Raw genomic sequence first — 57,671 nt, forward strand, 5'->3', positions numbered from 1 at the left:
TTGTCATTGGATTAGGGTTTACCTCATGTAGTAGCGATGATAAGTATGTAGCACCTGAAGGAACACCCGAGCAGCCAATCGCACCAGGAGCAGAGAATCCAATCGCCCAGCCACCAACCGTTGCACCGGCATAAGTCTAAAGGGGATATTTGTAAGTCGTAACGGGTTAAATATCTGGCAGTAATATCCCCATCTTTGAGTCATAAAATCAATAAAAGTCAACAATAAAATTAAGAGTCATGAAAAAGATAATCGGTTTATTCGCAGTCATCGCTTTTTTAGCGAGTTGTTCATCAACAAAAGTAACAACTGATCAGGCACGTAATGCCAATTTCTCCTCCTTCTCAACTTTTGAGGTAGTATATCAAACAGGTACTAATGGTTCTCAAATAAACGCATTAAATGTTCAGCGTGTAGAGGAAGCCATACAATATGAAAGTCAGATTCGGGGCTTAAAACAGGCAGAAGAAGCAGAATTGATAATTGTATGGGGAGTAGGTTTGGAAACACAAAGGAACTATACAACTAATACCAATTATTATGCTCCTGGTCGATATGGAGTAAGAGGTCGTTATGGTGGCTATGGCATGGCTTCCAGTACCAGTGATAGTCAGGAATACACCACAACCAATGGAAAACTGCAGATTGCAGTTGTAGACAGAGAAACAGAGGAGGTACTTTGGATTGGTACTGCACAGGATCAAATCAAGGGAAATTCTAAAAAAGCTGAGAAAAAGATTAATGAGGTTATTGCGAAAGTGTTTGAAGAATTTCCAATAAGTAAGTATCGATCTTAAAAGTCATTGACATATAATAAAAGAAAAACTAAACGATAAATGAAAAAGATTATGAAAGAGCAAGATAAGTTTGAATATGAAAAGCGATTTGAGCAGGAACCTGAATTTGATTCCGGCATAATTATCAAAGGGATTGCAATATTTATAGGTTTTTTTGTCCTGGTATTAATGAATAAGTTTTTGTAGCAAAAATTATGTATAGAGATAGGTTGATAAGGACAGATGGAAAGCATTAAGCTTGACATCTGTCCTTTTTTGTTTTTATTACAAACGTGGAATTATCAGAATCCGGCTTAGATAGGTATTTATAGAGGGTAGGTGATTGATAATTAGTTGTAGGAAGCTGCTTATCTGTTAATCCAAGAATTATCATAGTAGTAACAGGATCATGCAAATTAGATGGTGATTTGTTTGGTCTCTTGTTAACTATATGTTGTTCAGAGTGTTTCAGTGTTTCTTTTAGGATTGATTGAATCGTATTGTGGCATGGTTTAGTTTGCTTTACATTACTGATAAGATGACTTAATGAAAAACATTTTTGGTTTAGATAGCATGATAGCGCAAGTACTGTCAATGCAACAATCAAAGGGATAAGGAAAAAATAATACATGATTGACTGGTAGATGCCAAGCCCAATGGCGATAGATACGATAAAATTGATGACCAATGTCGATATAATGGATATCATGCTCATGGCTGAGTACTTGAATATTCTTCTGAGTAGTAGAATAATGAAGGGCATTAATACTAACCAATCAACAATTAAAACAATTAAGATATTCTTCATTACATCTTGGGATTTTAATTTTCATTAAGATTTATAATAACTGTTAGGGGTTAGGTAAAAGAGTGCGATTAGATACGAACTCTGTTATCAGAATTCGTCCTTAAAAGTTATTAGGCTCAAGAAAGGCATATCCAATAAACAAACGACATCTTTAATAACCTTATTGTCTTAAGGTAAAAAGTTTACTTTCAGATATTCATATTTTGTACTTTCCACTATCTGACCTGATAAACTTGATTTATTTGACAGCTTATGAAGGTATCAGATGATTATTTTATCAATACACTTCAATCAAAAGTGCAGAGTGATATTGATGGAAAAAAATGAAAGAAAATGAAATGTCAGATGGGGTTCTAAAAACCTAGTCACGTTGTCTGTAAAATCAAGTTCTGCCTTTTACACTTAATTCAAAAAAAAATCAGATACAAATGTTTCATGACTTGATTCTGCAATACTCTATTTTGATTTTATTAGATAAGGTGTAGTAAATTAAAAAAGAGAATCTGAAACAGATTCTCCCTAGAGACGCTATCCAAGGTTTACTCTAAAATCTAATATGATTTGTTGAGTTACTATTTACGAATTGTTATTGTCAAATTTGAAGAAGGCAATCATGTCTTTTAGCCGATTGGCCTGGTTGTTCATCTCTTCAGCACTGGTAGCTAACTCTTCACTGGCAGCAGCATTTTGTTGGGTTACCTCGTTTAATTGCTGAATGGCACTATTTACCTGATCTGCTCCACTGCTTTGCTCCATACTTGCACTTGTAATCTCCTGTACTAAAAGCGATGTTTGATCTATTTTAGGCATAAGCTGTATCATAACTTCTCTGGCTTCCTGAGTTAACTCAAGGCTGTTTTCGGCCAATGTTATTATTTCTTCAGCAGCTTTTTTACTTCGTTCTGCCAGTTTTCGAACTTCACCTGCCACAACGGCAAATCCCTTACCTTGTTCGCCGGCCCGAGCAGCTTCAACGGTAGCATTTAAGGCCAAAATATTTGTCTGGAAGGCAATTTCACTAACAATGTTAATCTTATCGGCTATTTTTTTATTGGCTTCAACCGCTTTTCCTGAACTTCTAGCTACATCTTTAATTTCATTATTGGCTTCACCTGATGTTCGTTGAGTTTGCTGTGCGTTATAAGTATTTTGCTGAATATTGGAAACAATTTCTTCCATTGTACTTGATACTTCTTCAACTGATGATGCTTGTTGAGTTGCACCCTGGCTCATGTGCTGTGATGAATGACTAACCTGTTTACTGGCATTGGCAATATGGTCTGAACCATTTTTAATGGACAAAACAATTTCTCGCAATCTGCTTTGCATCAAGTGCATAGAAGCGAGTACACTGCTGTTTATTACTTTATGTGTATTGTGTGTTATAATATCACCATTGGAAATATTTCGAGCAATTTCTGATAATTTGTGTGGGTCAGCGCCTAGCGTATTAAGAATATTTCGAGTGAAGTAAAGCGTGACAACAATAATTAATAGACTAACAATCAGAGCAGTTATTGATGAAATGCTTTGGGTTGAACTAATTCGACCTTCGTACTTAGCCATTTCCTTGGTAAAATATTCATCTTTTAATTTCACAATCTCGTTAAAGTATTTCCTTGACTCAACAGCCAATGGGGTAGCTCTCTCTGTATATTCAGGGTATTTAGTGTGTTTTTCAGCAGGATTAAGATCTTGATATTTATTAGAAAAGTCTCTGGCATCGTAAATGAAGTTTAACGCAGCACCTTTTGATTTTTCAAAAACAGCCTTCTCATTCTCAAAAGCTAAGGATGACTCCAGTAAATCAAAGTTGTTTTCAATGCTTTTGATCCTGCTATTCATTTTTATCATATCCTTCTCAAAATCACTGCCTAGCATGATGTTGCGACTTAAGCGACTGATGTAATTCATGTCTGCTGTTATGTTGAGCGTTGCTATTTTGCCATCAATCTGCATCGATTTCATGGCGAAAAAATCTTTTTTTAGGCCATTAACCATTAATAGGTTTAGTATTACCAAGAACAATATGGAACAAATGCTTAAGGTATTAAGCAAAGTAAGCTTTTGTTTAAATGTGGTTTTCATATCCCTTTTTTTTAGTCGACCGAAATATGCATTTTGTTATATTATCGGCTTATGAAGCTTTAAATAAAAACCTTAGTTGGACAAATAAGATGTTGTTATGTAGGGTGTAGTCATTGCTAATATTTGATTCAGAACGAATAATATAATTCGTCATCAATGCAATGTTTTTGCTTGGGTAATAATTAACTCCCAGTGTAATATTATCGTATTTATTAAAACCAAAGTTATCTGTTTTATTGGTATCGGGTTGATACGAATCAAAGCGAATAGAGGGTTCTATTTGCGAATTAAGATGATATGACAATTCAAATAAATAGCCAAGGTATGAATAGTTTTTGTTCCTTATATTGTGAGTGTAATGATTATTTTCACCTGCAATATACTCAGCCATCAGACGTAACTTTTCTTTTTTTAACAGAAAATGAGCGCTATACGAGGCCCTGTCAATGGTTGTAGTATCGCCTGAAGATTTACCGATATTATAACTAATGCCCATCTCTATTTCATCTATTGGTCGATACTCCAGTCGGGTAAATAATGCACGTCTGTTTTCATTATCCTCATATGAAGGATTCTTTACACTCGAATTCCAATAGTAGTTAGGTCCGGTATTAGGGAAAGCACCCATGAAAAAATAATGTAATTTTCTTTTAAGTATTTGACCGTAAATCATGATGCCACCTGCTCTGTAGCCTTTAAGTCCTGTATTTGACATCCAATTCTGAGTAATCGTACTTCTGTCATTAAAAACCATTTTGGTGGTTGACCACATTGGCGATGACAAAGCGCCAGTTTTTGCTCCTGGAACACCAAATTGACCAAAGCGTACTTTAAAAAAGTCATTATGTTCATAACTTAAGTGTACATCCAGCAATGCAGGATTACCTCTGTCGAAAGCGAATTGTACCGTATACTTGACTTGTGGTGCCAGTTTACCAGAGGCTTTTATTCTTAAGTGTCGAACATTAAGTCCGTAATATGCATCAAGAGAGTCGCGCTGCGCATAGCCCGACCAAATATTCGTAAAACCAGTCCATTTTAACGTTGGTGAAAACTTAACAGGAGACTCTTGTGCGTATAATTGCCCTGCAAACGGACAGATATTGTTGACTAAATGTAGTATAATTGAAATTGTTATCCAGGCATACTTTAGTCTTTGATTTTTCATAAAATTGGCTTGTTTCGTTTTTATTCAGATAAGACCTATTTTCACTCAAAAAGAGGGACTGAATCAGCCCCTCTTATCCATCTCAGAATTTCCCAACCTATTTAATGACTACCTTCTGAACTTCAGAGGTAGCACCCGCAGAAATTTCTAACATATAAACGCCTCTAGCCACATTTAATGTAATTTGTTCATTCGTAATTTTACCTTGCTGGGCAACAGCACCCGCCAGACTATATAATTTATAAGTAGCATCGCCTTCTGCACCTTTTACATTTAATACCCCCTGTGTTGGGTTAGGGTAAATGTTAAAAGTTTTTGAAGTTGGTGTGTCGCCAATGGCAGTGGCAGTGCTTGGATCGTATACATATAATTCATATCCTGCACCATCAGTTGCAGAAGTTGCTGTAAAAACGATCTTCCCATTAGTTGCCGCAACAGGGTTGACATAAGTAATGTCAGTTGTAAGTACAACTGGTGCTGAAATACCATCAGTTTTGTATAACATATCTGTCCAGCTTGATTCACCATCATTAGCAGAAAAGTAAATATTGGTACCGTCAGTACAGAAACCTCTGGCACTCGTTCCAAATTCTCTCGAAACATTGGTTAGCATTGATTTCGTATTAGCCTCAATGTCATAAACCCAAAGCTCAATGCCATTTGTGCCATCATCACCTTCAAAATATAGCTTTCCATCAATAATTGAAAAAGGATTTGTTGTCGCGATACTTATCCCTTCTGTTTCTGTGATCATTTTGGTGTTTGCTGCGGTACCATCAGTTTCCCATAATACAGCTTTTAATTGTGCTTGAGCTGTAGGGTCCTGATATTCTCCATCTGGAATATTGGCAACAAAGTATAGTTTGTTGTTATATTCGGTCATATATTTAATTCCTGCGTCATTTGGCTGCGTTGAACCAAACCATCCTTCTTGGACATAAGAAGCTCCTTCTAAAAATTCTTTTACTAGAGTGAAATTTTGCGTTTCTGGTAGATATTCATATAATTCACGACCTCTTACATCAACTTCATCCAATCGTCCTGTGTAAACGAGTATTCTACCATTAACGGTTGCCATGTCAGCTACTTTGCTTTCTGCCTTATTGGCATCAGAAACAGGAACACGTTGCGAAACTCCAGTACCTAAATCATGTTGATTCAAATATATATCCATATAATCATCCGATGTTGCTGTTGTGTACATAATGCCATCATAATAAGTGGCCCCCATTAATCCACCACCATTTGTAAGGTTAATAATTTGCGTGAAAGTACCATCTGTACTCATTTTATATATGCCTTTCCATTCTGTAGCTTCATTTGCATCTAGAGTTGCATTGAAATATAACTCATTGTTTAAGATGGTAAAGTTTGAAAAATTAGAGATGTTTGGTACAGTGTAAATATCTTTAAGCATTACTGTGCCCGTTTCTTCGCCATTAGTCTGCCATAAATGCGTAATATAATTCTCATCGGAGGCTGTAAAGATAACTTTGCCATTAAATTCGGTAAAGTTAATTGGGTTACTTCCATTTGTACCAACATTAATATCTTTCAAAAGTTCTTGCGCCTGCAAGCTTGTTACAGCAATTATTACTGCCATTAAAATGTACAATTTTTTCATACTCATAAATTTTAAATTAATTGTTTTACCTGTTTCACGTTTAAAATAGATATCGCTTTGTGAGTTCTAGTTGTTTATCACAGTTTGTTCTCACTTATTATTTTCTGAACACGATATTGCAGATTTATTTTATGCACCTAAAAAATATGACCTTAGTCAGGTTTCTACATCGGAATAATAGGCTATAAAAAAGCTTCTACAGGTCAATTTGAAGTTGAGTTATTACTACTACATATTGGAGGTAAAAGAGTTGAGATACAGTACCCAAGTACCTTAACAGGTAAGCTGAATGCAAATAGATTATGTAATGAAAAAAATGGGGAATAGGTTCGTTTAATTGGTGAGTTTATAAAGCGATGATGCAGGATCTCCATCGAATTCCTTTTTACTGGTAAGTTATGGGATAAAAAAAATGACATTTATGAAGATGGGACTAACGACTTGTCTGTATGGGATATTAATTGTGGGTGAGGTGTGGCAACTTTGCTTAAACATCAACATGCAGCCTATGGTAAGATTAAGTAAGAACATAAGAATTGGTTTAGCATTCGTCATATTGCTGGTAGGTATTAATATTAGACTTTGTACCAGGGAACAGGAAAATGTTGAGCTGGTAGATGGAATTGATGAATGTGGTATTGAGCAGGCACTGGAGCAGATGGAGTTGCCCAGACCTGAAATAGCGCCTTTATAGCTTTATTCAATGCATTTGGATTAATACCGAATCAGAAACTATTTAAATAAGTTACGAGGTTGGTGTCTGTTCCAGTCAGGTTTAATTTTTTGCGCAGTCGAGCACGTGCAACCTCCACACTTTTAATGTTTTGGTGTGTTATGGCAGCAATTTCTTTAGTGGTCATATTCAGACGCAGGAAGGCTACCAGTCTGCTTTCGTTAGGGCTTAAATCAGGATGACGTTCAGCTAATTGTTCATAGAATTCATTGTGCACATTCTGAAAGCGTAATTCAAACTCTTTCCACACATTTTTATCCACTTCAGCTTGTAATTCAATTATAATATTCTGAATTGATCTTTTGTTTTCGTCCTTCGATTGTTTTTTTAGTTCGAGCAGCTTCTTTGCAACACCGTTAATCATCTCATTTTTGCGAACCATATACATTACATTGGTGGCCAGCTCTTTGTTTTTTAATTCTATATCTTTTTCAAGACCATCATTTTCGACTTTAATACCTTTGGCTTTAGCTTTAAGTAGCATGTATACAAAGACCATAACAATTAGGCAGCTAATTAAAATAATAACAACAGCGGCATATTGAAACTGAGTTCTTTGCACAGTCAGTTTTCGTTGAGCTTCTTTATCATTAAAATCTGCCTGCATTTTTAAGCGAGTTATTTCATTCATCGTCTGGCTATTGTACATGCTGTCGCTTAATTGTTTGTAGTCAACATGTAGGTCAGCTGCTTTCTTAAAGTTGCCTTTCTTGTAATTTATCTCGTAAAGAAAGTAGATGGCATTGTATTGAGTTTGTATTGAGCCAACCTCTTTACCAAGTTTCAGTGATTGATGAGCATGGTTCAAGGCTTTATCAAAATCCATTAGTTTCATATAATGTGCACAAAGAAAATAATGAGATTTTGCCATACCCGCTTTATCTTTAATCTCTATTCTTGTGTCAAGGCCTAAATGAAGGAACTTTTGTGCCGGTTCATAGTCTTTAATTCTATCGAAAACGCGTCCTTTATTATTATAATGAACAGCCAGATTTATTAAATCCTTATTAGATTTTGCTGATTGAATAGCTTGATCATAGTATTCAATTGATTTATCATACTCTTTTTTTGCAAAATAGATATTGCCAATGTTATTATAGAGTACGTGTTCTCTTAAGTTTTTTGTGGAAGTATTGGAGGTTTTTATTTTATTGGCAATGTTAATCGCATTAAAATAGTACTTCAATGCATCATCATATTTAGCAATTCGATCATGTACGATACCTATCAATATATTACACTCATATAATTCAAAATGTTTTTCCTGCTTTTTAAAAGTGTTAATTCCTAACATGGCATTTTTTAAAGCATCGTCATAATCTCCTGAAAGTGCGTGTACTTTACCTATCAGCATATTGGATTTTGCAATTCGGTATTCATTATCAATAGTTGTCGCAATTTCCAAAGCTTGTTGATGTTTATTAAGTGCTTTGCTGTAATCATTGGTCATATATTGTTCTGCCATTTCCCAAAGTAGGTTAATCTTTTGAGTATCTGAATCGGCAAATTGATAACTAACTTGAAGGCTGTCTATTTTTAATTGATCCTGTGTCATTGCACTAAAACCAAACAAGCTTAAGATTAATATGGAACAAGTAATACTTCTCATGAGAGGTAATGGTATAAACAGTTATAGTCGTAAATGAAATTGAATTAATTAATTAATATCATGATAGGTTTGATTTATTCATACGCATACTTTATACTAGTGTTACTTCTGAATAAATAAAAGTGTTGCAAAGTACACAATATTCGTGTATTGAAAATTCACTTCAATTATAATAGCTATAAATTCTCAAGGTTTTGCCTTTCTTATTATGGCGGTAAACTTACTAAACATTCTGTTTATTTTAAGATTATCAACCGATTTATCCATGGATAATCAAGTAAATGAAAATTCGCTCTAATTAAGTATTGTTAAGGTTATAATGTACACATTATTAATGATAAGAGTCTGTTGATGTAGTAGTGTTCGTTTGCTGATAAATTGTATTGTAGAAGTTTTATTAGCACGATTTGCGTATTTGTAGGAACCCGCCTATGGTTAATTTCTCTTTCCTGAATCTTAAAAGTACGACCATTGCATTGAATAGTAAAAAATTAGATTAATCCGAAAATGACACTTTTAAAAATGAATGATAAATCTAAAGATATCGACCAGTTGATTGCAGATAAGATCGACATGCGGCAAGCTGAAATAGATGCCTTTAAGAAATTATTGGAAGAGTTGTCGAAAAAACGGTTAAGCCAGACTCAGAAATCAAAAGGAAAAAAGGGAAGATAAGTTAATAGATTACTAAACAATTAATTTATGAAGTATAATTTACATTTTAAGTGTGTACTGTTGGTGCTGTTGATGTTAATGAATGGATCAGCATCATTTGCACAGAATGCAGAACCACTTACAAAACAAGGGGTGTTTTGGATTAAAATGAAACCGGAACTCTCAGAACAGGTCAAAGAACTGAAATCCACTGACGGAAGTCCCATAGAGGTGGGGATATATCCAATGGATAACCTGGCAGCGACTTACGGAGCGACACAAATGAAGCGCTTGTTCAGATATGATCCTAAATTTGAGCATAAGCTGCAAAAGCATGGTTTGCATTTGTGGTATGAGGTGAGTTACTCAGGCAGGGCTGATGTAATGACCGTGACGAATCAATATAAAGAATTGTCAGAAGTGGAGATGGCTGAACCTGTTTATGAGGCATCTTTAATTGGAGGTGAACCAAGATACCTGAGTGAAGAGGATGTAGCTACTTTATTAAGCACCAATCGAAGTGAAAATATGCCATTTAATGATCCGTATTTACCAATGCAATGGCATTATAACAATACCGGTCAAACAGGAGGATATGAGGGAGCTGATATTAACCTGTTTGAAGCATGGAATACCTCTGTTGGTTCTTCTGAGGTTATCGTGGCGATTCATGATCAGGGTGTTGATTGGGATCATGAAGATTTGCATGCTAATATGTGGGTGAATGAGGCAGAGTTAAATGGTGAGGAATTTGTTGATGACGATGGCAATGGTTGGAAAGATGATGTGTATGGATTTAATTTTGCCGAAAACAAAGGAGCCGTAACTCCAGACTATCACGGTACTCACGTTGCCGGTACAGTTGGAGCCATGAATAATAATAGAATAGGAGTATCAGGTGTAGCAGGTGGAGATGAAAATACACCTGGTGTGAAAATGATGACACTTCAGTTATTTGGTGGGGTTAGTACTGGTAATACACCAGAATCTTACGTTTATGCAGCCAACAATGGGGCTGTTATCTCACAGAATTCATGGGGCTACTCAACGCCAGGATATGTCAATCAGGCTACACTGGATGCAATCGATTATTTTATTGAAGAAGCTGGGGATTATGCCGGTAGCCCAATGAAAGGTGGTATTGTTATTTTCGCTTCTGGTAATAATGCATCGGATATAGATCATTGGCCTGCTGCATACGAAAATGTGATTTCCGTATCTTCTTTAGATGCCAAAAGAGGTAAAGCATCATATTCAAACTATCATGAAACAGTCGATATATCAGCTCCCGGCGGGGAATCAGGTGATGATGCTTTTATGCCGGAAGGTCAAGAAGATGATGGATATTCAAATGGTGTATTAAGTACCTTTAATAGCAATGCTTATGGATATTTGGATGGTACATCTATGGCTTGTCCGCATGTGAGTGGTATTGCAGCTTTGATATTATCAGAATATGGAGGCGTAGGATTTACACCTGAAAAGTTAAGAACGCACTTATTAACAGGAGTAGTTAATATTGATACGGTTCCAGAAAATGAACCATATATTGGTCGTTTGGGGCGAGGCATTAGTGATGCGGTTTTATCATTGGTAGAAGATACTGAAATAGGTCCGCTTGCGACAAGTGATTTATCAGTAGTTGGTGTTACACAGGAGTTTATTAAATTAGAGTGGACGGTGCCAGCAGATGAGCATGATGGCTTAGCGGCCTCTTATGAAATTCTCTACGCAGAACAGCCGATTACCGAGGCAACTCTTGAGTTTGCCAAAATACGAACCATGTCGAATGATAAAAAACTTGGTGAAGTAGTTGGTTTTGAAGTGCCAGAACTAAAAGCCCTTACAGATTATTATTTCCGCATTCGATCATTGGACCGATGGGGTAATCGTTCAGAATTTTCAAACGAAGTAATGGCCACAACTAATAGTGGACCTGATGCCTGGATTGATAAATCTGACTTTATAATGCATGCAGAGTATGTTAATTGGACTGAGGAAGAAGGTGATATTTACGACACTGTTTATTATATGCCAATTAATATTGATGCACATGTCGAAATCGAGGGTAGCAATAGCTTTAACCTACACAACGACGGTGAAGGATTATTGCGCTGGGAAGTATTGCAGCGTCATGTAGAAAGTATTGATGCGAATACTGTTTCGACGCCTAACTACTTAAGAAACAATCCGGATGTTAATTTTAGTACTGCTAAATTACAAGTTTGTAATGCGCCATTTTATGGTAAAATGGAACTGTTTGCTCAGGAGGAGATTCGTGAAGGTATGTCCTATATCGATCCTTATGGAGCAAGGTATTATTATATTGGTGAAACAGACACAAGCTATACCAATTCATCGGCAACGCGTTTCACCGTAGAATATGAAGAGGGTTTTAACTTAACACATGCCGAATTCTTCCTGAATTATGAAGGAACGAAAGAAAAGCCTGCCATCTTTCAGGTATTCTCTGGCTGGGATATCAGTGAGGCAAAACTGATGTACTCGGAGGAAATTAGTAATACACAAGAAAATTGGAACTTAATTAACCTTAAAGAACAAATCTTCTTTAATAACGGAGAGCATTTTTGGTTGGTTATTCATATTCCATCTGGCAATCTATATCCTTTGGGTGCCTCTGTTGAATTGGAAAAGGAAGATTCAGAGAACTGTTACATCAGTTTGAATATGGGTAAATCCTGGGCGCTGTTTGAAGATATGTATTATGATAATTCTATTATTTGGGCAACTAATGCAGTAAGCCTTCTAAAGACTCCGGGTGAATATTTAACGATAACACCTAGTGAAGGGGAATTATTGACTGGAGAATTTACACCAATAGAGGTTGGTTTAGATGCCAGTGAGGTGATCAATGGTACCTATAAAGCTAATGTTGTTGTAGAAACCAACCAAACGGAAGAACCACAGCTACGTGCGCAAACATGGGTAGAAGTAAGTGGTCAGCAGCCAATTATTAAAGGTGAGCCGATTGTTGACTTTGGTAGTGTTATATACGGAAAGCAAAAGGTAATGGAAGTAACTTTACGCAACGAAGGTTATGGCAAATTCCATAAACCAACATTCAGTTTCTCCAATGCGGATGGTATATTTGATCTGGTAGGCTCAACTACCACTATTAATCCGCTTAGTGAGTATACCTTCCAAATTGTTTTTAATCCTAAGGAATACGGTAATTCTAGCTCTAAAGTAACATTGAGTAATACCAATGGTCAGCAATACGTATTTAATGTTATTGGCGTATGCGCTGAACCACCAGTAATGGAATTGGCTCCCGATACGATAACTTTTGAAGATGTAGCTATTGGCGATAAACTGACGGGTGAATTTTATATTAATAACACTGGAAACTTTCCATTGTCATACTATTTTCCAGCTTTCTCAAGCGGCGAAACCGTTGGCGAGGTGACTGGTGACTTCTGTAAGTATGGTTATACCTATAATGATAACCATGGAGGTAGCTATGAACTGCCTGAATATAATTGGACAGAAATAAGCAACAGTGGAACATTGCTTGAGGATTATTCACGAGAACGTACTCACTTCTACTATCCTGTAGAGCTTGGTTTTGATTTTCCATTCTTTGGTAAACAGGAAAGCAAGGTGTATATCACCAACTTTGGTTTATTAAGTTTTGATACGAATTCTGTATTTAGTAGTTCGCCCATCTATTTTAAACATAGCTCTACTCAGGACCGTTTTATTTCAGCTTTGGGTAAATGGCATGACCTTAACTTCTGGGGCAAAATCTATTATCAGGATTTTGGAGACAAGTTTATAGTTCAGTACGATAAGGTGAACTATGGCTATTACGATAAAACAGCCTGGAAATGGATTGACGCATTAATTACCTATCAAATTGTACTTTATCCAAATGGTAATATTGAGTTTCATTATAAGGACTTTGCTAGTTTGCCACAAGAGGATGTGACCATGTGGTCGTTCTTTGGTATCGAAGACAAAACGACAGATGATGGTTTGCTGATTTCGCAACAATACTCAGAGAACTTAGCAATAGGGAATGAAATGTGTATTAGAATCACTAATCCAGGACTTGGCTTGGTTACTGAAATTTCTAATCCGGAAGGGGTAGTGCAGGCAGGAGAGTCATTAAAAATTAATTTTAACGTCAGTACAGATATCCTTAATGTTGGTAATCATGTTGAGAATATTCCAATATTAACTAACGATCCGTTTAATAATCCTGGTATTGTTAGCCTTGATATAAATGTCACAAGTGGAGGTGCTCCAGACCTAATTATCAGCAATGAAGAGTTTGATTACGGACAGGTTTTTCAAACTGATGTCATTGAGAATATTCTATGGGTTGTAAATGAGGGGCGAGCCAATGATACGATTAAAAGTGTCACATTTGCTAATGATTTGTTTACGGTGAGTGGTGATATTCCGGTTGGACTGGCACCTAAAAGGAAAGTAAAATATAATATTGCTGTTAAATCAGACATCTTGGGGCTTAAAGAAGACGTAATGACCATTACGACTCATAGTGGTCGAGAGTTTAATATTAATTTAAGTGCTGAGATTATCGAAGCGCCTCAAATTAATTCTGACATTATTAGCATAACACAAACATTAGGTGATCAGGAGGAAGCTGTTCATTTAATTAATATTACCAATAATGGAGGTAATAATTTAGAGCTGGCACCAATAGGAAACGATTGGTTAACAGTTAGTGAAGCAAGTGTTTTGGCCAATGACGTGTCTGAATTTACTTATACGTGGACCAGAAGTGAGGACGAAGGCGGACCAACTTATATTTGGGAAGAAATAAATGAGACAGGCACTTTTGTTGGCGTGCTTGATGCCTGGGAGAACTTGGGGCCAGCCTGGACAGAAGCAGTTGAATTACCATTTGATTTCAACTATTATGGGCAAAACTATAACAAGGTTTATCTAGGTGCCAATGGAGTACTAACTTTTACCGAAACAGATGTAGCAGAGGCTTTTGGAGCGAATGGTGTTTTTCCAGCACCTTTAGAACCAAATAACGTTGTTGCTCCTATGTGGGGTTTTATTTATCCAACATGGTGGGAAGAAGGAGCAGGCGTGTATTACCACAAGAATGAAGATAGGGTTATTATCGAGTGGTATAAATACATTGATGGATTCTATATGTCATACCCAATTTCGTTTCAGGTAATTCTGTATCCAGATGGAAATATTAAGTTCCAGTATAATATGGCTGATATACCTGGTGAATCATTGACTAGTTTCTCAGGTATTGGACTTGAAAACGCCGATGGTACCGATGGAATCACTGTTGGGTGGGGAACTTATGGTATCGTTAAAGATAGAACAGCCTTATTGTTTGCACCACTTGAAAAAATAATTATTGAACCAGGGCAAACCAAAAGCCTTGAGCTTTTATTAAGTGCTAAGAATATTTATGCGGGAGATTATCATCACGATTTAGTATTGTATAACAATACGCCTGATGCTGGTGAATATGCTATCTCTGTTGATTTAACAGTTACTGGCGAAGCTGCACCAGAATATCCTGCTGAGCTTGACTTTGGTGTTGTACAGGCATATGGACACGAGTTTATCAAAGAATTTGAAATTTTCAACGCAGGTAATAAAGCACTTGGAATTTCAAAATTCAATTTGGCCAATGTGAAGAATGCAGAAGTTGAGGCATGGGTGCCAATGGCCTTTGGTCTTGGAGATGAAACACAGATGATGTGGGTTGACGTTAAAGAATTAAATCCAACAATATTATGGATAAATCAGATGGTACAGCCCAACGAAGGACTGAAAATGCGTGTGAAGATTGCACCTACCACAGCCGATGTTATCAATGATGTGTTGTTACTTCAAAATGATTTGGAGAGTGGAGAGGATTTATCGATTAGCATAAATGCAGCACCAGAGTTACCTCCTGTATTAGGATTAAAGCAGGAGCGAATTGATATTTTCGCACCAACAACTGATTATACCGAAGATTTCAGCTTTAAGCTAGGTAATGTAGAAGGCCATTCAGGACTAGACTACGAACTAGATATTAGGTTTATCAGAGAGTTACCAGAAGTACAAAGTACGACTTCAGCCATCCTTAAAAATACAACATCTTCGGTTCCATTACTTGCGCAAGACGCTGAAATAAATAAGAAATTGAAGAATACCTCAGTAGATGAATACAACCGTGTGTTGCAATATGAAAACGCTGAACAGCCTGAAAAAGCTTTAGGATATGGTGGTGGAATGATCTTCCATTCAGCAACACGTTTTCAGGCACCGAAAGATGGTTTTAACCTGACACATGTGAAAACATGGTATACGCCTGGCGAATGGTTGGAATCTGATATTGTTGTGAAAGTTTATACTGGCGATAGGATGATACAAAACTGTCAGGAAGTTTATAGTCAGAAGTTTCAACATATTATTGATGCCACAGATGTACATGGATCATTCATAACAATAGAACTGGATGAGTCACAATTGTTCTTCCCTGAAGAGTATTTCTTTATTGTAATGCAGTTCCCGATTGGAGCAGAATATCCTCAGGGCGCCGCTGTTGTAGATGAGCAGTCCGAAGGCCGATTTATGTTTGGTGAAGGAGAAAACTGGTTTGACATTATCGATGCGGGCTTTGCTGATTGGGGATGGATGACCAAAGCCTGTGAGTCTGAGTTTAAAGTAGCAGTGTGGGCTGAAATAGTTACTGAGCTAAGTGGTGAGGTAGCAGAAGGTGTAGAACTGGATGTTAATATGAAATTTGCAGCTAACTATGCTGACTATGGTGTTAATAAAGCCGAGATGACCATATTAACAAATGATCCATACAAAACAAGAACAGTCATTCCTGTTACCTTGAATAAAAATCAGGGACCAATCTTTAATCTGGGTAAAGAAACTTTTGTGTCAGTTAAAGAAGGAGAAGTGTTAAGTCTGGATGTATTAGCGGCAGATGCCGAAGGTGATGGTTTCACCATACGCATGGCTGATATTTATGAAGATGTGAAGGCGACTTTTGCTGATGGTGTATTAAACTTCGAGTTGACAACAAACTATGAAAGTGCTGGTATCCATAAGTATGAAGTAATTGGAGAAGATGCATACGGTAATCCAAGTTCATTTACCATTACCGTGGATGTGATCAACGTGAATCGCGCACCACAGGTAGCAGCACCAATTGAATCACTGATGATTACTTTACCTCAGGATAGTATCGCTACCATTGATTTGAATGAAATGTTTACAGATCCAGATGGCGATATGCTTCAATTTGAGGTGTTGGCTGAACTACCTGATGGTTTTGAAACATTTATTTCTGAAGATAAAGTCATCTTTGGTTCATCAACCATTGGTAGTCTACCAGTTACTATTAAGGCATTTGATTATAATGAAGCAATGGTTGTAACAACCTTTGACTTAGTAGCGCGCATGCGCACGGGTATTGATGATAATGATCTGACAAATGGTCTGACAGTTTATCCAAACCCTGTTGAAACTTCTACAACGGTGTCATGGTCAGAAATCAATATCAGCAAAGAATCTATCATCAAAGTAATAGATATCAGCGGAGCTGTTGTAATGACTGAAATTGTTGGAAATACTTATCATATGTCTCAGATGAAACTGAATATGTCGAAGCTTGAGCCAGGTGTTTATTTCATCGAATTATCAGTTGGAGAAGAAACAATGGTAACTAAAGTGATTAAGAAGTAAATACAAATAATGGGAAGGAAGCATGCAATGCCGGGAACGCATATAGGTTAGTTAATAAATCCATGTTTCCTCCCCTTATTATAAAAATGAGACAGATGAAGATTAGAAATAGTTTGAAATTCAGATTTTTATATACAGCACTTACTTTATCATTGGTGTTAACTGCTTGTTCTGGAGACGATGATGAAGCTGTAAAAGATTTAATAAAGCCGACAGGTACAATTACGATGCCGCTTGAAGGTGAAACTTTCTTACGAGGATCATCCATCATTTTTGAAGGCACCTTCTCCGATGATGTAGAACTGGCGCATTGCGAGTTAAGCCTTTCAAAACTAAAATCCTTAAAAGGGTGGGATATTCCATGGACACCAGAAAGTGATCTTGTTCACTTACAAGGAACTGAGGATGAGGTTTCTGCTTATCAGGCTTTTAAACAGGTGATACCAAGTGACATCATGTCGGGTGACTATGTTCTTAATGCCAAATTGGTAGATGAAGCAGGAAATTATATCGTTTACTCCGTTAATGTAAAAATTTACTAAAGTGTTTAGATTGTGTTTGAAGAGCAGGTAATGGTATTGTCACAAGACCTGCCCTTCAGGCATAATACAGAGTAGTTAGTTTTATTTTACAGTCAGCAAAACAATCATATTAGTAATATTGATGCCATTCACATCTTAAAACATACAAGGTGGATAAATGGTCAGTTAGCCTCTGCTTCTTTCTGAGCAGATTAAAAGGCATTAAATTCAAAATGAATCTTATGAAGAAAGTATCTTATTTAATGATGCTTCTGTTATTCATGTGCATAGGTGTGCTTCAGGCACAAATACACCAGATAACAGGAGTAGTGACAGGCAAAGAAGATGGTCTGTCTGTACCGGGTGTGTCCGTGGTTGTTAAGGGAACAACCATCGGAACTGTCACGAATATTGATGGTATATACCACCTTGAAATACCCGAAGAATCTGAAGTTCTGGTATTCTCTTTTGTGGGAATGCAAATGCAGGAAGTTACCATTCAAGGGCGCAGTAAAATAGATGTGGTGATGGAAACCGAATCAATCGGCGTAGAAGAAGTGGTCGTGTCTGCCTATGGTACCAAGGGCAAAGTTGGGTTGAAAGGGGCTATTAGTACCGTGGATGCCAAAGAACTTGAACAGGTACCGATTGCCAGTTTCGATCAAATGTTGCAAGGTAAAGCTGCTGGTTTGCATATTGTAACAGGATCTGGTCAGCCGGGATCAGGAGACACTAAAGTACGTGTACGTGGTAACGGATCTATTATGGCATCCAATGACCCATTGTATGTGGTAGATGGTGTACCCATAGAATCTGGTGTTTTTGCATCCTTGAATGCCAACGATTTTGAGAGTGTGGCGGTTCTGAAAGATGCTTCTTCAACTGCAATATATGGTTCGCGAGCCAGTAACGGGGTTATCTTAATCACCACCAAACGCGGTAAGCAAGGAGCCACCCAGGTCAATTATCGTCATCAGTCGGGCTTATCATTTAAAACACGTGAGAAGTTTGACATGATGAATACCGAAGAGAAGCTGTGGTTTGAAGAGGTGGCGCAAAAAGGGCCAGGTTGGGAATTTAGCCCGTTAAACCCGAATTATGCGACTCTTAACCCAGAAGCAAAAGCGGCGCAGGATGCTGAGTTAGCCCGTTTAAGAGGTATTGAAACCAATTGGCAAGACTATATGTTTCGTACCGGTAAAACCATGAGTAACGAGGTGAATATGTCAGGCGGTAATGAGAAAACCCGTTTCTATGTGTCTTATCAAAACTATTTCCAGGAAGGATTATCTGATCGTTCTGATATTACACGTAACTCAGGTCGTTTAAACCTGGATCACCAGATCTCCGATAAAATTAAGGTGGGCATTATCACGTCGTTGGGGCAGTCAAAAATAAATGCCATCGAAAGTGAAGGCGGTATTGCCTTAAATAACCCGTTTGCAGCTGTGTATCTGGCTAACCCATGGGAGAATCCAGATGATGCGGATGGTAGTTATATAACAGGTAACTATAAATATAACAATCCCTATCTGACTGAAGAGGAGAATAAACGATATGCAGCTTACAATAATACTGGTGCGAATGTATTGGATTTAATGTCACATTCAACACGCAAACAAGAAGAAACAAAGTTTGTATCAGCCTTCAATGTATCCTGGGATATTTTACCGTATTTAACGGCCAAAACACAATATGGGATTGATTACCGTCATAGCTTGAGAGAACGATGGGTTGATCCGGAGTCACATGCGTCAAGCCTTGCTGGTGAAGGAGATGTGTATCGTGATGGATCTATATCAGAGGATTTTAGTCGTCGAACGGAGACCACTTTTGCTAATACATTGGACTTTAAAAAGATGCTGGGTGACATGCATTTGTTAAGTGCTGTAATTGGGTCTGAGTACGTAAAACGGGATTATTTTGGATTTGGTATGACGGGTTATGGACTGGAACCTAAGTTGCCTGAAACACCGTTTGCTATAACGCCAGGTACTAACACTAATAATTACATTCCGGATGTAAGCGGGTATAAAGCCGAACGCGCCATGTTCTCCTTGTTCTCCATGTTTAACTACACCTACAATGACCGTTATACCCTAAGTGCCAGCTTGCGACGCGATGGTTCATCAGCTTTTGGTGAAAACAATAAATACGGTATATTTTATTCGGTAGGATTGACCTATGATATAACACGTGAATCGTTTATGACTGGTCTTGACTGGATAAACAATCTGAAGTTTCGCATAAGTTACGGTACCAATGGTAACCAGGCCGGATTAGGTCATTATGAACACATGACCCTATGGACCAATAGCTCCTACGCAACTTATGCAGGTTACATTTTGTCACAAACGGGCGATCCAAATATTAAGTGGGAGGTAGCCAATAAGTTTAATGCCGGTTTCGACTATAATTTATTTGCGAACCGCTTACATGGTGCATTGGATGTTTACAATGATATAACATCTGACCTGTTTATTGAGCAAACTTTTTCGGTCTGGGATGGTGTTATTGGCAATAAAAAAACAACCAACGCCGGTAAAATGCGCAACCGTGGGATTGAATTGGGCATTAATTACGATTTAATCCGTCAGCGCAATCTGACATGGAGCATTGGAACTACTTTATCGTATAACGATAATGAAATTCTGGACTTAGGGCAGGTTAGTGAATTTGAGTGGGGTACATCCATTATTCGTGAAGGTTTACCTTTAGGATCGCACTACCTGGTGAAATGGGCAGGGGTTAATCCGGCTACAGGTGAAGCCATGTATTATACTATTGATGGGGATATTACCAATAACTACAGTGCTGATGATAACATTGCTGAGTTTGGAACATCGGAGCCGCCGTTCTTTGGTGGGTTTAATACGGCATTAAGTTATAAAGGTCTTGAGATTATGGCCGACTTCTCGTTTGCACAGGGATTCTCACGTTTTAATAACCAGAAGTTTTTCCAGGAGAATCCAAACTTTGCCCAGTTTAACCAGTCAACAGCTATGTTGAATGTGTGGCGCCAGCCTGGCGATATAACTGACATACAAGGGGTGCATTCGCAACGTAACTTTTCATCGAAGGATATTGAAGATGCCTCGTATATCCGCTTCCGCAATTTGACAGTAGCTTATAACTTCCCGAAAAATTTATTAAATCGTGTTGGGATCATCAAAGGCTTACGTGTGTATGCCCAAGGTCAAAACTTATATACATGGACTAAGTGGACAGGCTTTGATCCGGAGGATAGTAATAACATTGCACAATATGAGTATCCAACACCGCGAACGGTTTCTTTTGGTTTGGATGTTAACTTCTAATGGAGGATTTTAAGAATGAAAAAAATAAAATTAAATATCGTATCCGTTCTTTGGGCTGTTATTATAACAATGACAGGGTGTTCATTAGACATTGAACCAACGGATTATATTAGTGATAGTAAAGCGTATGAAACCATCGAGGACCTTGAAAAAGGAATGATTGGAGTTATCAATTCGTATGGCAGTCATAATATTGTCGGTATGAGTGACTGGGCCAGCGACGATTTACGTTATTCATTGGCCAATACCGGTCAGGGTGTGCAGGTGCACAATTGGGATTATAATTCATCAACCGGTGATTTAGCCGGAACCTGGAATGAGCAGGCTAAATTAGTGGACAGAGCCAATCGAATACTTACCATTGCTGGCAAATTTGATGCGGAGGATGAAACGGTTCAACGAATCATTGGAGAATGTCTTTTCACACGTGCCTATGGGCATTTCAATGTGGTGCGTATGTACTGTAAAAACTATGAGGCCAATGATCCATTAGGTACTCCGTATAAATTTGAATCAGGTGTAACGTATCCGTCTAGACTGCCACAAGGGGTGGTGTATCAAAATATCTTAAAGGACATTGATGCGGCGATTCCGGCTTTGTCGGATAGACGCGAAAAAAACTACTTTATGACCAAGTCGGCTGCTTATGCGCTGAAGGCGCGTGTGGCCCAGTATATGCGCGAATGGGATATGGCTATAGCTGCTGCTGATGAGGCCATTGGATTAGGTGGTTTTCGACTTGCTACCATTGAGGAATATTCAGATATATGGCGTGACGAGATGGAAGACAATGTAGAAGTTATTTTCCGTTTACGTCGTGAAAGCTCAGGGATTGGCAATTATTACCAACGCTCTACTAACAATGATATCTTCTTTCACCCTTCCTATGATTTAATGAATCAATATGCAACGGATGATATTCGCCAATATGCTTTTTTTGCGACTGATGAAGATAATCAGGATATTGTAGGGAAACACATTGGACGTCCGAATGATAAAAAGAATGCTAATGATGTAAAAGTTTTCCGTGTGTCAGAGATGGTACTTATTAAGGCGGAGGCCTATGCACAGAAATCAATGCTTAATGAAGCTGCTGCAGAATTGAATCACTTGCGTAATCACCGATTGGCATCACCTGGAGTATTAAGTTTTGCTTCACAGTCTGAAACCATGCAGGCTGTGATGGACGAGCGTCGCCGTGAGTTAGCATACGAAGGGCACCGTTTTTATGACTTAAAGCGTTGGGGACTTGGAATTGAGCGTCTGCCTGAGGATTCTGAGACGACTTCACGTACACTTGAGGCTGGCGATTATCGTTTTGTTTTCCCAATTCCGCAAACAGAGATTTTTGCGAATGAGAATATGATTCAAAATGATGGTTACAGTAATTAATTGATTTCGTTGATAAGGGCTGTTTAAGAAAATAATGGTTCTTTGTTTCTGAACTTTTAACGACAATAAAATGAGGATAAATAATATATTTCAAACTATTACAGCTTTATTGGCAGTGATGGTTCTGCTCACCTCCTGCGGTGAGGTAGAAAAACAGTTATTTGATGATAAGGATGCCTTTTTTGCATTTGAAGGCAGTGCATTGGCAACTGCAGAGAATGGAACAAATAATTTATACATTCCGGTATACATTGCCAGAAGCATTGCAGAGGGTAATGTTAGTTTTGAAGTGATTACCGAAGGATATGAGAATCCTGCTATTGAAGGTGATGATTTTAAAATTTTAACTGGTAATAGCACAATTTCGTTTAATGGTGAATTTTATGAGTCCATTGAGATTGAGCTGATCAATAATGAGGATATTGATGGTGATAAGAAATTCAAATTAGTTTTAGCATCCAATAATATCGGCGCCACCCATGGTTTGGCCAATGGTGAAAATTCGGAGTTTGAAATCACCATTATTGATGATGAACATCCTTTGGCACCAATATTAGGCTCTTATTTGCTTTATTGGGATTCGCCATGGAATGGAAGTGGACTAACAGAAGAAAACCAGATTTTCTCTGTTCCTGGAAGTACAACAGAAGTGGATATCGTTATTGGATTCTACCGCGATCATGGTGATTTTGCACAGTGTACAAAGGTAAGGGCAGAAGTAGATATGGAAGCTTTAACATTAAGTATCCAGTCCGAGCAGGAAACTTATAATGATGGAACGCATATTTTAACGATTTATGGTGATGATGAAGAGCCTGGAGGTGTGGTTGTTGACACAAAAATTGTTGCTGATATCGATTTGTCAGCAGGTGAAATTGTATTCCGTACACCTTTTGCCATCGCTTTTACAGGTGGACCAAACGAGGGCTATTATGAAGATCTATATATAAATCCAATATTGAGAAAACAATAGGTTTAAGTTAATAAATAGGATTATTATGGGCTATCTTATCGAACGCGACGGGTAGCCCATATGGTGTTTATTAGGTTTTTATTAAGGTAACTAAAGGACAATGAACAGTACAACTTACTATATATTGGAGCGGGAAAAGCTTATTGTAGAAGTATATGAAGGTGAGGTTACCGAACGAGAGCTCGTAGCTTTAAAAGAGGAATTATTTGATGATAACAAGTATAATCCTTCGTATCATTTTATATCCGATTTTCGTAATGCATCTATTAAGTTCAATAAAAAAGACTTGGTTGATTTTGTTGAATATTTATCAAACTGTTTTTACCATAATGATAGTAATAAAGTGTCGGTTTTAAGTTCAACACCTGTGCAAGTAGCTTATTACACTTTATTTATTGAGTTATCATATCATTTACCATTGGATTTTATGGTACACGATACGGTTAATTCTGCTTGTACATGGCTTGGGGTAAGAGGAAAAGAAATTGGTTTTATCGAAGATGTCATTGCTTTATTAAGTGCTCAATAACCAAACAATTATAATTATCTTTTTTTATGCGTCAAGTAATTGGTTTGTAGTTAAATATGTATTGGGATGAATATGGGCAATCGCGAGTAGTCCTCTCAAACTTTTTCTCAAGTGTATTAAAGGTGCGTATTCGTTACAACGATGAAAGAACAAAAATTCTAACTAACCCTAATATGAAAATTAAAACGATAATATTTTTATGCCATTTTCTTTTGGCACTAACACTATCAGTTCAGGCGCAAAGCCGGAATGCTTCCATTGACGTTGGATTAGACTTAATGACCCGTTTTGTATGGCGTGGTATGAGTTTAAGTACGTCTCCGGTAATACAACCATACCTTGAATACAATAAGGGGAATCTTATCATAGGTTCTTGGGCATCTTATACTTTTGCTAAGGAACCATATCAGGAATTGGATATGTATGTTTCTTATAGTGTCGGAAGTTTTACACTGACTTTAAATGATTATTTCTCTCCGGTCGATTCATTATTTACAACACACAATTATTTTGATTGGTCAAAAGGTTCTACCAGTCACGCCTTAGAGGCTATTCTGCAAGTTGGAGATTTTCAAAACTTGCCAATGTCATTTACTGCTGCTGTAATGTTATATGGAAATGATTTGGATGAAAATGGGGATAATTATTTTTCTACCTACCTGGAGTTGGGCTATGATTTTTCAATTGGAGAACAAGCGGTCCAAGCCTTCGTCGGACTAACGCCTAAAGAAAGTTTATACAGTGACCAGTTGAATGTTGTTAACCTGGGCATAGCACTATCAAAAGAGCTGCCTGTTACTGATTTATTAAGTTTACCATTGTTGGCTTCTCTCTCGATCAATCCAGATAATGAAACAGTTCATTTTGTGGCAGGTCTTTCATTTTAACCAAAAACAATAAATCAGATGAAGAAGTTAGGACTAGAAGCTAAATTAAATATTTACATATTATCAGCTTTTATTGGTGTTTCAATTATCGCCTTAGGTATCATCGGAAACAATACAATGAACAATTCTCGGCAAAACGCCAGGGCGTTTGCAGAATTGAAAGGAAAAGAAGAAGCCTCGAAGATTAAAAACCACTTCGATTATGCCATGCAGTCATCCCAGACTGTAGTTGAAGCAATTAAAGCACAAATGCAGGACGGAAAGCCGTCACGAAGTTTGGTGGCTCAAATGTTGAAGAATGTGGTTGGAGCAAACAAACATTATTTTGCATCATGGACCTTATGGGAACCCAATGCATTCGACGGCAAGGATGATGAGTATGCCCAAAAATACCAACAGGAGATAGGTTACTTTTCTGCATCATACTATAGGGATGGAGAGCAATTGCTACCTCAGGATTTCAGTTCCGGAGAAATACCGACATTCTTGAGTTCAGATTATCTGGACGAATTAGAAGCGTATTACTATACGGTACCTAAAAACACAATGCAACAGTATGTAGATGACCCTGCGGAATATAGCTATACAGGAGATGATAAAGATATGGTTCACCTCGTGTCGGTTGTTGCACCAGTGATATCGGAAGGAAAGTTTTTAGGAGCTGTTGGGACAGATTTTGATTTTGCTACATTAATGGAATTAAATAATGCAACTAAAATCTATGAAAGTGGTTTCTCAATGATTGTAACCCATAACAATATGATTGCCGCACACCCCAACCATGATTATCTTGCAGCATCATTGGATACAATGATTAGTGGTTATACAAACGCTCTAGGTGACTGTATCCGTAAAGGGGAGTCCTATTATTATGAAACTGTTTCTGAGATTACAAATAAAGAGGCTATTCGCATTTTTAGTCCTGTTATTATTGGTAGTACAAATGCTCCATGGTCAGTGATGATAGAAATACCGATATCAGAAGTGATGGCCGATGCGAAGAGAACAGCTTGGATCATTTTTATTATTGGAGTGATTGGGGTGTGTATTGTATTTATCATTACGCATTTGATTTCACGAAAAATAACACGACCAATCATTCACGTCGTTGATACGATGCGGGACATAGCAGAAGGAAACCTGGAAACAAAAATCGTGAAATCCGGAAGGCATGATGAAATAGGAACGCTAGAGCAATCATTAAAATCCATGTTGTTCAAATTAAGGGAAGTCGTTCACTCAATAATCGAAGGAGCTGAGAAAATCAATACTGCGAGTCAACAGTTTAGCAATATGGCAGAGCAAATTTCACATGGTGCAAACGAACAAGCTGCATCTGTTGAAGAAATATCATCAACCACTGAAGAAATAGCTGCAAATATTGAGCAAAATACTGATAATGCACAGCAAACCGAGTTAATCTCTTTAAAGGCTCAATCTGGCATACAAGGCGTTTCTGCGCGATCCAATGAAACCATTAATGCCACACGTTTAATAAGTGAAAAGATTGATATAATTAATGAGATTGCTATTCAGACAAATATATTGGCCCTTAATGCCGCTGTTGAAGCTGCAAGGGCAGGGGAGCATGGAAAGGGATTTGCTGTTGTTGCTGCTGAGGTACGCAAATTAGCAGAAAACAGCCGTGTAGCAGCTGATGAAATTATGAATCATTCTAGAAGCACACTAAACATGGCAGAAGAAGCAGGTCATAAAATGAATGAAATGTTGCCTCAAATTGAAAAAACAACTCATCTTTTACAGGAAATTGCTGCTGCCAGTCGAGAACAAAAAAGTGCAACCGGACAAGTTAATGCTGCTATTCAGGAATTAAATAACATTACTCAGGAGAATTCGTCTTCCTCAGAAGAATTGGCTGCGTCTGCTGAAGAGCTGGCTAGTCAATCTCGTAATTTGAATGAATTAGTAGCTTATTTTAAGATATCGAATACTGCAAAATAATATTGGTTTGAGAATAGTATTTATTTTGAACTAGAATGAGAAATACTTGATCCCCGAGTATGTTTAAATTGAATTTAAACGTAAGTTCATTTAACAACCCCAGGGATTCAGATAGCATACAATCTGAATCCCTTTTTAAAATTCTATTATACCTCAACATTCAATTAAATAACCTCCGGATACTTTCAATGCTATTGTTTCCAATGGCTTGTTTTCATGTCTAAAACCAAATGTTTTTTTATAATGATTTAATTAACATCTGGCACATAACGTAGATAATGTTGAATAAGCTGCAATCGTTTCAAGTGTTTGTATGTTAGTGAATTTTTAGGGGCAATTTGGGGTGTTATCGTACTAAGTCTTTCTGTCATCAGAACAAACATAAGTCAAATAGTATGGGCTAGAGTTATTAAAATTTTAATTTCAATATTCGCAGTTGGATTATTCGCCAGCAGATTAAGTGTCACATCCCGTATCAGTAATGATAGGTATGGAATACTAGAGGAAATACCTGGTAGCAAACGTATCTGGCACGTAGAATTCGAAAGTCCTGCAACAACTATAATATACATCAAATGTCTAAACGGAACAGCAGTAAGTCTTTACGGGATATGCTCATGTGCCGATCATTCCCATTTTTGAACCATACGATAAAAGTAGAATCACAAAACGAGAGGTATGAAACAAATGAAGTTATTCATAGAAACTAGTGAATTTGTTGTCAGTTTAATATATTCATCATGTAAAAAGAATGTTGATTTTCTGGCAACGGACTCTAAAAAAATGATTATACCAGCTCTGTCTTTAATACCACCATAGTTTTGAACAAAATACATTAAATATCTTATAAAAAACTTTGTGCAATGTCACTTTTTAATGGATAAATTATCAGTTTGCTGGAATTGTTATTTAAGAGTATGAAGAAAAAGGGTGTGGTGGATATTGCCAATTTTTCTAATTAGGATTTTAATTTGCGCAATTTATACAGTAAACATGCGTTAGTAGGAAATGCGAAAAAAAACTTCCTATATTTGGTTCAATAAAGAACGTAGGAGGCTCTTAAATATATTATTGGTTGACTTGAATCGTTCACAAGTAAAATACTAAAATTTGTTTTTATATAATCAAGGACATAATAGCTAATTATGGTACACTCGTTGACAAATAATAATTTTGAAAGTGAAAAAGGCCTTAAAATGCTATTTAATACCTTATACAATCCCTTGGTTAACTATGCTAATGGCTATCTTGAAAATATTAGTGAATCTGAAGATCTTGTTCAGGATATTTTTGTGAAGATTTGGAATAAGTCGATTGAAATAAAAGATAACCGAAAAGTAAAGTCATTTCTATATACAACTGTTCGCAATCGCTGTTTAAATCATATTCGTAACATAAAGCGTCAGAATATGAAATTTGAAGAGTATGTTTATAATTCGGAAAGTGAAGTTTCAATAGAAGAAGATATCATTCGGGAGGAATTTTATAGCGAAATATATAAAGTCATAAATGAATTACCTTCACAATGTCAGAAAATATTCAAGTTATATTTATCAGGGTTAAAGAATCCCGAAATTGCTGAAGAATTGGGGCTTTCAATAGAAACTATAAAAACACAAAAGAAGAGAGCGAGGAAACAATTAAAGGAGCGACTAGGAAGGCTAAAATATCTTTTTTTACTATTTTCTATAAATTTTTAATAATTACGTACCCCCCTTTGTTAAAAATGGTGTAGTAGTATTGAAAGACGTTAAGTTTTTACGATATGAAAAACCATCAAAGCGATAATATATCTGCACTAATTGTCAAGTATGTACTTGGTAATATTAGCAATGAAGAGCATAAAGTTCTAGAGTCTTGGCGTAATAGCTCTGTCAGAAATGAGAAGCTGTTTCAGGAATTGTGTAATGAAGAGAACTTAATTACACGTTTGAAAAACTATCACTGGAGTGATGTAGAAAAAGCATATCATTTGGTTAAAGCCAAAGCAAACAATAGTAGAAAATCGAGAGTGAAAACAATCAATTGGCGTATGGTTTCTTCAGTTGCTGCTGTTTTTGTTGGAGTACTATTGGTCTTTAGTTATTTATTTTTTCAAGATGTTTTAGATAATAATAGACTGGCAGATAACAAGGAGATCGGACCAGGTAAGCAAAGTGCTGAACTAATTTTAAGTGATGGAAGTGTAGTGAAATTAGGAACAACGCTAGATGCAATTCTAGAGAAGGATGGGACTCAGGTTTTCGCTGATTCTGGATCAATTCAATATTTAACAGATGAGGATGGAGGGTCAGAGTACTTGTACAATGAGGTTAGAGTTGGACATGGAGAGGAGTTTCAATTGATACTGGCGGATGGAACTAAGGTTTGGTTAAATTCCATGTCGAGTATTAAGTTTCCGGTTCAGTTTTCTGATAAGATACGATCTGTAGAAGTTATTGGTGAAATATATTTAGAAGTAGAACATGACGATATAAAACCATTTATAGTGCATACACCTATTTATGATATTAGAGTTTTAGGCACGGCATTCAATGTGAGTTGTTATGCAGATGAAGAAATGGTGCATACAACCCTGGTAGATGGTAAGATACAAATTGATAATATTTTAGGAAAAGAGGATGAAATTTTTGTGACACCGGGCCAGCAATTTGTTTATGATAGAACAGATAATGGTGTTTTTGTGCAAGAAGTTAATACCGCAAGTTATGTTAGTTGGACCAAGGGTTACTTTCAATTTAGTAAAAACAGTTTAGATGAGATGTTTATTGAATTAGCAAGGTGGTACCCAATAGAGGTTGAGTATGCTACAGCTGACGTTAGAGAGAAGTTGATTACTGGTAAGTTACCCCGATTTGAAAATATTGAGACCTTATTGAACTTAATTGAAAAGATTAGTGAAGTCGAATTCGAAGTTGTTGAAAATAAAATAATTGTAAAGTAAGGATATCTAAAAGAAAGCAGGAAAACTGCGACCTTCTCCTGCCTTCCCATGGATAAATCCATTACTAAAATTTGTAATCAGTGCGAAAGTATGAAAAAAAAGCGTAAATGCCTTGTCGGCTTTCTTTTAAGCCGAAGGCGAAATTGGATGATTATGAAAAACATTGTAATGTTTCTGATAATATGTAATGTACATCTATCCGCTTCTGTATTAGGGCAGAAAGTTACTCTAAAACTAAAGAATGCAACACTCAATGAGTGTTTGCAATCCATTGAAAAGCAGTCAGAGTTAGGTTTTCTATACATGGGGGAGGATTTATTTGATATAGATGGCATAAGTATACATGTTGATGATGTTGACGTAAAAGAAGTGTTGGAGCAGTTATTGGAAGAAAGAGGCTATGAATATTCTATTGAAAGTAACATTATTTTGATCCAGAAAAAGCAGATATCTCAAATTAATCAGGAAGTGTCACAAAATCAGGAATATATTCTTGTTGAAGGGAAAGTGACGGATACGGATGGATTGCCAATCCCAGGTGTTAATGTGGTTTGTATGGATGTTGGTATTGGTGGAATCACCAATATGGATGGTAATTACTCTATTAACCTTCCCAATAGTGAGGGGCTTGAATTACGCTATTCTTCTATAGGAATGAAAACAGTTACCCTTTTAGTGAATAATCAAACTATCATTAATGTGGTGATGGAAACTGAGGTAAGCGATTTAGACGAAGTGGTAATTACCGGTTTCTTCGAACGTAAAAAAGATACGTATACGGGGGTGACTAGTACGGTCAAAGGAGAGGAGTTATTGCAGTATGGTACAGATAACGTATTGGAAAGCCTGAACCAACTGGATCCTTCCTTTAGAATTTTGGAAAACAACCAGTTTGGTTCTGATCCTAATAAGTTACCTGAAATTAGTTTCCGCGGCGCATCGTCGTTTGAGAGTGCACTGGACGATTCAGAGCTTAACCTGTTAAAGACTGATCCTAATATGCCCACATTTGTGTTGGATGGATTTGTTGTGTCCTTGCAAGATGTCATAGACTTAGATATGAATCGGGTAGAGTCTATTACCATTCTTAAAGATGCAGTAGCGGCAGTGGTTTATGGTTCATACGCCGCAAATGGGGTGTTTGTTATTAAAACCAAAGACCCGGAGGTTGGTAAAATGCGTGTATCCTACAGTGGTAATTACAAGGTAAATGTACCTGATCTTAGCTCGTATGATATGTTGAATGGAGAAGAGTTGCTGCGTTATCAGGAAAATCTGGGTTTATATAGCCAAGATTGGGATGACAGACACCAGTTTGATAATTATATGCAGATCAAACAGTGGTTATACGAAGGCGTTGATACAGATTGGAAAAGCCAAGCAGTGCAAAATGCCTTTACTCAGCAGCATAGTTTAAATCTGAGTGGAGGCGATCAATCAGTTCGTTACGGTTTAGGTGCAAATTATAGCGATGATAAAGGGGTGATGAAAGGTTCATATCGAAAGAATTTTTCAATTAATATGAATTTAAATTATTATGTAAGTGAGAAATTTGATTTCACCAATCTACTGAGTTTTAACAGCAATAAAGCTAATAATAGCCAATATGGAAGCTTTAGCGATTATTTAAGCTTACCCAATTATTTTCCGTTATACGATACAAATGGCCAAATATATGAGCAGTGGGGAAGTAACGGGCGTTGGGGGAATTTATTGCGAACCAATCCTTTAAAAGAAGCTGAAGTAGGTAACTTAAATCGGTCAGAGTATACCAATATGGTGAATAATTTGGCCTTAAACTGGAAAATTACACAATCCTTGAAACTAACAAGTCGTCTGGGGTATAGCATCAATAAATCGAAAATGGAAGATTTTTTGTCGCCGAAGTCCATTAGTTATATTGATAGCCAATTACCAGTTGATGACAGAGGTGAGTATATGATTAATAACACGAAAAGTGAGAATATCTCCTTTAACTTGATGTTGAATTATACGTATCGTCATGAGAATCATGTGGTCACTTCAACGGTTGGAGGTACCATTTCAGAAGCTAAATCCATCTCAGATGGTATGGTCGCACAGGGCTTTAGTAACGATCGCTATTTCCCGTCTTTCGCGAAAGGTTATGAAATAGGAGGTATTCCACAAGGAACTGAAGCAACAGTACGAACAGTGGGCTTCCTTGGTAGCGTTAATTACTCCTTCCGTAATGTTATTTTGCTGGATGGTGCCTTTCGTATGGATGGTTCGTCGACTTTTGGAACCGAAGAAAAGTTTGCGCCTTTCTTTAGTGTGGGTACAGGATTTAACCTAAGTAGTACCGATTTTGTTAAGAATATCACTTGGTTAAATACATTAAGAATTACAGGGAGTTATGGTGAAACAGGGTCTATCTCATTTGCACCTTATCAGGCCCGCGATATGTTTAGTTATTATGCTGATGCCCGCTACCTCGGACGTATTGGCGTAAGTTTAAAGGCTCTTGGTAATGAATCCCTAGTGTGGCAAACAACCAAGTCAAAAGAAGTGAATCTTCAGCTTTCTCTTTTTGATGATTTGTTTGATATCACGGCCAGTATCTACGATCGCCGAACAGTTGATATGATTGCGCCTGTAACTTTACCTTCATCATCAGGTTTTAAAGATATGACCAGCAATCTGGGAGAAATGTCAAATCGGGGAATCGACTTTAATTTCCGTTCGATAATTTATAAGAATTCGAACTCAAACTTGATTTTTACCTTCTCAGGTGGACATGTTAAAAATGAAATCATGTCCATCAGTGACGGCTTAAAATCATATAATGAGCGACTGGAAGAGGCTGCTGGTGAAAATACTGGTAAAGAGTACAACTTCACGTCCCGTTTTATAGAAGGACGATCGGTTGATGATTTGTATGCTGTGCGTTCATTGGGCATTGATCCGCAAACTGGGCAGGAATTATTTTTGGACAAAGATGGTAATCCAACCTGGGAATGGCGATCTGAAGATATGGTAGTTGTGGGTAACCGGGCTCCAAAATTGGAAGGTAGCATCGGTCTCAACTATACCTATAAACGTTTTTCAGCATCAGTGTCGAGTATGTACCGATTAGGAGGAGTGGCTTACAATCAAACCTTACTTGATAAAGTTGAGAACTCCGATAAATGGATGAATGTGGATCGTAGAGCACTTGAATTGACGTGGCAACAACCGGGTGATATTGTTCCTTTTAAGGCCAATGCTGATGGTTCAACCACACAAGCCAGCTCGCGCTTTGTACAGGATAATAACCAGTTTCAGTTGATGACCTTAAACCTGCAGTATCGGATTAGTAAGGAATGGTGCAGTAAGTTGCTAATGAAGTCGATGAGTGTGGGTGTGGCCATGGATGATCTTTTGTATGTATCTACTATTGAGCGTGAAAGAGGCACTACCTATCCGTTTGCCCGCTCTTTTAGTTTACGTTTAAATGCCAACTTCTAAAAAATAACTGATGATGAAACGATTAAACTTGATACTATTACTGACAGTCTTTATAATGAGCGCTTGCTCCGATTGGCTGGATGTACAACCGCTTGGGGATATTGAAGCCAATGATCAGATCAGTTCTGCCGAGGGATTTATGGAGATATTGGATGGAGCTTATATTGGTATATCTAAAGGTGAACTATATGGCAAAGAATTGACGTATGGATATCTGGCCGAAGTAGCAACCAATCATTATACTTCTGAACTGAATACGCTTCATAATTATGAGGATGCCTCTAAATATGGGCGCAGTGATAATATTTTTATTAACGCTTACAATGTAATTGCCAACCTCAATTTTTTATTGGATAATATTGATGCAAAACGGGACTTATTCACCGAAGCCGATTATTTGGGAATAAAAGCTGAGGCAAAAGCCATTCGCGCCTTTATACATTTTGATTTATTACGGGCGTTTGCGGTTAACTATAGCGATTCGCCTGAATCTAAGGCAATCCCTTATGTCGATGTGTTCGAAAAAAGGGTGTTTGAACATGTGAGTGCCAGCGAGGTTATCCAAAAAGTTTTGAAAGATTTAGATTATGCTGAACAAAACCTAAAGCTTGTTGATCCAATTGTAGGGCTGGAGTTTGAGGAGGAAAACGCATTATTGACAGTTCGAAAGTATCGCTTTAATTACTATGCCATCCTAGCAATTAAAGCACGTATCTATCAATATATAGGTGAGCCAGAGAAGGCTAGCCAATATGCGCAGCAAGTGATGGAAAATTTCCCTTACGAATGGACAAGTACTGAAGATGTACTGGAGGATCAGGTGTTTTTTAATGAAAACATATTAATACTGAATGCTTACCAGTTGTATGCAATGGCTTCGAGTGATTTTGGTGGTGGAAAGTACACCACCGGTGATCAATTCTACGAATATGGTAAAACCAAAATATTTGATGTTGTAACCGGAGGAGCTGGTGCCAATGATGTTCGTTATACTTACTGTTTTACCTATGATGTAAATGGTAATAAAAATATCTCTACGAAATACAATAATGAATTTGTGGTAGGCATGCCGTTGATTAAGATATCGGAAATGTTTTTAATTCTGGCTGAGAATACACTGTCTTCAGACAAAAGTGCTGCCATCGCTCTATTGAATGAGGTAAGAAGCAGGCGTTCTGTACAGGCGGTCAACGAATCGGCTACAGAAGAAGAAGTAATGGAGGAAATTATCAAGGAGTTCAGAAAGGAGACGTTCCTTGAAGGACAATACTTCTTTTTAAATAAACGATTAATGTCGACAACACTGCCAGCCTTGCACTACGATGATCTGCTGGTTGACCAATCTGTTTATACCTTCCCGTTACCGCAAAATGAGATTGAATTTGGTGATGGTTCACGCATATAAAAGAAAAAAAGATGAATAAGTTAATTATAGTTAGTTTAGTTATCTTACTGGCAGTGGTTTCTGCCTGTAGTATTGATGAGATCGAGACATTTAGTTCGGAGGCATACGTGTATTTTCCTATTGAAAATGAACGCCTTGAAAATATTGATGATTTTGGTTATCTGGAAAAGAACTACACCTTTATTTTCGAATCAGAGCAGGCAGTCTCTGAAAAACTATACGAATTACCAGTGAAAATAGCTGGAGCTGCGATTGATAAAGATCGGAAGATCGCTTTCGCCGTAGTTGACTCCTTAAGTTCGGCAAAAGAGGGCGTGCATTATGAATTGGTTTCTGAAACAGAAAGTATTATTCCTGCAGGAGTCGTGGATGGAACCATCAAAGTAATGTTGCTAAAGACAGCAGAGATGGACGAAACAATGTTTGATTTGGCCATTAAAATTATCGATTCCGACGATCTAAAGGCCGGACCACAAGATGCTATTATTATCAAATATTCTAATTTCTTGTTGAAGCCGAACTGGTGGAACACATGGACTCTTGGTGAATTTACGATAGCAAAGTGTGTTCTTTGGCTCAATTTTATGGGCGTTGACGATGGTTCTGACCCATGGGCTGTTGAACCTTATATTATTTGGAAAAAGAATAATGCGGGTGATGATATCCCTTGGGCAAATGAAACAGCTCGGAAGCAATCGGTACAAATGTTTGTATTATGGTTGGAAGAAGGGGATGAGAATGGTGATCCCTATATTGATGAGAATGGAATGGACGTAGTTGATACGATTTAAAAGCAATGACAATGAAAAAGATTTTAAATATAGTAGCTGGATTTCTCGTATTACTATTTGCAGTGGCATGCCATGATGATATGGGGAATTACGATTACAATTATATGGGTGATGTTTATGTAACAAACTTTGCCGATGCCAATTTTTCCTATAAATATGGTTCCCAGATTCTCATTGAACCAACTATTTTAACCAACATTCCGGAAAAAGAATTGGGCTATATGTGGTTACTTAATGTCAATGGTTTGCGTTTCGATACCTTGAGCTTGGAGCGAAACCTGGATGTGTTGGCTCATTTTGAGACCAGCAGTGTTGAATTCAGAGTGATACACGAGCCTTCGGGTGTACACTATACTTTTGGAACGCAAATAACCGTGTCAGAACCATTTTCATCTGGCTGGGGTTTTCTGAGCAGTACCTCAAGTGCAGGTGAGTTCAGTTTTTTATCTGATGTAGAACGGGGTGTCAATAATACGATTTTATGGGAGTACTATCCAATGGTATATCAAAATGTTAATGATGAATCATTAATGGCTAATGTACATACGCTTGGTCATAATGGCGGTTTTGGTCAATGGATTATTACTGGCGATGATGAAGGCTATATTTTAAATGCCGAAAACATGGAAAAAGAAAATATGGCCAGTGAGTATTTTGCTGCACCAGAATATCTCACTTCGTCATTTAGTCCCGCTTATATAGGTTTTACGGATGATGAGGTATCAAAAAGTATTCGTTTTATAACTACGGGAGGCGATTTATTTGCGGCGACACAAATTAATTATGGTTATCCGTTTGATTTTTATGCACCCATAAGTGGTGAGCATTATATAGGCGATAAACTAACAAGGGTTGGAAATGATATGGTTTACTTGGTGTTTGATGAAGCAACCCGCCGTTATTTGTATGTTAACCTACGAAATTCTAATGCCAAATCGCAGGAAGTATTAAAGGTTGATGGCACACCCGATGCCAGTGATATTGATGTGAATAACCTGGGAATGGATTGTGTGTATCTAAAGTATGCGGGTATCTCGTGGGATAAACCAGCCATCTATTCCATTTTGAAAGACGATAATGGTGCGTTTCACTTGCACGCAATGGATACAAATGTTAGTGGACCTTGGGATCCTAATCCCTATGATATTCGTATTAACAGTGTTCAGAATATAGATCCTAAATACATAGATGATGATACAAAAATATTTATACCGGACGGAACGAAGAATATGTTTTTTGTGAAAGGTAATCAAGTACATGTATATGTTGGCAGTAATAATGTATTTGTCGAAAACTGGTATGAGGCAGATGATACAATATTGGATTTCTACTTTACCACTTCGGGTGAATTTGCCGTAGCCTTGTCTGATGGCGAAAACAGCCTTGTTGAAATACGTTCGACAAAAGACCAGACTGTGATAACAACTGTGGAGGTGAATGGAATACTAAAAGATATGGTAAGAATTTAATTGGAACAAACGACTTTTTGCAAATAGCAACTAAATATTTAAGAAGAAGATGAGAATAATAATTTATGTATGCCTGATTGCAATGCTAAGTGCATGCCAAACAGGACAAAAGGGCTATATTATTGAAGGTGCATTATCTGGTTATGAAACAGATAGTTTATATTTCTATGATGAGCTGGATTGGTTGTCAGCCAATACGATTAAAGTACCAGTAGTGGATGGCAAATTTCGATTCGAAGGGTATTGTGAGGCACCAGTACGATTAAAGGTATGGGGTGATAAACCATCATTTAACGAGGCCCCACCTCTACTAGGTACTATTTTTCTTGGAAATTATCATTATAACATTGAGGTTGGTTTTAAGAAGTTAAAGGTTGAAACGGATAATCCAGATCAGATAGTACATGCGAAGCTAATTGCGATTATAGACAGGGATGAAGCTGCAAAAACCATTAAAGAGCATTTGGATTCACCGGCGGCTGTTAACTTCTATTACAATAATAGGGCGCGATATGATGATAACATAAAACAAGTTGCTGAGAGTTTTACTGGCAGGGCCACTAAAGTCCCTGATTACACACGTTTAATGAATATGGTATATGCCAAAACCGGAGTAAAGGAAGGAATGGATGCGCGTGATTTGACTGTATATGGTATTGATGGTCAACCGGCTCGTTTATTGTCTGACGATGGTAAAGCGACACTGGTGTACTTTTATAACCCCGAAGGTGACGATCACTATCCTTATAATCATATTAAGAAAGCTTACGAAAAGTATCAGGGTAGTAACATCAATTTCAAAGGTTTTTGCATGCACGTTCGTGACCAGCGTTGGATTATGGATGCAGATTATTGCGAGATACCTTTCCCCGTGTATGGTGGGACTGATGATAAAATTAACCGTATTGAAGAACAGTATGGTGTACACGTTTCTCCATCTGTCTTATTGGTCAATAAAGAAGGGAAAATCATTACCTGCTTACCTTGGTATAAGATCACAGGTCGTCTGGATGAAATGATTGAAAAAGCATTGTAACAATTATAGATAGTTGTTCTTAATAAAATGAATTTGTCACGCTAGAAGTTAACAAGGCATCATATACAAGAACCAGATGAAGTAATGAGCTTAAAGGGGGTTTATAAGAGCTCAGTTAACCGTGAAAAAAAATACAAAAATGACAAAATATACAGTATATATCGCAATATTAATTTTTTCACTTGTTTCGTGTAATGGTGAAAAAATACAGGTTGAAGGCCATGTGATCAACTCAGATGGAAAAAAGGTTACTCTGGAAATTATGGATGGTGCACGACGTGTGGTTATTGCTGAGTGCGCAATTGTCAACAATCAGTTTGACCTGACTGGTAAACTCGAAAAAAGATCTGTATTAGGTATTTACATCGATGATGATGTTTTACCTGTTACTAAATTAGAAGCTGCTGGAGGTCATAAAAAAGTGGTTGTCGATCACCAAAAGCTAAAGAATAATTACACAGAAGGACGTCGTATTTTTAATCTTCAACGCACTTATCGTCAGCATGGTGCTGTGTTTAATAATCAACTGGATGAGTTGAAGACAGAGATTCGCATCAAAAAGAAAATGGCGAAATCTATTTATGAGAAACAACAGGCCGAAAAGGAGTTTAGTGTTAAAGAGGCGGCTTTACGAAATAAACTTGATGAATTAACGATTCAGGCTATTCGCGATAACGCAGATACCGAGTGGGCTTTATTCAAGCTGGCTGCTAATGCTGCTATTTTTGATAAAAAAGTAGTATTGGAGTTGCAGGAGTTATTCCGAGACAAATTTAAGGATCATGATGCCTTTGGTACCATCGAACGTTTGATGAAAATTCAAATGACTAAAATAGGTGATCCGGCAATTGGTTTCACCATTGATAACGCACAAGGACAAAAGGTGTCGTTAGCCGACTATAAAGGAAAAGTAGTGATTATCGATTTTTGGGCTTCATGGTGTAAGCCTTGTCGTGCGGCTAATCCGATGATGGTTGAATTGTATAATAAATACAAGGGTAAAGGACTTGAAATTATTGGTATTTCTTTAGATACAAATAAGGAGTCGTGGTTACAAGCTGTTAAGCAGGATAAATTGCCTTGGGAACAATTATCAACATTGGAAGGTTTTGAATGCCCGGTAGGCTTTAAGTATGGAGTAACCGCCATACCGCACTTATTTGTAGTTGACAAAGAAGGAATTTTGCGCGGTAATAGAGTGCATGGTCCTGAATTGGAAGAGCTGATAAACGAATTATTATAGAAAGGTTTGGGTTAGAGTGTAAGTGGCTTTAATAGCCAGGGATGAAAATTGCCGTCAACGCTGCGTTTTGTCGGCAGTTTTCTTTCCCTTAAGACTAACAATTAGCTATGGATTAATAAACTTAAAGAGATGATGATAAAAAAAAAATATCTGTTGATGTACCTTTTGGTGTTTATGTTGGCGGGGTGTAATTCCAAAGCTGAAAACATTGACCTGAATACAGTTGAGCATTATTCTTCGGATTTGGTGGTGAATGATCGAAGCATTAACGAGCACTTTGTCGAAGGTGCCACCCGTTTACTTCAATCAGGCGATTATGTCAGACTTGAGGAGTTAGCTACTCAACTGATGAACATCACTAATCATGCAGAATTAAACATTCAAACCCCTGATACAACTTACACCAGTTACAACGATCTAAAGAAATCAACGCTGGTAATTGCTCAGATGTATGAAATGGATAACCAACCGGGATTGAAACTGAGCCCGGCCACCGGCTTTATTATCGATGAGCGTGGCATATGTGTGACTAATTACCATGTGTTCGAAAAATTGGGCCAACCCATGCGTGGAGCTAAGTTGTTAACCGCCATGGATTATGCCGGTAATATACTGCCCATAGAGGAAATCCTGTGTGCCAGCGAAAAGCACGATATAGCTGTATTCAGAGTGAAAACCGGAAATACAACTTTGCAGGCTATCCCATTAAGTCATACTCAGGTAGCTGTAGGTGAGGAGATGAACCTGATATCGCATCCTATTGGTAATTATTATGAGTTTACCCGAGGTTATGCAAGGCGATATTTTATAAGCCGCGAAACAGGAACTTTGCGCTTAACTACCAGCGTGCCTTTTGCGGTCAGTTCAAGTGGTGGCGCCATGTACAATAACAGAGGTCAGGTTGTAGCTGTGGTATCTTCTACCTCGCCATATATAGGGGGAAGTGGCGATCACCGTATGATACAAATGGTGAATTACGAAACCATTCCAGTATCCATTTTGCGAAGAATGGTGGGGCTGGATAAATAACTGCGATATAAAACCAAGACTTTCCTAATGAGGAAAGCAAATTCAATAATTATTTTTAAACTAAAAATTGTAATCATGAAAAAGATTTACGGATTAATGATGGCATTGCTGACTGTGACGGTAATGCAAGGTCAAGTAACCTTAACAGAATTAAATGATAAAAATGGAGATGCTGTTAAGAATCCTTATTACTTTACTGAGTATAATGGCAAAGTATATTTTCAAGCTAGTGGACAATATGGTCAGGAATTATATGTTACTGATGGGACTCAGAATGGAACAGAAGTGATTGATATTTACGAAGGTAGTTATGTTGTTACTAAGAATGTTTATGATGAAAATTCGAACCTGATTGGCACGGAAGATGTTACCTATCAAAATGAATCTTCACCATCAGGTTTTTTCATGTATAATGATGAACTATATTTTAGTACTATCATGAGTGATGAAAATGGTGCTGTAGCCAAACAATATAAATATAATTCTACTACTGGTTCGTTAACTGTTGTTGATGAAACACAGAATTTTAAAAACCCAATGGTTGTTGGTGAAAATATCTATTTTATTAATGGAAGTAATAATCTGGTAGTGTACAGTGCTGGTTCTGTAACAGATGTTCCAAGTACAGGTCAAACTCACTATGCCGATAAAGCCATTTATTACAATGGGAACATCATCTTTTATGGTGATGTTGATGGTTCTGAAGCTACAACAGGTTACGAACTTTGCAAGTATGATATCGGTTCAGAACAGTTTGTTTTCGTGGCAAATATTGATAATAATACATATGGTCCGGGTTGGGCACGTGATGCTTTTATTGAGAATTTTACAATTGTAGATGATAAGCTTTATTTTTCGGGCGATTATAATGATTCATGGTTGTGGGAAACTGAAGGTACGGAAATAACTACTGTAAAAGTTGACCTTGCAAATACAATTACGGGCACAGATAATTATTATGTTTGGGGTGGTAAGATTTACTTCAAAGGTAATGATGGTACCGGTCAATTATTTTCTTATGATCCGGATGAAACCAGCCCTAGTTTAACAAACCTTAGTAATTTTGATGGTTTCTCATCAACAAACCATAATCCAATAAACTTTTGCGAGTACAATAATGCTTTATATTATCAAGGAGCTAATGGTAGTGAATTAGCTTTGTATAAAACGGATGGTAGTGGTATTTCTCAAGAAAATGCAAGTTTGGAGATGTATTCTGCAATTGGTAAGCTTGGCGACATACTTTTAGTAAATGGACGTGAAGCAAATGAAGATAAGTTGTTTGTTTACGCCCCAACTCCTACAGCCATTGTAGATGAAATTTCTGATAACGCAATAACAGTTTCGCCAAACCCATCGTATGGTTATGTACATGTTGAAGGCATTGAGTCAGCTATGGCTACTTATGAGCTTTACGACCTAAGCGGTAAGTGCATTGAAAAAGGTGTGATTGGTTCATCAAACCAAATTAACTACAGTGTAGGTGCAGGTATGTACATATTAAAAGTGGTAGATACTACAAATACAAAATTAACCAAAATATTGGTTAAGTAGTTTGCTTTTCTGAGCCGGGGATTATTGGTTTTGCCCCGGCTTTTTCACTTAATTGCAGAGCTAAAAGCACTGATTATATTAAGAAGACCTATCTTGTTAGTTCAATATTGATAGAATTATCTATGCTTCATTCGTTTCACTATTTCTTGTAGGTAAATACAATATTAAACTATAATAATACCTTTTTAATGTAGGTATTTTTATGTAAGCATATTGTGATTTTATATACATAAAATATTCTTTCAGTGTGCTAATAAATATAAACAGATTATGTGCGATGTTGACTTATACTAATAATCGATTAGAAATTACCCAAGGAACAAAGGTAGATTATATTACCATATTTGATAAAACGGGAAATCTTGTACTTAATACTCATATGGTTGAAAAGAACTTTGTGTATAAATATGAGGGAAATAGTCTTTTAATTGTCGTTCTGAAATTACGAGGTAACTTGCTTAAAGTATTCAGGCTTGATCCAACGGAAGAAATTAGATTTTGTTTTAACTAACGAGTTATTTCAAAATAAAAGGGAATCATGAAAGCCGGACAGTGATTCCCTTTTTTATTTTCGTAATAATTTACATATAATATTATAAGATTGCTTTATTTGAATGTTTCTAATCATATTAATGTCATCCTTTTTATAAATGAATTATTCCGGCTCATTATTTTTAATATAAATCAATATGAAGAATACCGTTGTAACAATAATACTTCTATTCATCATTCAATTGTCAAAAGGACAGGGAATTAAATTTGAGAATATAGATTTAAAACAAGCTTTAGAACAGGCCAAAAAGAATGATAAATTAGTTTTCCTTGATTGTTATACCAGCTGGTGTGCGCCATGTAAATTATTAGATAAAAATGTTTTTACACAAGAAAAGGTAGGAGATCTATTCAATTTGCATTTTATCAATATAAAATTGAATATGGAACAAGAAGAGTTGCGTCCTTTGGCTCAAAATTATCGTATAAGTTCTTACCCCACCTTATTATTTCTTGATGCGAATGGTAAGATGCTACATAAAGTTGCTGGTAATATGAAAGCTGAAGATTTATTGAATTTTGCTCATATTGCCATAAGTGAGCCAGAAAAACAATTAAATACACTCAATAAACGTTATAATGAAGGTGAACGTGGAATAGTTTTTATTTTGGACTATATGGAGACCCTTAAGTATGCTTCAGAAAGGACTATGATGGTTCAAGTAAGTCAGTCGTTTCTTAACGAAACTGAAAAAAGTGCATTTCTGCAAGCTGAAGTTTTCGATTTTTTACTGCTTTCAAAAGCACTTACATACAAAAGTGATGTTTATAACTATATTGTAGATAATAAAGATACTTTATACGCTACTAATGGTATTGGTAAAGACAAATTCAATCATGTAATTTGTACCTGTATCAAAAGCCATTTGCAGAATCAAGCCAGAAATCTGGATATTGATGAATTGAAAAACGTAGTTGAGCAAAGCAAAACAGATTTTAAACTTTCTAATCAGTTGATGTTTGAGGCTGAGTTATTTGGCAACTGGTATTTGCAGCATCAGCAATACGACAATTGGATTAATCAAATTAAGACATCAGCTAACGCCATGGTTGCTGTTAATAAAGAAGCTGCTTACCTGTTTCTGATTCAAACAACATATCATATATCAAAAGATCCTCTTTTTAAGACCATCGATGGTGCTTTTGATGAGGGTATCATTTTATTATTGAAAGCTCAGGAAATTGCAGGTGATAAGATTAGCCATTATTATGGTTTAGCTAATTTGTACTACTTAACTGGCAATAAGGCTAAAGCACTTGAAAGTATTAAACGCTATGAACATATTAACCAAGAGCATAAAGGACAAATACCAGAGCATTTTTTAAAATTGAAAAGTAAGGTTGTAGAAATGTAAAGTAATATTTTTTGACGTATGTGGATGTATTTATGTGACTAGGCGTTACCTAAACTATTTGACAATTATGTTCTAAGTTAAAATTGAAAAAACTCGGGTTAATAGCTATTCCACGCTTAATTTAAGCGAACTAGAATTAATCAACTGTTATTTAAAATTATTTGATATGAAACAATTACAAATGGTTGTATTTGCTACAGCTCTTTTATTATTATCGGCTTGTTCTGATAAAGCTCAAAACAAAAAGATAAGTACTAACGAAATTAAGAAAGAAGAGCTTAAAGGAATGGTTTTCTTAACAAAAAAAGAGTTCATCGAAAAGGTGTGGGACTTTGAATCGAATCCAGATGAGTGGATATATAAAGGAGATAAACCATGCGTGATTGATTTCTATGCAGATTGGTGTACGCCCTGCAAAAGAGTGGCTCCTCTTCTTGACCGGCTTTCTGTTGAATACAAGGATGACATATATGTTTATAAGATTAATGTGGAAAAGGAACCCGAGCTTGGCGAAATTTTTGAAGTTAAAAGTCTGCCTTCATTTGTATTTTGTCCTCAGGAAGGATATTATCAAATGATAGTAGGAGTAAAGACCAATGAAGAAACCCGGGAGAAATTCAAATGGATAATTGATCAGTTTCTCCTAGGAAAGTAATGGCAGGTAGTTTGATGTATTGATTATGAGGTGTATACTAGTGAGTATAAAAAATAGTGTTCTTTGAAATTCAGACTAAATAGCATGCTAGCAATTTTCGAAGGGATGGCAATACCAATAAAACACATTTAGTATATTATACATGCAAAATATCGATGCGATGAACTAATTCAGTGCTATTGGTCTCAACTGTCGAATGGTTTATTGTGAAGAAAAAAAACACTGTGCTCAGGCAGTCATCAATTCATTGAACTTGCGCTTGCTACTTTATCAAAATGAGGAATTTATTCCGAAGAGTTTTTTTTGTATTAAAAACCAATAGCGTCCTAAACGTTTTATTCCATACCTCGAAACGACTTGTTACGAAAGAGCCTCAGCTGATGAGCCATAAAACAAGGTTGTTTGACGCTTAAAAATCGTTTTCTGTGTGAGCGAAGCGAGTTTAAACGATTTCAGTTAAAGAACCGTAGTTTTATGAGTGAAGCAGGTGCAGCCTTGATGCTTTTTCCTTAGTTTTTGTCATCAAGAACAAAAAGTAAGTCGGGTTTGGGCGAAGCGCCAAAAATATTTTGGACAACATTGATTAAAAACAATTACTTTTACTTTGATTTATGTGATTGAAAGTAAGGTAATAAATGAGAGTATAATTAAAAGAGTTTTTTTAGCATTAAGATGGTATTGAATCGAGCGATATAAGTAGTGTTTTGCTAAAACTGGATTGGATGATAAAGTTATTCATATATATTCAGATTATTTGTTTTAGTATTGTGATATCATACGGGCAGTCAAATCGTGTTGATAGTCTTAGCAACGAACTTAAAAATGCCAAACATGATACAACACGTGTTAGGTTGTTAAATGAGCTAACAGTCATTTCTTTTAAGGATTCCGCCACAGCATTTAATTACTGCAGAAGCGCACTTGATATTTCACAAAAGCTAAATTATATCGAGGGGCAGGCTCTTGCTACTTATTATATTGGCTCAACTTACCTTGTAAATGGCGTTTATCCGAAGGCCATTAAATACTATAAAGAATCACAAAGCTTATTTTTACTTGAACAGAACGATTTTCGATTAATGAAAACGCATCTCAATATTGGTTCGGCCTATTTTTACATGGGACAGAGAGATAGCGCCATTACCAATTATCATCATTCATTAATAATATGCCGGCAAATCGGAGATACAACTCATTTACTTATGAATTTGGAGAATTTAGCCACCTTATATGACTCAAAAGAGGAAGAATATAATGCTATTCCATGTATTGAGGAAGCTATTAGAATTAGAGAAAAACCAAAGTATAGTAATGGCAAAGCGAATCTGTTATTGGTCAAAGGTAACATCCATAACTCCACTGGTGATTTTGAACAAGCGTTATCCGCCTTTCAGGAAGGATTGACTTCAACGGAAAAGCAAAAAGATAGTACCATGATGGCACTATTTTACTACAGTATTGGTTTTGTTCATGATAAATTAAATAATACGGCGGAGGCATTAACCTACATTAAAAATGCCCTTGAATTGAACACTTTAAGAGGTGAAGATTCTAAACAGATTTTATGTCTCAATGGATTGAGTACTATGTATGTTAATCAAGGGGAAGATTCACTGGCTTTAACGTGTTTAAAAGAAGCTAAACAAATAGCAGAAAGAATTAATAGTGATGTCGAGAGAGCAGATGTACAATATTCACTGGGGCAATACTACTCCGATAAGGCTCCGCAAACAGCACTGAGTTATTATAATAATGCACTTGAGATAAGGCAAAAAATCAGGCTTTTACCCGAGGTAGCCAGTTGTTATGCTAGAATTGCTGATGTTTATAATGCATCCAATCAATTTAACTTAGCACTCGAAAATGCCATGTTGGCTTATGAAATTAGAAAAGATCATGCTCGAAAAGATCAATTAATAAACTCCTTACAACAGCTTGCCAATATATATGCTTCGCTCAAAGATTTTAAAACCGCCTTTGATTTTCATGTTCAATATAAAGGTTTGCAAGACAGTATTTTTAGTAATGAAAAAATAAAGGCAATTACAGCCCTGGAAATGCAACATAAATTTGATAAAGAAAGGCAATTGGCTCTATCTGAGCAACAAAAAATGGAGGTTGTTAAAAATGAAGAAGATAAGCGGCAACGACTGATAAGAAATACTTTTGTGGGAGGATTTATAGTGATGTTATTAATCGCATTAGGCGTTTTTAGAAGTTATCAGCTAAAGCGAAGAGCCAACCAGGAACTTGCCAGGCAGAAGAACGAGATTAAAAAACAGGCTGATGAGCTTAAGGTTGTTAACATTAAGCAGAAAGAATTGGTTAAAATAAAGGACAAGTTCTTCTCAATTATAGCGCATGATTTGAGAGGGCCTTTAGGCAATCTGTACAATTTAGGAGAATTACTTCTATTAAGCCATGAAGAACTTCAGGATGAGCGCAAGAAAGTTATGATGGAAGCCATCGTGCAAGATGCGAAAGCATCGTATGGGTTATTGGATAACTTGCTCAATTGGGCATGTTCTAATTCAGATAATTTGCTGGTTACCCCGGTTAAAATTGGAGTCAGAGAAATTACAAATGAAGTAATTGACCTATTAGAAAATACCGCAAAATCTAAGGAGATTGAATTAATAAATGCAATAAAACACAATTGGTGTATCTATGCTGATTATAATATGATTAGTACGGTGTTGCGTAATTTAATTGCGAATGCTGTAAAATTTACTCCTGTTAATGGACGGGTAGAGATAAGTGCAGAGCTTGATGTCGATATTGTGAAAGTAACCGTTACTGACACAGGAGTGGGAATGAGTTCGGAGGTGATGGCTACTGTTTTCGACAGGAGCACCATGTACTCAACACCTGGTACCATTCGGGAAAAAGGAACCGGATTAGGATTAATCCTGAGCAAAGAGTTTATTGACAGAAACAAGGGTGAAATCGGCGTCGAGAGTCAGGTAGGGGTTGGAACTAAGATTTGGATTAGCTTGCCTCTCGGAAGTTCCTAATAAGGCAAATGTTTATTGACTGTGAGCAATGCTGTAATATACTAATTCATGTTCATATTAATAACTGTGTGTGATGTTGTTCTGTATTGTCCATGCCATTTACTTCGCTGATTAGGTGTAAAATGTAGTTAAAGGAATGGTCAATTAAATTTATATTCGAAATTAATTTAGTATAAATCGAATTTAATATGAGTTAAAGTTGATTTTAGATTGAATCAGTACGATGATGTCCTATCGGTATGGTTTATAGTATGTGTCTAAAAGGCACATCAGATTGTCTGAAAAGGTTATTGGAAGGCCTTTGTTTGCGCCATCTTTGAATTGTCAAAAACATAGTAAATAATTTAAAGATAGAGTCATGAAAACGTTTATTAGCAGTATCATTTTGTCAGTATTGCTCATTTTACCTTTTGAAAGTACGTGTGCTCAAAAAAAGAATAAGAAAGAAAAGCGCATGGAGCAATTTACCGAAACTAAAAAGCTTGTTGATAGCAAGCAATTTGTTTTTGTGCCCGACAGGGCATTTCCGCAAGGAGGCCGTTCCATTGATTTAACCACCAATTATGGGTTCATTAATATTTTGAGCGATGAAACAGAAGGCGATATGCCATTTTTCGGAAGAGGCTTCACGGTACCTTATGGTGGTGATGGCGGTATTAAATTTGACAAAACAGCCATATTAAATGAAGAAATCGAGCTGAATGAGAAAAAAATGCGATTAAGTTATAGTTTTGAAGCCAAGAGTAAGAATGATCATTACCGCATTAGAATGGATATCGGATACAATGGCAGCACTTCTGTTAGTGTTACTAGCAATAATCGTAGTCATATCAACTACAATGGTGATATTACAAAGTTGGAATCAAAAGGCGACAAAGAATAAGAAGGCTATTTTCTAATAAAAAAAAGGGTGCTTACCAAAAGTGTAAGTGCCCTTTTTTGTTTGTGTGTGTCTTGAATGAAAGTCCAACGGGTGAAAGTTGTCTTGTATATGCACAAGGGGGACGTCCCATAGGTGGATATAGCCTGTGCATAAATTAGAACAATGCAGCAAAGGCGAAAAGAGTTAAGTATTGATAATTAATGAACCGCCGTATATGTTGCTTATTTGAGATACCTGTGACATTTTAATAAAAGGAAGGAGCATAGCTCGCGTACGTATGATGGAGCCTGCCTGTCGACAAAGGAAGGTAGAGGTTCTCCGATAGCCTATTTGCTTATCGACTATCTACTTGATTGATATTGGGAAATTTTGAAATACATTACTAATGGTTGCTTTTTAAGATAAAGCAACCATAAAATCAGCATATGATTTGTTGTTATGGGTGTATCATTTTGAATGGAATTGCGGATTTATGATATTTCATTATCTCGTAGTAAATAAATACTAAATCGCAGTATGTCAGATTGAAAGGATTTATTTTTGCAAATCGGAGGATTGATAAATATTATTACTAAATGGTTTTTGATAGAATAGAAATTAATCTTTTTTTAGATTTAATTGTTTATGTTTTAGAATAACTGAGTTGAATAATAATAACCTTAAATTTTTTATATGAAAACACTGCAAAAAAGTTTGACTGTATTAGGGATAGCATTATTAGCATATGCGTGCTATCCTGGTGGAGCAGAGTATTTAGAGGAACTGGATACATCTATTTCTAAGTATGATCCTGGCTATACATGGAACGATCTGGATGGAAAGTATTATTATTTGCCTGATGAAATATTACATATCAAGGATGGTGAAGAAGTTGAAGATCCAGATAGAAATTATGATGAAGATATTCTTAATCAGGTTAATCAACATCTAGCTAATCTGGGGCTTGAACCTGCTGTTGCCGACCAGGACACATCCTTAGCCATTGCCATTGCAATTATTGAACAAAATAATTACGGTGCAGCCTGGATTCCAGGTGGAGGCTGGTGGGGTGGCTGGTATCCTTGGTATCCAGGCTGGGGCTGGGGAGGTTATTATCCTTGGTACCCTGTTTATTACAATTATAAAACCGGTTCGGTTGTTATTGAAATGGCTGATCAAACATTAAAAAATTCAGATAAACCTCCTTTGGTTTATGCTGGCTTTTTAGATGGTTTGCTGCAGGGTAGTCAGTCAAACATTGGTGCTCGCATCGAGCGTGGTATAGATGAGCTGTTTGACCAGGTACCATTTTAAGACACTTATTCCTCAATTAAATTAATAGACATGAAGTTATTAAATTCTTTATTTATAGTAGCACTGACTTTTGTTAGTATAGGGGTAAGTGCGCAAACTAAAACAAATGTACATTACGGTATGGCTTTGCCTTTGGGTGATACCAAAGACTTTATTAATCCGACCAGTTTCAGAGGAGCTAATTTTGAATATGAGAAATTCGTGAAGCCTGAGGTTGGAGTTGGTTTTTTCATTGGCTGGAATACATTCTATGAAGCGAAAGAAAGAGGTACTTACCCCATCGAAAATGGAGCTATCACAAGTAACCAATATCGCTATCTAAATGTTATACCTATTCATGCTACCGGGAAATACTATTTTGCAGGTGATGATGCAGGTGTTCGCCCTTATGTCGGCTTTGGGTTTGGTACGTATTATGTCGAACAGCGTAATGATAATGGTTTGTTCTCGACAGCTGATAAAGGATGGACCTGGGGATTAGCCCCTAAGGCTGGAGTTATGATTCCCATAAATTATAAAGTAAGTTGTTCGTTGAGTCTCGATTATAGTACATCCTTTAAATCATCGGACCTTCCTCAAAGCAATTGGTTCGGCATCAACGTTGGTTTAAGTTGGGATCACTAAAATGGTTGAACATTAAATGAATTGAGCAGGCTACTTTGAGCCTGCTTTTTTTTTGAGTTGTATTGTTTGTTAATAAATGTGAATATATTGACGGTTTAGTTTAAATAGTCGAAGTTCTCTATGTGTTTGGCATATATAATTCAAAAGAATAACTTTACCCAACCGTTGTATAAAGGATTCAACACAGAAGATGTTTACGAATAATGATTTTATAGCTTTTAAGCAAGGTAATGAACAAGCCTTTAAAGCAATTTTTGATTGCTATTACAAAGGACTATTTTTCTTTGCAAAAAAATATTTGGCTGATGATTCTGAGGTTGAAGATTTATTACAGGAAGTATTTAGAATACTGTGGGAAAAAAAAGCTACGTTAAAAGACGCGTTAGCTTTAAAAACATTTTTGTATGTAAGTACTAGAAATAGAGCATTAAATATTATTCGTCATAATAAGATAGTTACTGAACATCAAAATGAGTTTATCGCTAAGGTTGGAGACCTATCATACTTTAAAAATCAGTTGATTGAGGAGGAAACTTATCGTTTATTAATCAATGCCATTAATGAATTGCCTGCTCAAAGTCAAAAAGTTTGTAAAATGCTAATGAATGGGGCTCGCAATGTTGAGATTGCTGAAGTGTTGGGGATAACGACAAGCACCGTAAAGTACCATAAGCAGCAGGCATTTTCCATTTTGCGTGAAAAATTAGGTGAACAAATACTTATTTTACCAGTGCTCGTCGCTTTATTTGAATCTTGTCAGTAAAAAAATCAAAAATTCACTGTCCTTTTTTTATTCTCGCGTTTCTTTATTGTAAATGTGCATTGAATGAAAAAAGTTGAAGAATATATTAGAGTTTCGGAATTATTGGTGAGGCAAATTGCTGGCATTAGCACTAATGCTGAAAATTTAGAACTTGAACAATGGAAATATAATTCTGAGGAGAATGAGAAGTTGTTACTTCGTATGTACGATGACGTTAATCTTCAGGAAAAATTACTTCAGTATACGCAGCTAAATACGGCAAATGCGTGGGTTAATCTACGAAATGAGATTTATTCAACATCTTCAAAAAAGCAATTTAAAATACCGCTATGGACACGAATAGCTGCAGCTGTAGTTTTACCTCTGATGATTGTTTCGGGTTTATTACTGTTTAACAGAGGTTTGAATAATAATGCCCAGCAGCTGTCAGAGGCTATAACGCCAGGAACGAAAAAAGCTGTATTGTTAATTAATAACAAAGAAGTTCTTGATTTGTCGAACAATTCAGATACCACTCTATTACTTGATGGATTAGTAAGTGTTGAAAACAAACAAGCAGCATTAATTTACCGACAAGCTGATAAACAAAAGCAATCGAAACGAGGTGGATGGCATACGGTGATCGTGCCTAAGGGCGGAGAATACAAACTAACCTTATCAGATGGAACAAATGTTTGGTTAAACTCCGATTCAAGACTCAGCTTTATCAGTTCATTTACAGGGAAAGAACGTATTGTACAATTAGAAGGTGAAGCTTACTTTGATGTGAGTCATAATCCTAATCAACCATTTATCGTTGAAACTAATGATATGAAAGTAAAAGTATATGGTACAGGATTTAACGTTAAGTCATACGATAATGAGAGCGTTGATCAGGTTACCTTGGTAGAAGGTAGTGTTGGTATAAAGTTAGTCAGGGAAGCGTACAAAGAAATCAGATTAAACCCAGATATGCAATTTTGTTTAAATAAGGACACATCTAAAGGAGTACTTAAATCTGTGATTGCAGGTAATTATGTGGGATGGAAAGATGGGGTGTTCCAGTTTAATGATGAAGATCTGGAAAGTGTTTTAAATAAACTTGCCAGGTGGTACAATGTAGAAGTGAAATTTGAAAGCGTGCAGGCGAGGAGTATCCGATTTAGTGGAGAAGTAAAACGCCTGAGTCAGTTACCACAAGTTTTGGAACTACTTGAGATTGGTTCTGGAATAAAACTGGAAGTAAGTAATAGAGTAATAAAAGTAAAGAGTCTTGAGTAATTAAATAACCCGGAATTGCGCCAACAAACTCCGGGTTAAAAATAGAATACTCATGTATTCATGTTAAATTTAATTCATTACAAATTTATGAAAAAAGAAACGAATCTGTCATTTCTTTTACCAAAAAGGAAATGGCGAAAAATCTACTGGGTAATGAAGAATTTTTTAATTCTGTTTTTTGCATTTAATCTCAGTGTTTTTGGTAGTACATTATCTCAAGAGGTAAAAGGTGTTAGCTACAATAATGCAACACTTATGGAGGTATTTGAAGACCTGAAAGGAAGAGCAGGTTGTGGTATTCTTTATAAGGAAAGTGAAATTGATACTGACCTTAAAGTTAGCTTTCAGAAAGAGAATACAAGTATTCAGGAAGTACTGGATGTCGTATTGTTAAATTCTGAATTGACTTACCGTGTCCAAAGCGATGTAATTGTTATCTATAAAGATAATAAACCAAATATTCAACAAGAAGACCAGAAGCTGATATCAGGTACAGTTAAAGATACCAATGGTGAGTTGATGGTGGGCGTGAATGTTTATTTAAGTGACGGTTCCCGGGGAACCATTACAGATGTAAACGGACATTTTGAATTGAAAGTACCCGCTGATGCTAGCAGTTTTAAGGTTTCGTTTATCGGTTTTGAAACAAAGGAGTTGCACATAGGCCAACAGGAAGTGTTTGATGTAATTATTAAAGAAGAAATAAGTGATTTATCGGAAGTTGTAGTGACTGGTTTTCAGGAGATAGAAAAGCGTAAGTTGTCCTCTTCTATCGCAACTTTAAGTGCCGAAGAAATGATGCAGGCGGCTGAAATTTCGGTTGATAAAATGCTGGAAGGTAAAGTAGCAGGTATGGCCGTTCTTAGCCCAACTTCAATGCAGGGAACGGCACCGAAAATTCGTATTCGCGGAGCTTCATCTATTTCGGGTAACCGTGAGCCAGTATGGGTGGTTGATGGAGTAGTACTTAGTGATCCAGTACCTATTTCGCCAACAGAATTAAATTCGTTGGATAATATTAACATTATTGGTAATGCTATCTCGTCATTAAATCCTGAAGATATTGAACGTATTGATGTGTTAAAAGATGCTTCAGCTACTGCTATTTATGGTGTTAAGGCTGCCAATGGTGTTATTGTTGTTACAACCAGAAAGGGAAAAAAAGGAGCGCCAAAGGTAACTTATTCAACCAATTTGAGTGTGAGTGCACGACCTTATTATTCGCAGTTGGACTTGATGAATTCTCAGGAGCGAATAGAAGTGTCAAAAGAAATTGAAGAACGTGGTTTGCGGTACGCTACAAAACCCGCCAACATTGGTTATGAAGGCGCCCTGCAGGATTTCTATTCCAAAAAGATTAATTACTCTGAATTTGCACAGCGAGTTAAGGGTTTAGAGGAAATGAATACAGACTGGTTAGACCTGCTGTTCAGAACGTCTTTTTCACAGAAACACAACGTCACCATCTCAGGAGCTGACGACAAAACTAACTACTATTTCTCAGGTGGTTTTACCGACGCGAAGGGTACATTTAAAGACAATAATGTAACCCAATACAATGTAATGATGAAGTTTGATACACAGTTGTCTGAGCGCTTAAAGGTGGGCATGCAACTGCGTGGTGCTGTAAGTGAAAAGCAATACCCTCATTCAAGAATTGATCCGTTCAAATACGCTTATCAAACATCGCGTGCGATTCCGGCCTATGACGAAAACGGAGAGTATGCTTATTACAACAATTCAGGTGCAGGAGAAAACGAGATTCCATTGGACTTTAATATCCTTAACGAATTGGAACATTCAGATCAAACCATTAAAAATCAATCGCTAAATTTTGTTGGTAACCTGGATTACCAAATTATAGAGGGCGTGAAATTCAGAAGTATTATTAGTGCAAGTAAGAGTAATACCGCACAAACAGAATGGTTTGACGAAGAAACCTATATGGCAGCAAAATTGCGTCACGCCAATTTTGGGGAGCCATTCCCAGCCTACGATCCGGATGAAGAATTCTATCTGTTGGATTGTGAACTACCATATGGTGGCCAAATTAGCAATGACAATATCAACCATTCGTCTTATTCCGTTAGGGCCGATTTGCAGTTCAAAAGAACGCTTAATATGAAGCATGAGTTTGATGCTATTGGGGGTACCGAATTTTCTTCTACACAATATGAAGGAATCAATACAACACAAATGGGGTATTTGCCAGACAGAGGACAAAGCTTTGTTGATATTGATCCGCTTATGTTTCCTCAATACGCCGAACGTCAGAAAACTTATAAAGATGTGATTACCGATAGGGTAACAAATATTGTATCGTTATATGGTACTTTCACCTATGCATTTGATAATCGATATATTGCCAACTTTAATGTTCGAGCTGATGGTTCCAATAAATTTGGACAGAATAAAGATAATCGCTTCTTACCTGTGTGGTCAGTTTCTGGACGATGGAATGCGCATAATGAAAGTTTTTTGAAATCGGCCAATTGGTTGAATCAGCTGAGTTTTAGGGTATCTTACGGTATTCAGGGAAATATTTCAGATGAGTCCAATCCAAACTTGCTTGCCCGTTTAGGTGCCCGTAATGATGTTTCAGGATATTACCTGTCAACTCTTGAGCGTTTACCTAATCCATATCTTACCTGGGAGAAAACCACATCCTATAACATAGGACTTGATTTCTCAGTACTTAACGGCCGAATCAATGGTACGGTTGAGGCCTATAAGAAAATAGGGGAAGATATGATCGTTAACCGTGATTTATCCATTACGACTGGGAGTAACTACATGTCAATGAATGGTGGTGATATTGAAAACAAAGGGTATGATGTGAGCCTGACGTTTATTCCGGTTCGTACAAATAATGTAATGTGGGCGTTCAACATCAATGGAGGAAAGAATATTAATAAGGTGACCGATGCCGGTGTGACTAATCTTAACTACACAGATTATCTGAATGGAAGTGCGGTATTGCCAGGGCAAGCACTCAATTCATTTTATTCGTATCAGTATGCAGGCCTGGATGAAAACGGCTTACCAACATTTGATGGAATAGAAGAAACCGATGGTATTACAAAGGAAGAGATGTATGCCCAGATGTTGACCTATTCTGGTAAAAGAACTCCTGATGTAGAAGGTGGTTTCTCAACTGATGTTCGTTATAAAAACTGGACATTAGGTGCTATGTTTTACTTCAGTCTTGGCCGCGAAGTACGTTTGAATCCGCTTTATGAGGAATATAACCAGCATTTGCCAAATCCGAAGCAAAACATGGATGATGCCTTTGTTGACCGCTGGAGACAACCAGGTGACGAAAACCATACAGATATTCCGGTGCTGTCTGATGATCCATTATCCATGGGTACCGGATGGTTGTATGATGATCGAAAAATTGAAATTGCCGAAAGTATGTGGGAAATGTATAATAAAAGTGATTTGCGTGTGGCATCGGGTGATTTCTTAAGGCTTCGCTCTCTAAATTTGAGTTATGATTTTTCAAAAGAAATATGCACCAAACTACATGTTAATGACTTGAGGTTACGATTTGAAGCCAGTAACCTTTACACCTGGAAAGACAAGAAGTTGAAAGGAACCGATCCTCAGCAAGTAGCATTCAGCAGCGAATCGGCATCAATTCCTTTAACGCCGGTGTATACTTTTGGACTTAATGTTACCTTTTAAACAGATTCAAAATGAAAATTAAATTATTATATATAGCCTTATTGATACTATTGGTTTCATGTGAAGACTTTCTTGAAGAGCACTCTCAGGATTTAGTTGTACCCCAATCAGTACAGGATTATAACGAACTTTTATATGGCGAAGCTTATATGCTGGGCAGTGATCGCCTTCATGAGTACCTGGAGTTGATGACCGATGATGTAAAAAATATTACAAGTTCGGGTTCATTTGGCACGGATTACAGAGAGCAGGGGTACGGTTACTATGCCTGGCAAAGTGATCCTGAAGTTGGCATCTCCGGAGCCCGAAATGACGATAATGCCTGGGAATGGTATTACCATAGTATTTTGATGTGTAACATTGTTATTAACGATGTAAATGCTTTGGCAGAACAAAGTGCTAAGAAAGATGATTTACTGGCAGAAGCATACTTCTTACGTGCCTGGTATTATTTTATGTTGGTTAACCTGTATGGCGAACCTTATGAGGTATCAACAGCAGATTCAGATTTAGGCGTACCAATAAATAAGCTTACTGAAGCCAGTGATGTTTTATTGCCAAGGGTTTCGGTGGCTGCTAATTATCTTGAGATAGAAAATGATCTGAATAAGGCAATAGCATTGTTTAACGCATCAGGTCTTCAAAAAGATGTGTTTAGAGCGAATATTAAGGCTGCATACTTGTTGGCATCCCGTGTCGCCTTATATCAACAAAAATACGATCAGGCAATTAGCTATTCAAATTTAGGATTAGGTTTAAACTCAAGGTTGTACAATTTTAATAATCTGGATCAGTGGGATAATAATCTGATCGAAAAGAGTAATCCGGAATTGCTTTTTACCTATGCAGCCGATGGCAATAGTTTCTACTATAAAATGGGGTGGTCAACTCTATCAACCTTTTGTGCCTCTGATGAGTTAATTAACTTATTTGAATCAAACGATTTAAGAAAGCTTATAAATTTTTCGGAGGGAACTGGTGAATACTATCCGGATAAGGAAAATTGGACTGGTTATACTGGTGTTTATGGAAAAGCGATGCGTTCCGCTGAGTTTTACCTTAACAGAGCGGAGGCATATGCTGAAAAAGGTGATGTAGAGAAGGCGATGGCAGATATCAATGAAATTCGTAAAAATCGTTTTGGCAGTGATGGCTATGAGCTAAGTGCTGCAAATAGAGAGGAAGCCATTCTGTTAGTACGTCAGGAAAGACGCATGGAGTTGTGTTTTGAAGATCAAAGATGGTTTGACTTGCGTCGATGGGGCCGCCCTGAATTAGTGCATGTTTACATGAAAGATCCTGATAATAATATAACCAATATCTATGTGCTGGAAGAGAATGATGCGTCTTATACACTTCCATTGCCGCACAGCGTAACAGTTTTCGATAAGGAGATAGAGAATATACAAAGACCAGATAGAAATCCTGTAAATAAATAAGCTATGAAATTGTATTTTAAATATATTTTATTGTTCGTTGGCATGTCTGTTTTATTTACAGCGTGTTATAAAGAAGACGATATTGTGGCTGAATTGGCTGAAGATGAAAAGAGGCCAGAGCCAAGTGATGACCCTGTTGATGGTTACATTTATGACTTTTTCAAAAACTACGAGACTTATGTGTTTTATAACTACGATACCTTGGATTACCAGTGGGAATTTATGGATAATCATGAAGTGGTATTTGTTGAACAAAGTGATCGGTTACTATTAGAGGAAGGTGTTAATTTGCTGGAAGCGATTTTTGCCGGATTATACCCCGATGATTTCAAGAAAAAGCATTTTCCACCATACATTTTTCTGGCAGATTCCATTAATCAAACCATCTATGATGGCGAGTTGAATTTAGCTTCGTTTAAAGGGACAAGCTTTGTGGCATTGGGACGTATTGGTGATAATATT

Annotated in this window: 37 protein-coding genes (1 of these 37 running past the window's edge); 33 read left to right on the forward strand and 4 right to left on the reverse strand. The window is 36.9% G+C overall.

Features of this window, described 5'->3' with window-relative positions; translation table 11 throughout:
• The first annotated feature begins 239 nt into the window (after window positions 1-239).
• A complete protein-coding gene (locus ACRD69_RS15055; protein ID WP_430815930.1) occupies window positions 240-797 on the forward strand; it encodes a DUF4136 domain-containing protein in 558 nt (185 codons plus the stop codon).
• Window positions 798-836: 39 nt separating this feature from the next.
• Window positions 837-983 carry a hypothetical protein gene (locus ACRD69_RS15060; RefSeq protein WP_430815931.1) on the forward strand — a complete coding sequence of 49 codons (147 nt, stop codon included), beginning with the start codon at window positions 837-839 and terminating at the stop codon, window positions 981-983.
• A 1,177-nt stretch (window positions 984-2,160) separates the two neighbouring features.
• On the opposite strand, the gene ACRD69_RS15065 is transcribed toward ACRD69_RS15060, so the two are convergent.
• From ACRD69_RS15065 to ACRD69_RS15075, 3 genes are all read right to left on the reverse strand, one after another.
• The gene (locus ACRD69_RS15065; RefSeq protein ID WP_430815932.1) at window positions 2,161-3,672 is read right to left on the reverse strand and encodes a methyl-accepting chemotaxis protein; all 1,512 of its coding nucleotides are present in this window, start codon (window positions 3,670-3,672) and stop codon (window positions 2,161-2,163) included.
• A gap of 49 nt (window positions 3,673-3,721) precedes the next feature.
• On the reverse strand, window positions 3,722-4,840 hold the full coding sequence (locus ACRD69_RS15070) for a porin (protein ID WP_430815933.1): 1,119 nt from the start codon (window positions 4,838-4,840) through the stop codon (window positions 3,722-3,724).
• Between the two features lie 97 nt (window positions 4,841-4,937).
• A complete protein-coding gene (locus ACRD69_RS15075) occupies window positions 4,938-6,464 on the reverse strand; it encodes a T9SS type A sorting domain-containing protein (protein ID WP_430815934.1) in 1,527 nt (508 codons plus the stop codon).
• Between the two features lie 421 nt (window positions 6,465-6,885).
• Between ACRD69_RS15075 and ACRD69_RS15080 the strand changes: the two genes are divergently transcribed.
• The gene (locus tag ACRD69_RS15080; RefSeq protein WP_430815935.1) at window positions 6,886-7,158 is read left to right on the forward strand and encodes a hypothetical protein; all 273 of its coding nucleotides are present in this window, start codon (window positions 6,886-6,888) and stop codon (window positions 7,156-7,158) included.
• A gap of 31 nt (window positions 7,159-7,189) precedes the next feature.
• Here the strand turns inward: ACRD69_RS15080 and ACRD69_RS15085 are convergent, their stop codons facing one another.
• Window positions 7,190-8,806 carry a tetratricopeptide repeat protein gene (locus ACRD69_RS15085; RefSeq protein ID WP_430815936.1) on the reverse strand — a complete coding sequence of 539 codons (1,617 nt, stop codon included), beginning with the start codon at window positions 8,804-8,806 and terminating at the stop codon, window positions 7,190-7,192.
• A 522-nt stretch (window positions 8,807-9,328) separates the two neighbouring features.
• On the opposite strand from ACRD69_RS15085, the gene ACRD69_RS15090 reads away from it, so the two are divergent.
• The 30 genes from ACRD69_RS15090 to ACRD69_RS15235 all read left to right on the forward strand — a co-directional run.
• On the forward strand, window positions 9,329-9,481 hold the full coding sequence (locus tag ACRD69_RS15090) for a hypothetical protein (RefSeq protein ID WP_430815937.1): 153 nt from the start codon (window positions 9,329-9,331) through the stop codon (window positions 9,479-9,481).
• 27 nt (window positions 9,482-9,508) lie between these two features.
• A complete protein-coding gene (locus ACRD69_RS15095) occupies window positions 9,509-17,167 on the forward strand; it encodes a S8 family serine peptidase (RefSeq protein WP_430815938.1) in 7,659 nt (2,552 codons plus the stop codon).
• Between the two features lie 95 nt (window positions 17,168-17,262).
• Entirely contained in the window at window positions 17,263-17,709 is a 447-nt protein-coding gene (locus tag ACRD69_RS15100) for a DUF4625 domain-containing protein (RefSeq protein ID WP_430815939.1), read from the forward strand.
• Window positions 17,710-17,930: 221 nt separating this feature from the next.
• The gene (locus ACRD69_RS15105) at window positions 17,931-21,005 is read left to right on the forward strand and encodes a SusC/RagA family TonB-linked outer membrane protein (protein WP_430815940.1); all 3,075 of its coding nucleotides are present in this window, start codon (window positions 17,931-17,933) and stop codon (window positions 21,003-21,005) included.
• Between the two features lie 15 nt (window positions 21,006-21,020).
• On the forward strand, window positions 21,021-22,397 hold the full coding sequence (locus tag ACRD69_RS15110; RefSeq protein ID WP_430815941.1) for a RagB/SusD family nutrient uptake outer membrane protein: 1,377 nt from the start codon (window positions 21,021-21,023) through the stop codon (window positions 22,395-22,397).
• A 70-nt stretch (window positions 22,398-22,467) separates the two neighbouring features.
• Complete coding sequence (locus ACRD69_RS15115) at window positions 22,468-23,370, forward strand: hypothetical protein (protein ID WP_430815942.1); 903 nt, start codon at window positions 22,468-22,470, stop codon at window positions 23,368-23,370.
• Between the two features lie 100 nt (window positions 23,371-23,470).
• Complete coding sequence (locus ACRD69_RS15120; RefSeq protein ID WP_430815943.1) at window positions 23,471-23,899, forward strand: hypothetical protein; 429 nt, start codon at window positions 23,471-23,473, stop codon at window positions 23,897-23,899.
• Window positions 23,900-24,072: 173 nt separating this feature from the next.
• Window positions 24,073-24,786: a hypothetical protein gene (locus tag ACRD69_RS15125; protein WP_430815944.1), complete on the forward strand. Its 714-nt coding sequence runs from the start codon at window positions 24,073-24,075 to the stop codon at window positions 24,784-24,786.
• Between the two features lie 18 nt (window positions 24,787-24,804).
• On the forward strand, window positions 24,805-26,748 hold the full coding sequence (locus ACRD69_RS15130) for a methyl-accepting chemotaxis protein (RefSeq protein ID WP_430815945.1): 1,944 nt from the start codon (window positions 24,805-24,807) through the stop codon (window positions 26,746-26,748).
• Between the two features lie 1,196 nt (window positions 26,749-27,944).
• Window positions 27,945-28,448, forward strand: coding sequence for an RNA polymerase sigma factor (locus ACRD69_RS15135; protein WP_430815946.1), 504 nt, complete (start codon window positions 27,945-27,947; stop codon window positions 28,446-28,448).
• A 65-nt stretch (window positions 28,449-28,513) separates the two neighbouring features.
• Window positions 28,514-29,692, forward strand: a complete 1,179-nt coding sequence (locus ACRD69_RS15140; RefSeq protein WP_430815947.1) for a FecR family protein — start codon at window positions 28,514-28,516, stop codon at window positions 29,690-29,692.
• A gap of 153 nt (window positions 29,693-29,845) precedes the next feature.
• Window positions 29,846-33,157: a SusC/RagA family TonB-linked outer membrane protein gene (locus ACRD69_RS15145; RefSeq protein ID WP_430815948.1), complete on the forward strand. Its 3,312-nt coding sequence runs from the start codon at window positions 29,846-29,848 to the stop codon at window positions 33,155-33,157.
• 13 nt (window positions 33,158-33,170) lie between these two features.
• Entirely contained in the window at window positions 33,171-34,562 is a 1,392-nt protein-coding gene (locus ACRD69_RS15150; RefSeq protein WP_430815949.1) for a RagB/SusD family nutrient uptake outer membrane protein, read from the forward strand.
• Between the two features lie 11 nt (window positions 34,563-34,573).
• Window positions 34,574-35,353, forward strand: a complete 780-nt coding sequence (locus ACRD69_RS15155; RefSeq protein WP_430815950.1) for a DUF4843 domain-containing protein — start codon at window positions 34,574-34,576, stop codon at window positions 35,351-35,353.
• Between the two features lie 11 nt (window positions 35,354-35,364).
• The gene (locus ACRD69_RS15160; protein ID WP_430815951.1) at window positions 35,365-36,822 is read left to right on the forward strand and encodes a PKD-like family lipoprotein; all 1,458 of its coding nucleotides are present in this window, start codon (window positions 35,365-35,367) and stop codon (window positions 36,820-36,822) included.
• 49 nt (window positions 36,823-36,871) lie between these two features.
• Window positions 36,872-37,858: a TlpA family protein disulfide reductase gene (locus ACRD69_RS15165; RefSeq protein WP_430815952.1), complete on the forward strand. Its 987-nt coding sequence runs from the start codon at window positions 36,872-36,874 to the stop codon at window positions 37,856-37,858.
• A 139-nt stretch (window positions 37,859-37,997) separates the two neighbouring features.
• A complete protein-coding gene (locus ACRD69_RS15170; protein WP_430815953.1) occupies window positions 37,998-39,101 on the forward strand; it encodes a redoxin domain-containing protein in 1,104 nt (367 codons plus the stop codon).
• A 129-nt stretch (window positions 39,102-39,230) separates the two neighbouring features.
• Entirely contained in the window at window positions 39,231-40,130 is a 900-nt protein-coding gene (locus ACRD69_RS15175; protein WP_430815954.1) for a S1 family peptidase, read from the forward strand.
• Between the two features lie 75 nt (window positions 40,131-40,205).
• Window positions 40,206-41,684: a T9SS type A sorting domain-containing protein gene (locus ACRD69_RS15180; protein WP_430815955.1), complete on the forward strand. Its 1,479-nt coding sequence runs from the start codon at window positions 40,206-40,208 to the stop codon at window positions 41,682-41,684.
• A 689-nt stretch (window positions 41,685-42,373) separates the two neighbouring features.
• Window positions 42,374-43,591 (forward strand): thioredoxin fold domain-containing protein, encoded by a 1,218-nt coding sequence (locus tag ACRD69_RS15185; protein WP_430815956.1) that lies wholly within the window; start codon window positions 42,374-42,376, stop codon window positions 43,589-43,591.
• A gap of 166 nt (window positions 43,592-43,757) precedes the next feature.
• Window positions 43,758-44,246, forward strand: a complete 489-nt coding sequence (locus tag ACRD69_RS15190) for a thioredoxin family protein (RefSeq protein ID WP_430815957.1) — start codon at window positions 43,758-43,760, stop codon at window positions 44,244-44,246.
• Window positions 44,247-44,968: 722 nt separating this feature from the next.
• A complete protein-coding gene (locus ACRD69_RS15195; protein ID WP_430815958.1) occupies window positions 44,969-47,260 on the forward strand; it encodes a tetratricopeptide repeat-containing sensor histidine kinase in 2,292 nt (763 codons plus the stop codon).
• A 358-nt stretch (window positions 47,261-47,618) separates the two neighbouring features.
• Window positions 47,619-48,143, forward strand: a complete 525-nt coding sequence (locus tag ACRD69_RS15200; RefSeq protein WP_430815959.1) for a DUF4251 domain-containing protein — start codon at window positions 47,619-47,621, stop codon at window positions 48,141-48,143.
• Between the two features lie 672 nt (window positions 48,144-48,815).
• Window positions 48,816-49,436, forward strand: coding sequence for a DUF4136 domain-containing protein (locus ACRD69_RS15205; RefSeq protein WP_430815960.1), 621 nt, complete (start codon window positions 48,816-48,818; stop codon window positions 49,434-49,436).
• Window positions 49,437-49,466: 30 nt separating this feature from the next.
• Window positions 49,467-50,060 carry an OmpW family outer membrane protein gene (locus ACRD69_RS15210; RefSeq protein ID WP_430815961.1) on the forward strand — a complete coding sequence of 198 codons (594 nt, stop codon included), beginning with the start codon at window positions 49,467-49,469 and terminating at the stop codon, window positions 50,058-50,060.
• A gap of 190 nt (window positions 50,061-50,250) precedes the next feature.
• The gene (locus ACRD69_RS15215; RefSeq protein ID WP_430815962.1) at window positions 50,251-50,823 is read left to right on the forward strand and encodes an RNA polymerase sigma-70 factor; all 573 of its coding nucleotides are present in this window, start codon (window positions 50,251-50,253) and stop codon (window positions 50,821-50,823) included.
• 63 nt (window positions 50,824-50,886) lie between these two features.
• Window positions 50,887-52,083 (forward strand): FecR family protein, encoded by a 1,197-nt coding sequence (locus tag ACRD69_RS15220; protein ID WP_430815963.1) that lies wholly within the window; start codon window positions 50,887-50,889, stop codon window positions 52,081-52,083.
• 153 nt (window positions 52,084-52,236) lie between these two features.
• Window positions 52,237-55,770 (forward strand): SusC/RagA family TonB-linked outer membrane protein, encoded by a 3,534-nt coding sequence (locus ACRD69_RS15225; protein WP_430815964.1) that lies wholly within the window; start codon window positions 52,237-52,239, stop codon window positions 55,768-55,770.
• Between the two features lie 11 nt (window positions 55,771-55,781).
• Window positions 55,782-57,209 (forward strand): RagB/SusD family nutrient uptake outer membrane protein, encoded by a 1,428-nt coding sequence (locus ACRD69_RS15230; protein ID WP_430815965.1) that lies wholly within the window; start codon window positions 55,782-55,784, stop codon window positions 57,207-57,209.
• A gap of 3 nt (window positions 57,210-57,212) precedes the next feature.
• On the forward strand, window positions 57,213-57,671 hold the 5' portion of the coding sequence (locus tag ACRD69_RS15235) for a hypothetical protein (RefSeq protein ID WP_430815966.1). It continues 441 nt past the right edge of the window; the window shows 459 of its 900 coding nt (coding positions 1-459); its start codon is at window positions 57,213-57,215; its stop codon lies off the right edge, out of view.

It is taken from the genome of Carboxylicivirga agarovorans (assembly GCF_050589845.1).
Taxonomy (GTDB): Bacteria; Bacteroidota; Bacteroidia; order Bacteroidales; family Marinilabiliaceae; genus Carboxylicivirga; species Carboxylicivirga agarovorans.

What these genes read in the sequence shown, in the direction of transcription:
- ACRD69_RS15055 (WP_430815930.1), top strand. Translation starts at nt 240, where the DNA reads ATGAAAAAGATAATCGGTTTATTCGCAGTCATCGCTTTTTTAGCGAGT.
- ACRD69_RS15060 (WP_430815931.1), top strand. Translation starts at nt 837, where the DNA reads ATGAAAAAGATTATGAAAGAGCAAGATAAGTTTGAATATGAAAAGCGA.
- ACRD69_RS15065 (WP_430815932.1), bottom strand. Translation starts at nt 3,672, where the DNA reads ATGAAAACCACATTTAAACAAAAGCTTACTTTGCTTAATACCTTAAGC.
- ACRD69_RS15070 (WP_430815933.1), bottom strand. Translation starts at nt 4,840, where the DNA reads ATGAAAAATCAAAGACTAAAGTATGCCTGGATAACAATTTCAATTATA.
- ACRD69_RS15075 (WP_430815934.1), bottom strand. Translation starts at nt 6,464, where the DNA reads ATGAAAAAATTGTACATTTTAATGGCAGTAATAATTGCTGTAACAAGC.
- ACRD69_RS15080 (WP_430815935.1), top strand. Translation starts at nt 6,886, where the DNA reads ATGAAGATGGGACTAACGACTTGTCTGTATGGGATATTAATTGTGGGT.
- ACRD69_RS15085 (WP_430815936.1), bottom strand. Translation starts at nt 8,806, where the DNA reads ATGAGAAGTATTACTTGTTCCATATTAATCTTAAGCTTGTTTGGTTTT.
- ACRD69_RS15090 (WP_430815937.1), top strand. Translation starts at nt 9,329, where the DNA reads ATGAATGATAAATCTAAAGATATCGACCAGTTGATTGCAGATAAGATC.
- ACRD69_RS15095 (WP_430815938.1), top strand. Translation starts at nt 9,509, where the DNA reads ATGAAGTATAATTTACATTTTAAGTGTGTACTGTTGGTGCTGTTGATG.
- ACRD69_RS15100 (WP_430815939.1), top strand. Translation starts at nt 17,263, where the DNA reads ATGAAGATTAGAAATAGTTTGAAATTCAGATTTTTATATACAGCACTT.
- ACRD69_RS15105 (WP_430815940.1), top strand. Translation starts at nt 17,931, where the DNA reads ATGAAGAAAGTATCTTATTTAATGATGCTTCTGTTATTCATGTGCATA.
- ACRD69_RS15110 (WP_430815941.1), top strand. Translation starts at nt 21,021, where the DNA reads ATGAAAAAAATAAAATTAAATATCGTATCCGTTCTTTGGGCTGTTATT.
- ACRD69_RS15115 (WP_430815942.1), top strand. Translation starts at nt 22,468, where the DNA reads ATGAGGATAAATAATATATTTCAAACTATTACAGCTTTATTGGCAGTG.
- ACRD69_RS15120 (WP_430815943.1), top strand. Translation starts at nt 23,471, where the DNA reads ATGAACAGTACAACTTACTATATATTGGAGCGGGAAAAGCTTATTGTA.
- ACRD69_RS15125 (WP_430815944.1), top strand. Translation starts at nt 24,073, where the DNA reads ATGAAAATTAAAACGATAATATTTTTATGCCATTTTCTTTTGGCACTA.
- ACRD69_RS15130 (WP_430815945.1), top strand. Translation starts at nt 24,805, where the DNA reads ATGAAGAAGTTAGGACTAGAAGCTAAATTAAATATTTACATATTATCA.
- ACRD69_RS15135 (WP_430815946.1), top strand. Translation starts at nt 27,945, where the DNA reads ATGCTATTTAATACCTTATACAATCCCTTGGTTAACTATGCTAATGGC.
- ACRD69_RS15140 (WP_430815947.1), top strand. Translation starts at nt 28,514, where the DNA reads ATGAAAAACCATCAAAGCGATAATATATCTGCACTAATTGTCAAGTAT.
- ACRD69_RS15145 (WP_430815948.1), top strand. Translation starts at nt 29,846, where the DNA reads ATGAAAAACATTGTAATGTTTCTGATAATATGTAATGTACATCTATCC.
- ACRD69_RS15150 (WP_430815949.1), top strand. Translation starts at nt 33,171, where the DNA reads ATGAAACGATTAAACTTGATACTATTACTGACAGTCTTTATAATGAGC.
- ACRD69_RS15155 (WP_430815950.1), top strand. Translation starts at nt 34,574, where the DNA reads ATGAATAAGTTAATTATAGTTAGTTTAGTTATCTTACTGGCAGTGGTT.
- ACRD69_RS15160 (WP_430815951.1), top strand. Translation starts at nt 35,365, where the DNA reads ATGAAAAAGATTTTAAATATAGTAGCTGGATTTCTCGTATTACTATTT.
- ACRD69_RS15165 (WP_430815952.1), top strand. Translation starts at nt 36,872, where the DNA reads ATGAGAATAATAATTTATGTATGCCTGATTGCAATGCTAAGTGCATGC.
- ACRD69_RS15170 (WP_430815953.1), top strand. Translation starts at nt 37,998, where the DNA reads ATGACAAAATATACAGTATATATCGCAATATTAATTTTTTCACTTGTT.
- ACRD69_RS15175 (WP_430815954.1), top strand. Translation starts at nt 39,231, where the DNA reads ATGATGATAAAAAAAAAATATCTGTTGATGTACCTTTTGGTGTTTATG.
- ACRD69_RS15180 (WP_430815955.1), top strand. Translation starts at nt 40,206, where the DNA reads ATGAAAAAGATTTACGGATTAATGATGGCATTGCTGACTGTGACGGTA.
- ACRD69_RS15185 (WP_430815956.1), top strand. Translation starts at nt 42,374, where the DNA reads ATGAAGAATACCGTTGTAACAATAATACTTCTATTCATCATTCAATTG.
- ACRD69_RS15190 (WP_430815957.1), top strand. Translation starts at nt 43,758, where the DNA reads ATGAAACAATTACAAATGGTTGTATTTGCTACAGCTCTTTTATTATTA.
- ACRD69_RS15195 (WP_430815958.1), top strand. Translation starts at nt 44,969, where the DNA reads ATGATAAAGTTATTCATATATATTCAGATTATTTGTTTTAGTATTGTG.
- ACRD69_RS15200 (WP_430815959.1), top strand. Translation starts at nt 47,619, where the DNA reads ATGAAAACGTTTATTAGCAGTATCATTTTGTCAGTATTGCTCATTTTA.
- ACRD69_RS15205 (WP_430815960.1), top strand. Translation starts at nt 48,816, where the DNA reads ATGAAAACACTGCAAAAAAGTTTGACTGTATTAGGGATAGCATTATTA.
- ACRD69_RS15210 (WP_430815961.1), top strand. Translation starts at nt 49,467, where the DNA reads ATGAAGTTATTAAATTCTTTATTTATAGTAGCACTGACTTTTGTTAGT.
- ACRD69_RS15215 (WP_430815962.1), top strand. Translation starts at nt 50,251, where the DNA reads ATGTTTACGAATAATGATTTTATAGCTTTTAAGCAAGGTAATGAACAA.
- ACRD69_RS15220 (WP_430815963.1), top strand. Translation starts at nt 50,887, where the DNA reads ATGAAAAAAGTTGAAGAATATATTAGAGTTTCGGAATTATTGGTGAGG.
- ACRD69_RS15225 (WP_430815964.1), top strand. Translation starts at nt 52,237, where the DNA reads ATGAAGAATTTTTTAATTCTGTTTTTTGCATTTAATCTCAGTGTTTTT.
- ACRD69_RS15230 (WP_430815965.1), top strand. Translation starts at nt 55,782, where the DNA reads ATGAAAATTAAATTATTATATATAGCCTTATTGATACTATTGGTTTCA.